Source organism: Trichococcus flocculiformis (assembly GCF_963662535.1).
Taxonomy (GTDB): domain Bacteria; phylum Bacillota; class Bacilli; order Lactobacillales; family Aerococcaceae; genus Trichococcus; species Trichococcus flocculiformis.
The window spans coordinates 2561143-2618813 of sequence record NZ_OY759718.1; the positions used below are offsets into that span (position 1 = coordinate 2561143).

The following is a 57671-nucleotide window of genomic DNA, read 5'->3' on the forward strand; positions in this document are numbered from 1 at the left end:
AAATCAGCGTAGCAAATTTAGGAAACAGACTCATCACAATCATGATGATACCACCCATGATGGCTACTTTACGGGAAGCATTGCGGGTCAACGGAATCAATCCGGCATTTTGACTGAAGGTTGCGGCAGGACCGGAACCGATGAAAGGTGCGATGAACGAGCCGAAACCATCCGCACGGACTCCAGCAGCGATTCTTTCATCCGACAATTTCGTTTCCGTAACGGCACCCAATGTCTGCATAACGCCGACTGTTTCAATGACGGTCACGAGATACCCGGATACAAAAGGAATCGCGTATTCAAGTTGGAAAGCAGGTACTCCAAATTTGAAGATTTGCGGAAGTGCGAACCATTCAGCGGCAACGACTTGCCCAAAATCTACCAGCCCTAGCGGAATACATACTACATAACCGATTGCGGCACCGATCAGAACAGCGGCCGGCGCGATTCTGCTTGGACCGTAATGATTGATCAAAGCGATGGCAAGGAACACAAGCACTGCGATACCGATATTCATTGGACTACCGAAATCTTCAGACCCGAAACCGCCACCTGCCCAACCCATCGCAACGGACATCAGCGTCATCCCCATCAAGGAGATAACCGATCCAGTTACAACCGGCGGGAAAAATTTCAATAACGGTTTTACGAAATAACTCAAACCAACTTCCAATAAAGCACCCAACATCGTACCACCGAAATAGGCAGTGATACCGCCCGCTCCGATGACGGAAGCAGCCGGTGACACAAAGGCAAAGTCAGTTCCCATGATTGTCGGTAAGCCTGCTCCGACGCGGAACCATTTCGGACCGAAACCTTTTGATTGGATGATGGAAACGATACCCGAAGCCAAAAGCGCTGCGCTGACCATATAAGCCGTATCCTCAACCCCGAAGCCGGCGATTCCGGCAATGATAAGCGGTACTGCCACTAACCCCCCGAAAGCGGTGATGACGTTCTGAAATCCTAAAACGATTGTCGTGCCTAAATCGGGTTTGTCCTCAACCCCGTAAGTCAGGCCTGTATGTACTTTCTCTTCCATGTTTATCCTCCTGATAACGAACATTAATGATTTCAAAACAATTTATAATTCGTTTATTAAATGACAAATAAAATTATATCGAGTTCACAAACAATTGTAAAGTGCAATTACCGAATTATAAGGGCTTTCATTATGAGAATGTTCACATTTTTTAACGTTTCAGGAGTTAAAAGCGAACATTCCACATTTTTTCCGGCATTTGTATTGAATATAACGAATTACGGTTTTTAGATCATTGTCAGATATGCGTGCGACGTAGTCTTATTTTTTGCTATACTGTATGAAGCGAAACGAATGGATGGGGCATAAGCCATTAAACCAAACCAGGCAGTTATTGCCGAAAAATAAGGAGTGAAATTTTGACAAAACTAATAATAGATTCAACATGTGACCTTAACGAAGCGATGCGCAAGCATCCTAAACTGGAGTATCTGCCTTTGAACATCATAATCGATGAGAAAAGCTACAAAGATGGCATCGACATCGACTTGGAACGTGTCTACGAAGTGATGCGCAAGGGAGAGATGCCCCAGACATCACAAATTGACATCGCCAGCCTATTGGAAATATTGGACCGTAACCGCCAGGCCAAAGAAGATCTGATTTATTTGTCTTTCTCGAGCGCGATGTCAGGAACACATGCGGTGGCGCATCAAGTATTTGAGATGTACCGCGAAGAATACCCAGACATGAAGCTGACCTTGATTGACTCGCAAGGCGGTTGCGGCGGTGCTAGTTTAGCTGCCATCCAAGCCCTGAACTTGTTGGATCAAGGCTATTCCCATGATGAAGTCGCTCAAACCATCCAAGAAATCGTTAGACATACTTCCTATTCTTTCACAATCGCCAATCTGGAATGGCTCCAGAAAGGTGGCCGCATCAATAAAGTAGCGAGCGTCATCGGTGACAATCTGAACGTCAAGCCTTTGTTGACTGTTAAGGCAGGTAATATCGTGATGGACCAACTACTACGTGGACATAAGCGTGTCTACAACCGTATCATCAAAAAAACAGTCGACCATATCGGTCCCTATCAAGAGCAATTGATCGTCATCAGCCATGTGGGCGATCCAGAAATCGCACAAACACTCAAAGAAATGCTGAGTGCAGTCTTGCCGCAAGCTTCCTTTGTCCTATTAAGGGTAAGTGCGGTTCTGGGCGTTCACCTCGGTATCGGTGGTGTCGGTGTCTTCGCCTTATCCCAATTACCGGAAAGATATGATAAACGCCCTGCGTTTTTGGAAAAGTAAAATGAAATAAACGAATGGAGCATCAACTATGAAATCAGAAAAATCATGTGGAGCCATTGTGCTCTCCCCCGATAACACAAACCGAAAAGTATTATTGATCAAGCATGAAAACGGCGGCCATTGGGCATTTCCAAAAGGCCATGTCGAAAACGACGAAACGGAAGTCGAAACAGCCTTGCGGGAAATCAAAGAAGAAACCGGCCTGAACGCTGACCTCAGCACCGCTTTCCGAAAATCGGTCAGCTACTCACCGGCTCCCGGGGTGATCAAAGAAGTCGTCTACTTCATCGCCTTCGCCCACACGGAAACGATCGAAAAACAGGATGCAGAAGTCACCGACTTCGCTTGGATGCCGTTCAACGAAGCTCTGCAGGCTATCACTTATGAAAACGACAAAAGCATCCTGCAATCCGCCATCGATTTCATCGAAGGCATGAAAAATTAAGAAAAGCTGAACGGGTTCGATCAGCCCTGAAAGAAATTTAGGAAATCTGTCCAACTGAGCATCGAAGAGCGCAATAGGACAGATTTATCTAATTTCCGAAGGGCTAACCCGTGAAGCTGGACATCATTTTAGATGCATGAAACATTTTGCAAACTTGTGAAACACCTACGGTGATGCACTTTTCACTCTGGAAATTTTTATAAATTCCTATATATTTAAGAAAAGCGTAGAAGGATCGCCCATAAAAATAGGGTGGTCCTTCTACGCTTAAATTATTTCGGCATCCTGCTCCGGCAAGCAATAATCTCAACGGAGTTCAACTCATCAATCAATGGAATCGGAACAGATACTACGACTCCTGCAAACCTTCCGTCTGCCGAAAGTGCGCAACAGCGCCGATAAGGTTGGCGTCATTTCGGAAAGTACAGACTTGTATGTCCGTATCGACGGATTCCGCGCCATGCACATTCAAGTAATAGGCTGTCCGCTCCCGGATGCGCGCGATCAGATCCTCACGGACGGAAACGCCGCCACCAATGATGATCCGTTGTGGATTGAAGCTGACTGAAAGGTTATAAAGACCCCGCGCCAATGCATCAATCATGCCGTCCACGTACTCAACAGCTACGGTTTCGCCTTCTTGGGCTTTTTCGAACAGATACTTTCCATCGACCACTCCATCAGTCAATCCAATCGCCTTTGCGTAGCGTTCGGCGACTTGGACAGGGCTACCTAATCTACTCAGCGTATTAACCCCATCCAGCAACATAAATCCGAACTCACCGCCGAAAAGATTTTTCCCTTTGAACAATTGCCTGTTCACGATCACCGCACCGCCGATCCCGGACCCGATGACGATGAACAATGCATGTTGCACATCCTTGGCCGCGCCCAGCCACACTTCGGCCAAAGCCGCGCAGTTCGCGTCATTCTCAATGGAAACTGGGACGCCGAACAAACCTTCCCATTCTGCTTTGATCGGGAAATGATGGATGTACGGCACCGCACTGATGCCGCCAACGATTCCTGCAATGCTGTCGACTGCGCCCGGCGAACTGATTGCGACACCCTCAATCGAATCGGTTGCCGCAAAGCCATCAAATACTGACTTCATCTCAGCTTTCATTGCACCCCAGCTTTTCGGCGTCTCAAAAGAGCCTTTCCTGCTTAATGCTTCATCTTGCCATAACCCATATTTCACGGCGGAACCGCCGATATCAAACACAACTATCCTCATACACACACGCTCCGTTCACTCAGCTTGCTTTTTGTTCAATTACTTGTAAGAACAAACTCCGCAGAAAAATTATCATAGCGATGAACAGATGTAGAGAATTCAAATGCGCTACCAGTATCCAGATAACCTACTTGTTCCGCCACCGCTACCGGATCGCCTTTTTCCATACCCAGTTCCTCAACTTCAAAATCTGTCGCTTTGCGGACAGAAATCGTTCGATGGGCGCTTTGAATGTTCAGATGTAGCTCTTCCTTGATATAGCCGTAAATGGATCCCTTGATATTTTTTTCCTTTAAATTCGGAATGAGGTCAATCGGCATATATATCTTCTCCATCACAGTCGGATTATCATCCACATAGCGAACCCGGTGGATGTCATAAACGAAACTGTCGGATGCGATATTCAGCTTATTGGCAGCCAGTTCCGGAACCTTTTCAATGGAGAAATTCAAAACTTTGCTATAAACCTTTTTATCTGGGTACAGAGAAGTCGTTCCGCGGAATTGGTTCGCCAAAGTGATGCGGTTGATGGCATCCGCACTCAGATCCTTGACGAAGGTACCGGAACCGCGCCTTTTGATGATTAAACCTTCCGACACCAACATATCCAAGGCTTTTTTTACCGTCATTTTACTCGCATTATAATGGACACACAAATCCTTTTCAAAAGGGATTTGCTGATTCGCTACATATTCGCCATTCAAAATTTTATTTCTGATATCATTTGAAATGATGACATATTTTTGCATACTTTTTTTACCCCTCTCGTTGACAGCTTTCGTGAGAAACGCCAAAAAAAGCAGCTGCCTCAACTAAAAGTCTATATTTTTAGTATATCGAAAATATGCCCCACTGGCAATGATCTCAATCTCATATAACGATTTCCATCGGTTCTTTACTCACCTGTTCTGTCCATTTAGCAACGATTGTATCCGGAACTTCCAGCTGATTCTCCTCTACTACCTTACGGAACCAACGGCCGGACTTTTTGATTGTCTTCACTTGAGTATGGATATTGTTAGAGATGAAACCATAGCGATTGCGGTAAGCATTCATCCAAGACCAGCAGTCGATTGGAGTCCATAAATGGAAACCAAAACAGTTTGAGCCTTCTGCCATTCCCTTAGCCAACCAGTATAGGTGCTCTTGGATAAATTGGATCCGGTAGTCATCCTGGATAATGCCTTCCTCGTTCAAGTATCGCTCTTCCTTGGAAACGCCCATCCCGTTTTCCGACACGAACCAAGGGATATTCCCGTAATTATCACGGATATTCAAAGCGATATCATACAGAGCTTGCGGATATATCTCCCATCCCTTGTCCACATTCATGCGGCGCCCCGGCATTGCGAAACCATCGAAATACTTGGTTGGCAGCCAGTCGACCGCCAAACTGTCGGCTGAAATATCCGGACGTTGGACCCGATTCGGATGATAGAAATTCACACCGAGCAAATCGATCGTGTTCTCCGCAATCAGACAAAGTTCAGCCTCAGACGCATCCCACAAGACACCATCCTTCTGGAACGTATCAGTCAACTCCTTAGGGAACTGTCCCTTGACAGCTGCATCCAAAAACATTTCGTTCATCCATAGATCAGCAAATCTTGCAGCAGACAAGTCCGCTGGATCATCCGAAGCCGGATAAGAAGGTGTCAGATTCAAAATGATGCCGATTTTTCCGTCAACATGTGTATTTATCTTTCTGTATGCTTTGACTGCTTTTGCGGAAGCCAAAGCGATATTGTACGCCACTTGAACGGCCTTTCTGCCGTCCACAAGTTTTGGATAATGGAACTGATACAAGTACGCGCCGTCAACAATGACAAGTGGCTCATTGAAAGTGAACCATTCGGTCACCCGATCACCGAAAAGTTGGAAACATTTGGATGCGAACTTCACGTAAAGATCAACTACGTGTTTCGATTCCCAACCGCCATAGTTTTCCTGCAACGCTATCGGCATATCAAAATGGAAAAGATTGATGACAGGCCGGATGCCTTGGAGTAAACATTCATCAATGACCGCATTGTAGAAACGAACGGCATCTTCATTGACAGTCGCTTCCTCGAAATCATCGATCAGACGCGTCCATTGGATCGAAGTCCGAAACGAATTCATTCCGATTTCTTTCATCAAGGCAATATCTTCCTTATAGCTGTTATAGAAGTTTGAAGCCACATCCGGTCCGACCTGGTCGAAGAAGGCATCCGGTTCTACCTCAAACCAATAATCAAACACATTGGCGTGTTTCTTGTTGAAACGGCCTTCGCTCTGCGGACCAGATGTTGCTGCACCCCACCAGAATTGCTCTGGAAAATCTATTTTCATTACTTTTCATCCTCACTGTTGGTTATTTTTTGCAAATGATACAGGCGACTTGAAAAATCTCCTGGCATTTCCCGGCTCCAGTAATCCTGAGCGCGTCCGATATAGTTCCCACCTGAGAGAAGTCCAATTTGCATCAGATCATCTCCGTAGCGGTGTGCATCCTCTCCCGCTATCCGATAAAGTGCATGGGCATCAAGTCCCTCCAACAGAACGCGTTCATATGCCGGATTTGGTTTCGCCAATACGTGGTACACACCTACCAACGCTTCGGACTTGTCTTTCGAAACAACCATCCAAGCTGTGGTGTTGCAATCAAACGGACTCATCAGGCGATAGAAATCCCCTTTGTGAATCAGTGTCTGCCATGCTTTCACCTGAACAATTTGCTCCCAGATGATTGCTTTATCTGCTTCTGATAGTTTCGTGCTGTCCAGTTCATAACCAAATGTACCAAAAGTAGCCACATCTCCGCGCATCTTCAATGAAGTGACACGTCCCACTTGATGGTTGGGCACTTCCGAAACATGGCTACCAATCGAAGCCAACGGATACACAAGGGAAGTTCCGTATTGAATTTTCAGGCGCTCCACTGCATCCGTATCGTCGCTCGCCCAGGTTTGAGGGGCATAATACAACAATCCTGGATCAAAACGACCGCCTCCACCCGCGCAAGACTCAATCAGCAAATCAGGATAACTGGCAAGAAGTTTTTCGTAAAGGTCATAGACGCCCAGAATATAGCGGTGCAACACTTCCCCTTGTTTGCTTGCCGGCAGGGCTTGCGAAAAAGCTTCGGAAATATAGCGGTTCATGTCCCATTTAACATAATCTATCAACCCGCATGAAAGAATTTCATCCATCTGGACAAAAATATTATCCACAACTTCCGGACGCGAAAAATCAAGAACGTACTGATTGCGTCCATGCGAAATATTCTTGTTCGGATGGCCTATCTTCCAGTCCGGATGCGCTTGGTCAATCGGAGTACTCTCCGAAACCATTTCCGGTTCGAACCAGAGCCCAAATTGCAGTCCCATTTCGCGTATCTTTTCAGCCAATCCAGCCACACCATTCGGTAACTTGGCCTTATCCTCCGTCCAGTCCCCCAAGGAACTAGCATCGTTGTCCCGCTTACCGAACCATCCGTCATCCAATACAAACAATTCGATTCCTAAATTTTTCGCATCGGCAGCCAGTTCCAGAATCTTTTCTTCATCGAATTCAAAGTAAGTAGCTTCCCAGTTATTGATCAGGATTGGCCGTTTACTTCCGGACCATTTAGGGCTGATCAGATGTTCCCGGTACAGATTGTGGAATGTGTGACTCATCCCATTCAGTCCGTGTTCACTGTAGACCATCACCGCTTCCGGCGCTGTAAAGGTCGTTCCTGGGGTCAGTTCCCACTCGAATTGATGCGGATTGATTCCAAGCATCGCACGTGTGACATGATAAGCATCCACTTCTACTTGTGCAAGAAAATTCCCGCTATAGAGTAGACTGAAACCAAATGCCTCACCCTGCTTCTCGGTAGTAGTTTCCTTAGCTATAGCGAAAAATGGATTGTGCACATGACTGCTGGCTCCACGTGTACTCGACACCTGCTGCACGCCGGTCAAGAGCGGTTTTCTTTCGATTTGCGCTTCTCTGGCCCAAGCACCGTGCAAGTGAATGAAGTCATATCCATCCGTCGGCAGATCAAGGTTCAGGCTCATCAGACGTTCCAGAGCATAAGTTTCTTCTCCGCGGTTTTCAATGACAGCATGTCGTGTCATGGCTGCATGTTCATGGAATATCGTATAAACAAGTGTCAAATACAATTCCGAGTAGCGGTCCTTTAAAATGATCTCCAGTGTCGTAGCTTCTGCCGATCCGGCAAAAGTAGTCGGCATTCCCGACAACTTGCGTTTTCCCTCCTCGATACGGAAATATTGGTATTCGAACTGACTGATGCGATCACCTTCCGGATAACGTACTTCCAAGGCAGGATAGCGGAAATCGGTTGTACCAAACACCGGCATTTCTTGTTTGACATGTTCAAGAGAAGTTGTATGGTCCCCAGTAACTTGATTATTTGAGGGGCGTATTTCGCGTTCAATCAGATAACTGAATGCTTCCCGATGTCGGATGGCCTTTCCAACGTATAATTGTTCCATTACATTCGTTTGTTCCATCACTCGGAAAATATAGCTGATTTTCCCGTTCGTAAGATGAAATTCATTCATTTCTTTATTAACATAAACATATTTATTCACAGGGCACCTCTATTATAATTTTCTGGCGATTTCTTAATGTCCGGATACTTTGTGCAGATTTTTAGCCATACGGATCTTGATTTTCGAAACGGTCCAAACGCTGGATATCCCTAAGATACCTGGTGCAAAACCGAAGAGGAATATACCGTTCTGTAGACTGAACCAGAGAACCAAAAGAACTCCCATTGACAACAGGATTGTCCAGCCCATGCCTTTTACCAGCATGTAGACCTGTAAAGGTATCGACCATTCCAAATTGCTGAACGCTCTTTTAAAAGATTCGCGGGTAAACAACATCAGGAATGTCCCTCCCTCCATAAATAAGGCTAGATAGGTGATTCCTTGCCACAGCGTTTCTTCAATCAATTTTGGCGCCGGCAGAAAGGGAATGATGAACAGATACAACATAAGAAAAAAGAGAAAAACAGAAAGAAATCTTCGTCGATCATTATTCTTGTAATTACGTTTAAAATTTTCAAAAGTGTGTTTTCGTTCATTTACCAAAACATCGAAACTTACTGCAAGTAAAGTATCAACAGCTGCATACACTGTAAAAATACCAGCGCCTTTGATCAAATATAGCCAGAAAAAGAAGCTATTTTTGATCACTTCATAAAGGAAGTCGGTCAACAAGTAAATCCTATGCACGAAAACATCCATTTTGTTCGCATTTTGTTGCATGATGATTCCTCCTTTCAGAAATGATGTAAAAAGACTGAAAGCACATCGGCGCTTCCAGTCTCCCAAACAATCCGGATAAATCCGCGCTTAATCCAATTTGAATTCCTTGCGCAAATCTTCAGCAAGTTTTTTCAGTGGCTGTTCCACAGGCGTATTGTTCAAATTCAATGTTTCGATCAGAGCAGTTATTTTTGATTCAACTTCCGATACAGCCGGATGGTAAGGTGTGTTCAAAATAATGCTTCCGTCACTCAGTTGGTTCACAAGTGATTGCGCATTGTCAGGTGCACCAGCAAGAGACAATACGTCATCGGCAGCTCTGTTTACAACTGGCACAGCTGATGCGATTTCTGCTTGGATGTCTTGTCCACCGCCGTAAGTCAAGAATTCAAGCAATTCCCAAGCTTCTTCCGGATATTCCGTATCAGCATTGATACTGATTGGCAGATAAGCTGCAGAAGATTGCGTTCCTTTATCGCTTCCTACAGGCAATGGTACAACATCGAATTCAAAGTCCGCATTTTTTTCATACTCAATCCAATCCCATGGTCCCGTCATCCGCATCGCGGCAACTCCAGAAAGGAACAAGTTCGAAAGCCCTTCTTGTTGTGCTCCAGTAGGCTGTACATTATACTCATTGACTAATGATTGGCTGAAGGCGATTGCTTCAATGGTTTGTGGATCGTCCAATTTTACAGCAGCAGTCACTGGATCGAGCATGCTTGTGCCGTATGCAGTCAACAACTCCTTCAGATAGAAGTTCTCTATGCCGAATTGTACAGTCCGTTCACCCTCTTTGACCGTCAGTTTTTTTGAAATCTCAAGGAACTCATCCATTGTCCAATCATCTTCCGGATAAGGAATTCCAGCTTCATCAAACATATCTTTGTTGTAACCGATTTGGACAGTAGAGCGATCACGCGTCATTGCATATTGTGCACCATCAACTTGTCCCAACTCCAATACACCCGGCTGAAATTCTTCCGTATCCAATGCAGCAACTTTATCAGTCAAGTCCGTTAATAACCCATTTTCAACAAAACCGCCGAATCCAGAGGGCTGAACCCAAAGCAAGTCCGGGAGATTCCCGCCCGCAGCCATTGTCAATACTCGTTCGTTGTACTCAGCATATGTGGCGGATATTTGTTCGATTTTTACATTCGGATGTTCTTTCGTGAAGGCATCAAGAATTTCTTGTTCTTTCTTTGTTCCTTCCGGGTTGTTGTTCCATGTCATGATTTTTAACGTAATCGTGTCTTCTCCATTGGCATTTTGACCAGAAGAATCCGTTGCAGCTCCGCTACCGCACGCAGCCAATAACGTCGCACCAATAACTGCCATCGAATATAATGCTTTTTTCCCAAATTTCATCTTTATTTCCCTCCTATAATTATCCTTTATTTCCTTGCGTCGCAATACCTTGTACAAAATATTTTTGTCCAGTAAAGAAAATGATGATCAAGGGTACCAACATCAACGTACTTGCAGCCATCATCGGTCCCCAGTACACTGTTAGTGCTCCTTGGAATTGCATGACTCCAATCGCCAACGTGTATTTTTCCATGCTGTGCAGATAAATCAGTGGCGTCATGAAATCATTCCAAAATCCCATGAAGCTCAACAAAGTGACTGTTATGATAGAAGCACGCGACATTGGAAGGATCAGCTTCCAATAAATCTGAAACGTGTTGGCCCCATCCAGGTAAGCCGACTCTTCGACCTCTTTTGGGATTGTACGGAAAAACTGCCGCAACAAGAAAATATAATAGGAATTACCCAGAAAAGCCGGCAATACCAACGGCACTAGCGTATCCACAAAGCCCAACTTGGACCAAATCACGTACACCGGAATCATTGTTACTTGAGGCGGTAACATCAACGTGGATAAAAGTAAAGCGAACCAAATCCCTTTCCCTTTGGCTTTTATGCGGGCAAATCCGTAGGCTACCAGTGAACTGGAAACCACCGTACCGAATGTTCCTAGCCCCGCAACCAACAAGGAGTTTTTATAAAATGTTGCGAATGGAACGACTTCGAATACTTCCTTATAATTATCCCAATCCCAAATTTTAGGAAGTAAGCTTGGCGGAAACGCCATCGCTTCATTTTCCGGTTTGAATGCTGTGAAAATCATCCAAAGGAACGGGAATATAAACAATAATGAAAGTGAGATTAAGAGCGAATATATCAGCAGTCTGTTCAATTTATTAGCTTTTTTCTTGCTTCTCAATTTCTTGTTTGTCTTTAATGCTTCTTGCGGTATCTCCATTTCAAATTCTCCTTTCTTTTATTATTAGTCCCCTGCTTCGTAATAAACTTGCTTACCGACAAATTTGAAAATGAACACTGTCAGTACAAGGACGATAACGAACAGAACCCATGCCAGTGCAGATCCGTAACCTTGATTGAAGAAACGGAATCCCTGTTGGTACAAATAAAACACGTAGAACATCGACTGGTAATTAGGGCCGCCTGTACCGCTGCTGACAACGTAAGCTTGGGTAAATACTTGAAGCGATCCGATCAGGCCCATGATCAGTTGGAAGAATATAACTGGTGAAGTGATTGGAACTGTAATGTTCCAGAATTTATTCCAAGTACTCGCGCCATCCAATTCGGCCGCTTCATAAAGCGTAACAGGCACTTCTTGTAGGCTGGCCAAGTAAATGACCATCCCCCCGCCGATTCCCCATAGACTCATGATCACCAAAGTAGGCTTGACCATCTGTTCGCTCAACAACCACATCGAAGTAGGCAGGCCAAAGAAATCTAAGATAGCGTTTGCAATTCCGAAGTTAGGTTGGAAGATAAGCGTCCAAAGCAGTGACGTAGCAACTGTCGGAACAATCGAAGGTAGATAGAAAATTGTCCGGAAAATACCGATCATCTTGACCTTCGCGTTCAACAACACCGCTAACAAATAGCCGGTCACCAGACTCAATGGTACGCTCAGCAGCGTGTAGAACAAGGTGTTCCCCATAGATTTCCAAAACAGAGGATCCTCCGTGAACATTTTTTGATAATTCTCCAAGCCGGTCCATTGCGGAGATCCAAAACCGGTAGAGTCGGTAAAGGAAAGATAAAGCGAATACAGCATAGGCCCCGCTGTCAGCAGGATGAAGCCTGCAATCCATGGGAAAGTAAACATGTAAAATAATTTCGTTCTATTTTTGCTTAACATTCTATACTCCTTTCTCACTCGCTGAAGAATGCTATCCACCGTAAATACTGCGGCTTTTTACGATTGCATACATAACATCCTATAAATGATACCCTTTACAATTCGGTTGATTGCTAAATTGTATTTTTTCATGAAAACATATCTTTATTGCTCATTGCATTCGATACTGATGGTCGAATCTTATCTCCGCTCCTCTCCTTAAATATTCCTTCCGCTCATGCATGGTAAGCTGTCGCCGCAGCCTGTCTTTCATTTGATCTCAACCACAAATAAATTTTAACATATATACTTTTAAAAGTAAACGTATAATCATATCTTTTTTTAGTTATGTATTGACATGATTTTCATAATGTATATATTTATATGTATGCGGTATCATTATTATTCCCTATAAGATGCTCTTTGTTAAGCAATGATGTGTCCAAAATTTCTGTACATGTACTAAACGATTGCAAAAATAAGAAACGAGGAGAAATACGAATGAAATATTCTGATTGGAAAAGCTATTCAGGAAGTGGGATACGCCCACAGGATTTCGACACTTTTTGGGAAGATGGATTGCAGGAAATGAAGAGTTTGCCGCTTGCGTACAAATTGGAGATAGAGGCTATCCCCTCACAAATCGCAAGCTTCTATCATCTGACGTTCATCGGTGTCGGTGGCGCTGAAGTGCACTGCCAGCTTGTGACACCGAAATTTACGGCAGGTAAAAAATTAAAGGGCATGCTGCAATTCCACGGATACCATGGCGATTCGGGAGATTTCCAGGACAAAGTCGGTTGGGTGGCGGAAGGCTTTGTCGTATTGGCGATGGATGCCAGGGGTCAAGGCGGTCTTTCCGAGGACTGCACAAAAACAAAAGGAGGCGTCATGAAGGGGCTGATCATCCGCGGCTTGGAAGAAGGCAAAGAAAATCTCTATTATCGACAAGTTTTTCTGGATACCGCTCACGCTGCTCGAATTCTTAAATCTCTTGATTTTGTAGATAAGACCAAAATTTATGCGCAAGGCGCTTCCCAAGGCGGCGGCCTGACGATTGCCTGCGCCGGATTGGTTCCGGATCTTTACCGGATCTACGTTACCTACCCGTTCCTTTCCGATTACCGCAAAGCCTATGCGCTCGGCGCCCAGACTTCCGCCTTCGAAGAAATTCCGTACTGGTTCCAATTCCGCGATCCACTGCATAAGCGTGAAAAGGATGTCTTCGATACGCTGGAATACATCGATATCCAGCATTTCGCGCCGCGCATCCAAGCGGAAGTCTGCTGGGTTGTCGGGTTGCAGGATGCTGTCGTTCCACCAATCACGCAGATGGCTACCTACAACAAAATCACTGCAAGAAAACAACTGGTTGAGCTACCGGAATACGGACATGAGTACCTGCCGAAAGTCAGCGATGAGCTGCGCGGGTATTTTGTGGAGTAAGGAATTGATAATAATTGGGCAATGATGACCGCTTAACGGAGGAGATCCTTTGAAATCAGTGCCCTGCTCCGGCGAAGCGAAGTTCACCGGAGCAAGACAAAAACCCGCCAGACCCGATCGCTCGGATTCTGGCGGGTTTCTTTGTGATTTGTTTGGGAGGCCCGGATTTTCAATATGAAAAGAAAACCAAAAAAAAGGTTTCAGAATATATTTCAGTATATTTTTGAAGAGGAATAGATGTTGAAATTTACAAGAAACTTATGGATAGTTTTATTTCGATGATCCACTATCTTGAAAAATACGCATAATGCGTATATACTAAAAAATAGGAATAGGAGTTGCAGTAATGCCGCAAACAGCGAGACAAGTTTTGAAGTTGCTCAAAGAGCATGGATTTATTGAGATTCGCATTATCGGTGACCATCATCGTTATGAAGACGCCAAGGGTCATAAAGTGACAATACCTTACAGCAGCCTCAAAGATGAAATAGCTCCTGGCACATTCAACAGCATCCTAAAGCAAGCCGGGTTAAAATAATAACCTTGCGATATTTATATAGAGGGGGAAATCATAATGGTACATACACGCTACGTTGCTTATCCAGCTATCCTCGATGACAAAGGAAACGATCCAGGAACATACACAGTTACCTTTCCAGATGTCCCGGGCGCAATTTCTCAAGGAACCGGAATTCCAGAAGCATTGGCAAATGGTGCTGAAGCGTTGGAACTAATGCTTTACGACGCGAAAGAACTTCCTGCAGCAACCAAATTATCTGACGTCAAAACCGTTAACCCGGAAGCAATCGTGAGCTATATAATGGTTGATCTGATTGCAGCTGCCAAAAAAGTGAAATTACCGGTCGTCAGAAAAAATACCACGATTCCGGTGGACCTGGCCGAAAAAGCGGAAGAAGCCGGTATCAATTTCTCCGCGACCCTAACTGAAGCTTTAAAAGTAAAATTGGGAGTCTAGCTTGCTGGACTCTTTTTCCCGTTCTCCGAATTTGAATTCATCTGATTAAGTGTCTGAAATATCGCTAAAGTCAAATGCGAGCCGAACTCCGGCTAAGCCTCCGTTCGCCGGAACACAGCGGATTCTCAGCAACACAGAATCCATCTGTCCACTTTCCACAAACATCCCATTCAAACCGAAAAAAAGTTGTTCAGGATCCACTTGATCCTCAAGCTTTTGGGAACCAAATGCATGAATTTTTGGTGGACCGTCAATTCTTCGATGGCCTTCTCGTTTCTATCCAGATAGGCCGCAACGGTATCCAAAGAAACATCCTCATCAGTCAGCCTTTGCATGATTCTTTTCAGGTCGGGACCGGTAATCAAGGAATGCTTATCGTGCAATTGATACTTCTCCCCCTCACCCACAATACTCTTGATGAGCAGCAGCAAGGCGATATTGAATTTGGTGCCTTTGAACGTCACGATGCCGATATTGGTCTGATTGTCCTCAAACCAATAATTGCCTGCATCAAAGTAGAGTGCACTTTTCAGAAAGTCAAAGTCCCGCGTAATCTTATCGTTGTTCAGATTCAGGTACTCTCCCATCCGCAGTAACTTTTCCATATTTTCCCGTACTTCATTGGAAACGAAACCTTCGTTGCTGATGAATTTCGGCGGTTTTCCCTCTTTTGTTCTTTCCACCTGGATACGTTTTGCCTTAACATCGATATCTTTCACGATCCATACCCGGCCCGCCAACAGAATTTTGCTTTCGATTTGGATATCGGGTGTAAACGGCAGACTGCCGATGCGCTCATGCTGATAGTGCACAGAAAAATCGCTGGTCGTGAAAAACAGTGCATAGAAATCCCTTGAGCGCAGCAGACGTTCTCCCTCCAAGCCGACGATGGCTTCGTCATCCATGATTTCGATGAAATCTTTTTCAATCATATAGTCAATCAACAGCGCCAAATCTTCATCCGGAATCGTTCTCCAGACTGAAAAATTCTTGTTCAGCTGCAACAATTGTGTCATCGGTACACTGACCTTTTGGAAGAGGATCGCCATCACCTGGTGCGCTAAGGCATTGTAGGGCGTCTCGATCATTTCCGTCGCATCCAGTTCGCCCTGCTCGAGCAAATCCAGTGCGGCATAGGTTTGCAACATTTCCCAGGAGTCGTCTTCCACAATGTGCAGGATGCTTTGATGGGTTCTCCGTCCGCTTCGACCCAGTCTTTGGCTCAGCGAGGAAGTGGATGGCGGAGAGCCATACTGCACCACGCTATCCACAGAGCCGATGTCTATCCCCAATTCCAAAGTGGAAGTGCAGGTGATTGTGAACAGCTGCTCCTCGTTGTTTTTGGCAAAAAATTCAACTTCTTCGCGCAACAGTTTGTCGACTGACGAATGATGCGCAAAATAGCGGATCGGTGCGTTCTCCTTTTTTGCCATCTTGTCCAACTTATGGGTGATTTCTTCCACCCGGTTGCGCGAATTCGGAAAAATCAGCATCGTTTCGGTTTTGGAATACTGGTAGATTGCTTCTAAGGATTCCCTGGCGACGAATGGCCCAGACTCCCCGCTCGTATAATCAATTGTGATGAGCAGGTCGTTCTTAACCCGGTCCACGAGGATATCCGTATGGCGCGGGCTGCCGAAGAAGGCTTTCGCATAGCCAAAATCTTTTTTATTTAGGGTTGCGCTCATCGCAATGAACCGCGGTGCTTGCATGAATCGGCTGATTCGCTGCAGCAACGACTGCAGGTGAATGCCCCGTTCCGTCCCCAGAAAACTATGGAGTTCATCGATGATGATCCATTCCACTCCTTTAAAGAGGTGCTCCGCTTCGCCCGGCCGGTTCACCAGCATCCCCTCGATCGATTCCGGCGTAATCAATAGAATACCTTTCGGTTGATTGACAACCTTTCTTTTCTGCGTTTGGGACACTTCGCCATGCCAACGCGTAATCGGAATATCCAAATATTCACTGAGCTCGCTGATGCGCTGAAATTGATCATTAATCAAAGCTTTCAAAGGGGAAACGTACAGCACCTTCAGCCCTGTTTCCCAATCTTCGACACTGTTCAACGCCGGAATGAATGCCGCCTCCGTTTTCCCCGATGCCGTCGGAGCGGACAAAATCAGGTTATGATCGGTATTGGCAACCTGTTTGATGGCCGCACTTTGAATATTCGTTAAGCTTGGCCAGCCTTTATCATAAATGTACTGTTGGATATCTCGACTGAGACTGTCGAATGCCTGCATCAGTAGACCTCTATTTCATCGTGATCATCTGCATCCTTCACAACGGCGGAAGCTTTTCTGCCGAATCGATCGGCAAGGATATCGGAAAAAGCATGATTCGGATTCTGGCGTTGCAAGGACAGAATTTCGATATAGTCCTTGATGACGGACCGTGGCGTCAAGAAGGCAGCAGCTCCCGGACGGTTCAGCTGGTCTTCCATATATTGCTGAATTTCACAGTCCCTAACAGACAGCTTCGTTTGGTAGGCCGTATTGTATATTTCCAATAACTTGGTCAAAAGGATAAAGATTTCTTCCGGTGTCAATGGCTTCAGATCGATGACGGTGCTGTTGACATTGACGTAGTCTTTATTTTTCATCAATTCGTTCCCGAAGCGCGTCTTTAAAGCGCCATAGCTGGCCAATCCTCTTCGTTCGTCATAAACCGTGTTCTTCGTAGCGCCAAAATTGATGAACAAGCCTTTTGCTTCGTTTGTTTTGGTTTCATTGTACAGGTTGAGGATCATTTCATAATTTTTTTCACGGGTCAGTGCACGCGGTAATTTGTACAGATTGACGGATTCATCAAAATTGATGACGAATCCTTTATAACCGATTTTCAAAAATAATTCTGCGAGATTTTTCAAGGCAATGAGATAGTTCGAGTCGTTGATGACGTTCTTGATGCCCAATTCTTTGGATGCTTCTGTTTTCGTCGTGATATCCCCGCGGATCCAACGAATCGCCTCGATCTGCAAGGACATATTGTCGCCCGCGATCCCTTCAAAATATTTCATCAATGCTTGCCCGAATTCGTAGGAAAGCCCCGATGAATAGAAGGAATTCGTCGTCTTCAGGATGGCATTCTCAACCAATTTCCAATGGGCCTTTTCCATCAATTCATGAACGGTGAGGCCGTTTTCCGCGGCAAGCTGCTCGAGCAGCACCTGAATCCATTGCTGAACGATCGTCTCGATGGCATTGCCGTCGCGGTTATTCTTGATGACGATCTTGTTGACGACTTCGTTGTAAAGCGCCAAGGCTTTCCCCGAGGAATCATAAAAACGGCGCGTCGGGGTCAAATCGATCGTAGAGACTACAAAATTCTTTTGCAGCGCCAAAGATTCGATCGTCCGCAAAACAAAACTTTTCCCCGACCCGAAATCGCCTACCCAAAACCGCAGATCACTATTGCCGTCTTCCAAGTTTTGTAAGGTATCGATGATTTCCTTTACTTCGTTGCTTCTGCCCACCAATACGTGTTGGACCCCTTTTACCGGTACGACCCCTGCCTCAAGCGAGGCGATAATCGTTTGGGCATCCTTCTTTCTCAACTTACTTTCAGCCATATAGCCACTCCCTCATTTCTTCCATAAAATCCTCTTCGATGATGACCTGCTGCTGGCTGATCACCAGGACTTGATCATCAAACACTTCATACAGCACCTCATTCAATTCCGTCAGGTATGCCTGATGGAGTTTGCCATTATTTTTTGCATGTTCCTTAAAATCATCCAGAGAGATTCCATCTCTCGCGATCAAATGTTTCAAGAATGCCCGGTGCCCAGAATCCTGCTCATTTTCCAGTTCACTGGTTGCTGTTACTTCGGATTCTTCAATAGTAGCGGCGGAACTCTCCGATTGTTTTGCCTCTACCTCCGACGACAGATTGATCTTGTCGACAAGATCCGGCTCGATGGTTTCCTCTTCATCCAAATAAGTGTCAACCATATCAATGATGGTATCCAGCGCAGCGTGCGAGGCGCTGATCAAGGCTGTGTCCAGTTTGATTTCTCTGCGAAGCGGTTGTGTGCACTCCCGCAAAAGCCCCGGCAAATTTTCGAAAGCCAGATCGGCATCAAGCACTAACTGCTGATAATCGGCCTGTCTGGTCGGATGAATGAAGCCATCACGCTCTTTTTGCAACGCTTTTGAAATCGGCAACTCCATACGTTCCATCAGGCAAATAAACAGCATGCGCTTGTCCGGCTCTTCGCTCTGTTTGATCACCTTCGCGGCTACCTTTTTCAAGTCCGGATCCTCTGCCACTTCACAAAGCAAAGAGCCCACTTGCTCGACCGATTGACGGATAAACAAGTTTGCAGCCTCATGCCAAATAGTCTTGTTCACGTTGCGCAAGGCTGAGATGGTCGGATAATCCAGCTCTAAATCAATTTTTTGATTCAGACAATTTTGCAGCTTTCGGAACGTTTCATCCGGAAAATACTGTTTAAGATTCTGCAAATATTCCTCCTCGGGCAGTACACGCAGCCCTTCTACCTCGCGGCGGACCGTGTTCTCTGCCAAGATGTACAGGTCCGTCGGCAGCCGGAACGTTTCCGCCCAGATACGGCCATCATCCTGCGGCAACCAGAAAAATTTCCGGAAATAATTATTGGGTTTGATTTTCCATTTGATGGAGTCATCCTCCAGATCACGCACTACGAGCTGCAAAAGCGCCAGGTATTTCGACAAGCACAGGCTCATGACAGCCGGTATTTCCGTAAACCGCGTCACACGTTTTGACAATTGATTGAAATAATCCATTTCATTGCTGTCGAAGAGTTGTTTGTCCCGAAGCACTCCTGATGGATCCCACCAGACGATTTTGGTTCCGAACGTTGTCAACCCGAACCGTCTTCTGGTCTCCTCATCCGGAGCAGACATATACTTGCGGTACTCCTCAACCTCGCGGATAAGGATTTTTTGGATATCCCTGGACAACATGGCTTGTAGATCATAGGAAAAATAGATATCCGGGTGCATATTATCCTGTCGATAAAATGAGAAAACCACTTCTCTGGCCAGCCGATGAATTTCGTCAAAGATGGTGACACAGTAATAGTAGCGTTCATATTTCACATGTTTGATATTTTTGCGTTTCTTTCTCAATTCGACATCAGCAACTGTGCATAGGATTTCAAATAAGGCCTCAACCGTTGCCTCCAATTGTCCTGTCAAATTGTCATTCATTCTTACTTGAGGTGAAACATAGCTGATCCATGATTCCTTCACAACTTTTGTTTCAGCTTTTTTTAGAACGCACTGCTCTGCGATGAGATCTCTTGGATTGATGAAGGACTCCTCGTTCTTCACCAACTCGATGATCGATAATTTTTTCTCTTCGGTCATTTGCTTGTTTTTGAATATTTTATTTACAAATTCAAACATCTTGGACGTTCCCCCTTTCCAAGTCAGCGTAAAGATACGTCCTAAGTATACGTCTATTGGGACACATATTCAAGAACGCGTGTTCTATTCAGATCAGATTAAGAGCACATCTCTTTGGCTTCAAATAAAATGGGAAAATATGAGGCGAACTAAGTTGCCGAAATGCCACAAATAGCCCGACAAGTTTTAGAGTTATTGAAGAAACATGAATTTATGGAAGTTCGCATCATCGATACGAAGACAAATGAACAAGAAGTCACCTCCTTGACTAGGGTACAATGTGGATAAGCATTTCTATTATTTTAGCCGCAACGCATAATATAAACGCTTGTATAAAAGCTTACAATAGTATCATTAGGTATAAAAGGGTTTGCAATTTTGAAGAAAATGAATTTATTAACCCAAATCGTCATCATGACTATTATGGGTGTCGTGGTCGGATCGCTTTTCGGTGAAAACGTCGGCTTTTTAAGCATCATCGGGACCTTGTTCCTACGTCTCATTCAAATGTCCATTGTGTTGTTGGTAATAGGACAGATTATTGAGGCAGTTGGCGAATTGAATCCAAAAACACTGGGAACGATGGGGGTTAAAACATTTACTATCTTTTTGATATCCTCCGTTTTAGCTGGCGGGATGGGTGTACTGTTCGGTGTGTTGTTCCAACCAGGTTCAGGTATCGACAGTGCTTCTATTTCCGGAGAAGGTTTCAAAATGGCTGAAGTAGCAGCAATGTCATTTGGAGAAACAATCTTGAATTTCTTCCCTACGAATATCATGCAAACTTTGGCTGAAGGAAATATTGTTCATGTCATTGTATTCTCAATTTTATTCGGTTTGGCTTTGAGCTATGTGAGAGTAGAGGATGAAGAGAACACGATTTTAGACATTGTTAAACGTTTCAATAAAATCATTTTGCGTTTGATCAGCATGGTTATGATTATTGCTCCGATCGGTATATTTGCTCTTATCGCTTCGACAATTGCAAATATGGGATTGCAAGTTATCTTGCCATTGTTAAAATACTTAGGCGTTTATGCTTTGGGAACTTTAGTTTATCTCGTTGTATGCTTCTTATTAACATCATTCTTCTGCCGGGTCAGCTTTTTCCGTCTGATATACAACATGACGCAAATCGCAATCATGGCACTCGTTACAACATCTTCAGCGGTTACGTTGCCGACTGAATTGAAGGATGCCCGTGAAAAATTGGGAATTGAAGAGCGGGTATCAAAACTGGTATTGCCTTTAGGTATGACCCTTAACAGTAACGGTTCTGCCATGCATATGGCGATCACCGTCATCACAATCTCTCAAATTTATGGTGTGGAATATTCAATGACGAACTACATCTACATTGCATTCTTGGCTGCGCTTGCTTCTTTGGCAAATGCCGTTGTTCCAGGAGCTGGCCTAGTATCTTTGGCTATCGTAGTTCCGCAAATGAACTTGCCGATTGAAAGTATCGCCCTTTTTGCCGGTGTAGAATGGTTTGTGGGAATGTTGAGAACGATTCTGAATGTAACAGCTGATACAACTACAGCGCTGATTGTCGCTAAAACTGAAGATGCAATCGATTATGATATTTTCAACCATGGGATCATTCAAGAAGTATGACAAAGTAAAAGCCGCCTTGCATATCATTATGTGCAAGGCGGTTTTTTGAGCTGCTTTATCGTTTTCGATTATATTCACTCTGCTCATATAATTTCCCCAGCCCCTCTAAAAGTGCTACACTTTAGTTGATATAAAAGCAATCATCAGTTTTAATTATGAACGGTCCACGAGGCATTCACAAAAACCTCCAATTCACGCGCCATCATCAGAAAAGAGGATGAACTATGGATACAATCAGCAATTATGTAGATTCCGTCTTTGCGAATCTGCCAAAGACACCAGAAGTATTGGACCAAAAGAACGCAATGCTAACAAAAATGCAGGAAAAGTACCAACAACTGAAATCAGCAGGCAAAATCGAACACGAAGCAATCAGCGGCGCCATCGCAGCATACGGCAACCTTGATGATTTCATCTCATCAAGCATATCAACTGCACCTTCGGAAAATCCTGGAAATGAAGTTTTCCTCACTTCAGAACAAGTAGACGAATACATCGATCATCGCCATCGCTTTGCGTGGGCGATGGCAACTGGCGTTTTCCTCTGCATCATGGGCCCGACCAGCCTGTTCCTCGGCCAGTACCTTACCGGCGATCGAAATGCTCATGGAGGCCGTACGAGTGAACTGTTGGATATCCTGACGCTTGTGCCGCTGTTCCTTTTTGTCGCAGCCGGCGTCGCATTGTTTATCCTATATGGGATGAAGGAACAGCAATTTGAACTGGAGCAGAAACGAATCAAGCTCGACTCCTCCACCTATGCCCGTCTGAAAGCTGAACACAAAGCCTTCCGGCCGCGGTTGGCCGTCGCAGTCGCAATCGGGGTCGCACTCTGCATTTTAGCTCCCGTTTCCTTGTTGCTTTCCGTCGTCCTGATCGGGGAGGATAACAGTCTGTCACTTGTTTTCCTGCTCAGCTTCATCGCAATCGGCGTCTTCCTGTTTATTTTCTACGGCATCCAGGACGAAACTTACGAGAAACTGCTGTCGATCGGCGATTTCTCAAAGGATAAGGCCGAGAAAAATAAATTAGTCGGTATCGTCGCTGGTGTCGTCTTCCCGTTGGCAGCCGCCATCTATTTGATTGCCGGTTTCGTCTACTATGCTTGGGCGAGCGCCTGGATCATCTTTCCGATCACCGGCATCCTCTTCGGGATTTTCGCGACTGTCTATAATGGGTATATGGATCTGAAGAAGAAAAAATAAAATGGCATTCCTCTATCGACAGCAACTTCCGAAAATAATTAAAGAGAAGGAACAATCACCTCCGCGGGTGGCTGTTCCTTCTCTTCTTAACGCTTCATGCGAACTTGTCGGCATAGCTGCCCAACACTGAAAGGCTTCGTTTTGGATACCGCTTTTGCGTTTGTCTATCCACTGCAATCAAACCGAACGTCATTGAGTAGCCTTTCTGCCATTCAAAATTGTCCAATAAACTCCAGTGCATATAACCATGCACAGGAATACCATCAGCGATACAATTTTTGACTCCGGCAAGTGCCGTATCAATAAATTGAACGCGACGCTCATCGTCTGCAGTTCCGATTCCATTTTCTGTTACCAGTAATTCTCCTTTAAATGATTCGGCAACTTTACGTATGACATTTTCCAACGCTTCCGGATAATACTCATAATTCATTTGAGTCAATTCAGCATTTTCTGGCGCTTTTTGAATGCCATCCACTCCGATAATCTCCCGCGTATAATTTTGGATCCCCAAGAAATCATCTTTTTCGATGTATGGCGTATAGTGCAAAAATTCTTCCTGCCATTCTTTTTCCACATTTTTAATCGTTTCTGGCGTATCATCAGCAGCTTGCAAATCATGCAGACTGAGAGAAAGACCGACTTTTAGATGAGGACAAACAGCTTTCATGGCATCCCGTGCTGCTTCATGAGCCCGCATAATCAATTCATCCCCAAAAGATGTTCTTTGTGACAAGAAAGTATGTGCATTTTCACCAGTACTCAAGTCAAAGGCCCTCGTAGTCTCATTCATTTGTAGCTCATAGTCCTTCATCACCGGCATATTTATCCCAACTTGTATATTGGATTCCATTTGTTTCGTGATACGCTTAATGATGGCTGCCAGTTGGATTCCCATGTTCGCTTCATTGATTGTGCATACGTACGTGAACAGTTCGCCAAGATTCTCCGCAACGTATTGGCAATAATTCTTAAAATATGCGACAGTATGCTCAGATTCCCAACCGCCTTCAGTAATCAACCACTTTGGACTCGAAAAATGATGCATGGTAACAATCGGCTCGATGCCGTTCTCATGACAACTTTCTAAGACCTTTCGATAATGAGCAATTTCATTCTCGTCGAATTTGCCCATTTCAGGTTCAATACGCGCCCACTCAATTGAAAAACGGTAAGCATTCAGACCTGCTTCCTTCATTAATCGGATATCTTCTTCAAAGCGATTGTAGTGATCACAAGCATCCAGTGAGGGTTCCACAAAAATAGTGTGTTCCATGTTTTCCTGAATCCAAAAATCACTGTGCGTATTATTTCCTTCCACTTGATGTGCAGCTGTTGCCGTTCCCAGTAAAAATGTCATCTAACTCGCTCCTTGTTATTTAAATTTTGTTCTTACAACTTTCACTTCTAATCATCCATCACCTTATGAATACAGAATATCATAATAAAAAAGCGCATTCTTTCTCTTTACAAAGAAATATTATACTATTCAAATATATCAAAAAAAAAAGCCCCGAAGCAACTCCGCTTAATTGAGTCATTTCGGGACCGATTCAGATAATCAAATTTCTTTTATACTTTAAGAAGTCCCTTGGTTCCTGAAGCGATGCATCCACCATCGCAAAGAATATCGATGCCAGTAAGATAGCCAGCTTTCTCATTTGATAAAACTTTAAATAGATAAGCGATTTCTTCCACCCTACCGTAGCGTTTGATTGCACATTTTTCTACAAATCCTTGGCTTAGCTCTCTTTCTGCGTCAGCCATAGGAGTTTCAAAAAGCCCCGGCGAAATCGAGAATACTCTGATTCCTCTTTCAGCAAATTTTTCCGCATGCATTTGAGCGTACCAAATCACAAAATTTTTGGATATGCTGTATGAAACTCCGGATTGATGTTTCTTTGGAAAAAGGGAAACTCTATTCATCATTTTCTTCAAAAATAATTCTGTATTTGTTGTCGATAAAGAATACTTTTTTGAAGGCATGACCATCTTTGGAACGAGATGACCCGACATGGATGAGACGTTGATGATACAGCCATTCTGGATTACTTTTCCGTAAAAAACCTCATTAACGTTGACGGTTCCGACAGCATTGATCCGCATGATTGTTTCCGCAGATCCCATATTTGGCGACAGCCCCGCTGCATGTATAACCACCTTGATATTTCCCATATTTGACGCATATTCAGCTAATCTTTCAACCGCTCTGCGGTCAGAGACATCACAAGGAAATCCTTCTGCTTCTATCCCCTTCATTTTCAAGTCTTCCACCGCTGCTTGCAACTTCTCGATTGTTCGGCCGGTAATCAGAATTTGATACTCGTCACCCAACTCTTTAGCAGCTGCCAGTCCCATGCCGCTGCCTCCGCCAGTTATCACACATATCTCTTTCATCTTGCACCTCTTTACCTTTCTAGTTCACTCGCAATACTTTTCCGATAAGCTTTATTGCCAACTTAGGGCTAACTTTATACAAAACATTCATAAGCTTGGCATCTTTCCCGATAAACATGCGGAACTTATTCTTTTCTACACTTGAAATAATCAGTCTGGCCGCTTCTTTAGGCGTTAAGAGAAATTTAGTGGTTTTTACATTAACATCCTCAACATTGATTCCTAAATCTGAATTTTTCATTATATTAGTTGCTATACCACCAGGGATTACGACAGAGACACCCATATTCGTGCCCGCCATTTCGGCGTAAAGCCCTTCCGTCAAAAGTTTTACAGCCGCTTTGGAAGCGCCATAAATACTTTGACCAGGGACCGGGAAAAAACCTCCCATACTCGAAATATTTGTCAGATGAGCCTCAGGTCGTTTTTTTAGCTCAGGTAAAAAAACTCGAACCATATTCAGAGTCCCATGCAGATTCACATTGATAATTTGATCAATCTTCTCTTTTCCGATTTCATCTACATTAAGAAAAGGCTGAATGATACCAGCATTATTTATGAGAACATCTACTTGACCATGCTCAACCAGGACATCCTGAAGTAAAGCTTCCACTTGTTCAAGCTCAGCGATATCCGTAATATGTATGGACATGTTTTGATTTTTTCCAGAAATTGTAAATGTTTCTCTCAGTCCAATTTCGTCGATATCAACAGCTGCCACCTTTGCTCCTTTGCTTAATAATGTCAGTACCAACTCCCTACCCACACCATTTGCTCCACCAGTTACCACGACTACCTTATTTTTTACTTCCATGAAATCGCCTCTCCTTATCGTATTGCTCTTCTGCTTAATTTTATTATAAGAGCATTGAGATAAAGTTGATATTGTACCTTTGGGAAGTTTTCACATATTTGAAACGATTATTATTTTCTTAACCAGGGCCATCGCAACCGCTTCAGTTCTGGAATTTACGCCTAACTTCCTGTAAATATTTGTCAAATGCGCCTTGACAGTTCGCTCGGTGATGCCCATGTCCATCGCTATTTCTTTGCTCATTTCACCCCTGACGACATGAGTCAAAATCAACCTTTCTCTTTGAGTCAAATCCGTTCCTAAAGAGTGCTCCGGAATGATCTGCTTATGCGCATCCCTTTCAAGCAATTCTGTTATTTCCTTCGGAAAGAATGCTCTATTTTCCAGACTTTTGTTAATAACTTCCAACATTTCCTTTCGCGAAGAATCTTTTATGATGAAGCTTTTTACGCCATAGTCAATTGTTTTCCGAATAACGACTGCATCATCTGACATGGTCAAAACTATTACCGGCACATTACACCCTAGTTTCCTTTTTTCTTCCAAAAATTCTAACCCTCCCATGACAGGCATTTGAATATCCAAAAGAATCAAGTCGTACTGAACGATCTCCAGCATTTCCAACGCTTCTTTCCCATTTTTGGCTTCATCAATATCCGAAAATTCTTCTTCCGCATCAAAAATAAGTCTAAGACCTTCTCTGACAATAGTGTGATCATCTACTAATAAGATTTTAGTGGGTTTCGTTCTCAAAGTTCTCCACCCCTCATAACTTGACAATCAGAGTTATACAGGTTCCGCACTGTTTTTCACTTTCAATGATCAGCTTTCCATTAATTGCTTTTGCTCTTTCTTGCATACCAAGAATCCCATAATGTCCATATATGCTGTGAAAGTGTTGATAGTCAAAACCAATCCCGTTGTCTTCCACACGAATGATTACTTGCTCATACTCCAATGAAACAATAATGTTAACTTGAGTAGCTTTTGCGTGCTTGGTGATATTCGTAAGAATTTCTCTGAATATATATGCGATATTTTTTTCAAATACGATAGAACTATAGCTGTTTCCTGTTTTATTGAGTTTAATTTTAACAGCCGCTTGTCGCCTGAATATTTCTATTTCTCTTTCAATTGCTTCCCCTAGGTCATTTCTGTTTGCGTGATGCAATCGTAACCCTTGAATAATCTCTCTGGACTCTTTCAGTGACTCGCGTGTATGATCTGCAATTTTTTTTGCGATCATTTGACTTTTTTCCATATTGCCGTTTGCAAGATGAATGTCTAAAGCTTCCATTTTCATCAAGATACCTGCCATTCCCTGTAATAAAGTGTCATGAATATCCCTCGCTATTTTTTGTCGCTCACTCTCTCTTGCCATTTCTTCTAATTTGTCATTGGCAGTTTCAAGTTCTACAAGTAACCGTTGCGTTTTTTCAAATGCTCTGACCTGATTTGAATAGAGCTGTCCGTATACTAATATTGAGAATGATATGAGTATTAATAATGAAATTGAATGCAATAGCTCCGTATATCCATTATTAAAGATGATCGTTGCGCAATAGATAAGATAAAAGTAGGAAGCAGAATAGAATGATTTCCGGATATCATTCCATAATTGGATGCTCTGGGCGATGATCATAGGAATCAAGCCCAGATAGGCAGCTTGATAATTTCCCTTAATGACAACAGAAAGTGAAAATATGATTATTCCTTGCAGGAAAAGATATAAGGCTGTCTTTTCTTTGAAAATTTGTTCTCGAAATAAGTACATTACTGCATGCAAAGAAATCAGTAATGAGAAACTAAGTATAGATTTTACATTCCAATTCTGCTCACTTTGAAAGAAAACAGTTGCTGTATAAACCAAGAGAATTCCTCCAATGACAGGAAATTCCATAGAGAGTGCTTCTCTTTTTTTATTTTGTCTAATTATCATAATGACTCCTTCTCTCAAAAATACCTTTATGATAGTCATTCTGAATTGTAATAAAATAGAAAAAAGTTTGGGAGTCCCAAACTTTTTCCTGTGTTTTATACGGCTAAATCAACTTTGTCGTGTCTGCTCCATTTCTTTTTCTGCTTCTCTTTTAGAAATTTCTTCTTTCATGAAAGGGATTTGTTTTTCCAATTTATTGAATCTGATCATGGCTAACAGCAACAGCATAAACATAAAGCCTGGAATCAACGAATTGCCCGCGCGTATAGTATTTAAAACAGCAGAACTTTGATCGGCCAAGGCGCCATCATAACCGATTGCTCCCAGAATGATTCCCATCAAGCCGGCACCTACACCACCGCCTATTTTATTCAAAAAATTTGGCATTGCAGCTACCGTGGCTTCCATGGATTTGCCGCCTTTATAGACGTTGTATACAGCTACGTCCATAGCCATCATATTCAGAAAACTGCTGATTGGGATAATCGGCAGCGCCGTGAAAGCGGCACCAATAATCAACAGAGTTATATTATCTTTTGCAAACCAATTGATGATGTAACCAACAATTGCAAAAAGCGTACATCCAATGATAATTTCTGAAATTGTAAACTTTTTCAATAATGCAGGGACAAGAATCATGACAATAATTCCAAGCAGCGAAGCTATCGACAAAATCCCTAACAACGCAACATTACCCACAATATATTTAAAGTAATATGTTCCCATTCCGAGGTTGGCAACTAATCCTTTCAATAGAAAAATTACAGCCAGGACCCAAACATATCCATTCTCTTTAAGCATTTTCAGCATATCTACTACTTTGACACGCTCTTGATTATCATCATCTACTTGCGGATAAATTTCCTTTACAAAAATAAAACGCATAAAACCTATCAGGGATAATGGAATCGCAAATATCAACAACAAGCGCGTCCATCCAGCGCCATTAATTGCAATACTTGCCATTAACACAGGAAATAGTATAGATACCACAATTCCACCTATAGCGGAAAATATTGCTACCAAACTGGACACTTTACCCATTGCTTGAGTATTGGGAAAAGCACGCATCATATATGGGGTTTCAGAGGCTGCACCCAAAGTCCCGAAAATCGATTGGACAAATATATACATCACAAACACCCATGCTGCTTTGACGGGTAGGCTGAATGATTCCGGCGTGCTGAACAGCAACACCGTAGAAATCCACATACCGATAATCGCAAATTCATAAGGTCTACCTTTTCCGAAACGCGTTTGCGTGTTATCGACAATGTATCCCGCAATGAGATCGGTCACCCCATCAAATATTTTACTGACAAGCAGGATCCCCCCCACCAGGGAAATAGGAAGACCCAGGGTATCCGTACAATAAATGGATAAAAAACTAATAATTGTAAAAACGGAAGCTGTACCTAACGACCGACTTGCCCATGCTAAAGATTTCCCGAGGCCTACTTTTTCTAAATTTGACTCTACTTTCTGCTCAACATTGATCATTGTCAATTCTCCTCACTTTCATCAGGCATTATGCTTTTCCGATTTTGATTAATTCCTTGTTCAAATCTATTACCATATCTTGCGTAACCGATCCTCCTGATTGTTTCGCTAATTCAAGAACGGTCATCCGATCCATTATTTTTTCAATTTCAGGACCAAGTTGTACATTTTTGGCAACATCACCTCTGGCTTCAATAGCCTTTGCCATCATTCTGCCAAGCAAGAGTTTACCTTTGGGATGCTCTTTGATGTCTGCCATCGTATCTTGAACGGAATAGTATCCGGGTATAAATCCGAGGTTTTCATCCTCAAACCAGTTCTGAATCATGGAACTTTCCAGATAATAATCCGGATTAGCATGATCAACTCTGCATACGCTGATTTTTTCTGAGAGCTTGCCAGATCTGGCTTCAAAAATATGTTCTCCCTCAATTTCCGCTTCAAATGTAAAAATATGGGAGCTTGTTTTTTCTTCTAGAAGTACGCCATCTTTATATAGGGCGATTCGATTTAGATTACTGTATACCTTTATCTCTGTTATATCTTCAGTACGGTCCACATAACGACTACTGCAGATATGAAGAAATGGTTCTTTAGACCACCAAGCTTTGTAAATATAATAGGCGTCCTTCTTAATTTTACGGTCAAAGCTTACCAGGCCTTTATGATTCACGCCGTTGTCATCAGCTTCGTCTCTTCCATCAGCGCCAAAGTCAAACATATTCCAAGCATAGGTGGACCACAGATAAGGTCTTTCTGAGAACATTTTCAGCATGTGTTCATGGTAAATGCTCTGATATTGTTCAGAATAATCACCTTTGTGCGGTTTTGCCGCTTGCAGTTTATATACTGCATCAGCGCCATATTCAGATAAACCAATCACTTTTTTTGGATACTTTTCATGGAATTCATCAAAAAAGCGATCATTGTCTTCTAAATCACCGATATACCATCCGTAGTAAAGGTTATACGACATAATATCAGGAATATCAACCAAAGGATGGTCCGTGTCCAACATAAATACATTTGCCATTACCGTTACCCTCGATGGATCCAAACGATGAACCAGATCGTTTAATTCCCTATGATTATCCACTATATCATTCGTTACACCTGCAGCTGTTATTTCATTTGAGAGTGCCCAGCAAATGATTGATGCGTGGTTATAATTTTGAACAATCAACTCGGTCATCTGGGTGATTGTATTCTCTCTGGCCTCAGGAACATGTTCCGAAATATAAGGAATTTCTGCCCAAACAATGATGCCTTTCTCATCACAAAGATCATAAAAATACTGATCGTGTTGGTAGTGCGCCAATCTGATTGAATTCGCTCCCATATCAAGAATGATCGTCATATCCTCATCATGCATCTCTTGCGTTAGGGCATTTCCGACACCTTTACGATCCTGATGCCGCGATACTCCATGCAGAGGGTATGGATTCCCGTTCAAGAAAAATCCTTTTTCTGGATCGAAAGCGTAGCTTCGGCACCCAAATTTTGTTGAGATTTCATCGACACACTCGCCATCAATCATCATTTCTGCTTTAACACTGTATAGATAGGGATCTTCGATGCCATTCCATAAATGAGCCTGAGGAATTGTGAGGATTCCTTCAGCCTGTTTTTCATCAGGAATGATGTCAATCGAACCCACACCTTCTATCGAGAATTTTACATAATCGCATACACCCTTTGTATAAGCTTTGATGTTTACGCTTGCATTTCTGTCTTGAATATCGGGTGTCACCTGAATGCCTGGAGTCCCAAAGTAGTCCATTTCAAAGTGATTTTTTGGAACACCGATCAGATAGACATCTCTATAGATTCCGCCATAAAAGGTGAAATCCGCTTTTTGGGGATAAACTTCTATGTTAGCTGAATTATCCACCAAAACTTCAATCTTATTCTGATTCCCATCTCTTTTGAGAGCATCTGTAATGTTAACCCGGAAAGTCGAGTATCCACCATCATGTTTCCCACAAAGTTTTCCGTTAACTTTTACTTCGGCTGAAGCGTTAACACCTCTGAATTCAAGATATATCTCATCCTCATCCATAAAATTGCTTGGGTAAGGAATCATTTTCGTATATACACAAACACCTCTGTAATAGTCGTTGCCTCCATCTTGTCCGTCCTGCGCGTTCCACGTATGCGGAAGGGTGACTGTCTCTTCCGTATTATCCTTTTTGAATTGCCAATTTTGATTGATACACATCTTTTTTCTCATTATTTACTCCTTTCCCGATGATCGATGAACACGCTAATCTAGCGACAAATACTAAACGGTTTCATTCCCATCCACTTTGATTATTTGACCTTCCGTTATTCCTGATTCATTAAAAGTATCTATTCTTAAATAAACAGGTTCCCCTTTTATTAATGCGCCAATTTTTTGTTTTATTTTTCCGAAGACCATATAACTATGGTATAACTTTTCAGGAGCATTCCCCCAGAGGATGTTCACACCTGTCGCATCATTTTCCCCCCAGCTTACGACTAAATCAAGATCGCTTTCTTTGATGACTTTTATCTCGGTTGCCGGCTCTGGTTTATTCCCGGCACCTGAACCAAAAACTCTCAACCCGGAAACATGTGCGTTCTGTTGGTAAGGGAGTGCATTCACTGTTAATTTTACATATCTGCAACCAAATCCGTTTTCTCTGACAATCAGATCATGTGGTAGATCCGTCAAGGCGTTTGTTTTATCTTCGATCGTAAAATAAGTATCACCATCAAGGGAGCCTTCCAACTTCCAGCAAGTTCGTTGATGGATTTGATCAATGTACCTTTTACTCCCCGTTTCCCCTTGAAGTTCAGCTCCTTCAGGTAAAGGCAAGTGCAGTTGATCATCCGCAAAATTCACTTGAATCGCATGGACATCATAACTTTCGCCCAGATCAATTTCTATCCACTCTCCTGCTTGATTGCTTTCGGCGCTCCACCAAGTACAAACATCTTCATCAACAACTGCTTCCGATTTCCTTCCGGAGGAGGCTCTCACAGATTTTCCGTAGGATAAAAGGAACCATTCTGGTTTCTCCCAAGGTTCTTGTTCCAATCCAATCGGCCAATCTCCAAATCGTTGGTCACAATACAACTCGCCGTCGTCATCAAAGCCCGCTTTCCATAATCCGAGTCTACGTTCAAAAGGATGATTTTTACTGATTTTCATCGTGGAAATATGCCACCACTCATCACGATGATCTTGGATTGTTGATCCGTGGCCTGCCCCTGTAATAAAGCCACCCGGTTTGTATGAAAATGGATTATTTTTCGCTAAACGGAAAGGCCCTAATGGCTGTTCCGCAACATAAACACCGTCTCCGTATACATTATATTGCGTGCCCGGGAAGGCATATTGCAGATAGTAACTTCCTTTGTATTTTGTAACCCACGCACCCTCGATATAGGGAGCATTGCCTGCATATGCAAGCAAGGTTTCTTGCATCGCTTTCGGTAATTGGTCAATATCTGTTACTCCTGGGAAATTGCTAAGCATATTCTTAACGGATGCCGCAATCATCTCCGGCGTTTTTGCTGGGACATGGTCCTCTCCGTTCCGCTCGAATCCCAGCTCTTCAACACGACTGGAAATCAATCCTACTGCTTCTCCGATCGGAATCATTGTTTCAGGACTCACTTCTACTCCGTATAGTGGTGCATTATTGGAACATCCCCAATAAAAATAAATCTTACCATCATCATCTTGAAATAGATGAGGATCCCAAAACGAGAAGGTACCTTTGATTTCTTCAAAGCCATTCTGCATAGGATTCTGCGATCGATAGTAGGGGCAGTTCTTGTCCCTTTTCGAAGCGCAAAAATACAGATAATCATCGATCACCCGAACATCGGGAGCGTAGTCGTATATCGGCATGTCCTCTTTGAAGGCATGGAACTCCCAATCACCCATATCTGAGCTGGTGTAGAATCCCGCTGTCATTGAGGGAAAGAGATAATAGAGTCCTCGGTAATGGACGAGTGAGGGGTCTGCAGCTTCCCTAGAGGCGATTATTTTCCCATCGGTACTGTTCAGTTGGTATTTATAAGGTAAATTTAAGGGATTACAAAAATATTTCATCTGACACCATCCTGTTCTTTCTAGTTGTAGGAGTATACCTTCATTCTTAATAATGTCGGCTTTTCGTAACGCATAATGGCAACTTCATCCCCATTCAGACGTCTGTGTGCTTTCCATACACCATCTTCGTAGCTTCCTTCTTCCAACGAGAGAATTCCGGAATATGGCTTTTCTTTGCTCAGCGAGAACGGATGGATAATACACCCATTTGCTATCAGATAAAATTCATCTTCGGCAATTTTAAGAGCTAAGCAGACTCCGTCCCGTCTCGAAATCATTTGTGATTCCGTCATAACCTTGATACCATATTCGCCGAACAGCATGATGTCGTCATCTTTTCTTTCACAACTGATCGCCTGCAAATCCGTAGTGCCATATTTTGTCAGCAACAGCGGACTCAAATCATCCAATGTCTTCGTGATCCAATGATATTCGTGGACGTCTTGCGGTACTTCAAATAAAGGATCCGCTGTTTCCACTCCGAACAAGTAACTATCGATTGCCGAGAATTCCTCGCCCATCCCCTCGAACCCAAAAGGAGCATAACCAAGAGCATGATAGTGACCTACAACATATAACTGCCTAGGTCCTGCATAAGCATGAGTGACCGTTTCTGGAATGAAGAGTGGATTATTCAATTTGATGTAATCATCGCAAACATCCATAAAGTTAGGCACATAAATGTCTGGAGCGATTACATCAATTTCGGGAGCACAAAATTTCCAAACTTCCATCATCCTTGAAACGGGGCCGCCGCTCGGATACAATCCAGGTTTCTGACCTTTGTCAAGCCAACAATTCACTGCCAAAGGTAAGGCATACTCCTTCTTTCCTTCTGATGCGACTGTATTGATGTAAGTCGCCACATGATAAGCACTGAAGACTTCTTCCGCAACCGCACCGAATACCTCACTCCAATTCCCATCATATGCGCCAAACTTGACTGCTTTCTTCACATCTTCAGCCATGGAATCGGAATTGGACTTCATGAATGCCACAAATTCTTGAGGCACTTCAGATTTGAAGATTTCATCGGCATGATCAGAATTTTCACGCGCTGCACCTTGCAATCCCGGCTCGTTCTCCACTTGCATCATAATTACAGTATTTTCTTCTCCGTCGAAGTCTTTGATGTGCTTCATCAGTTCCTTGAATGCTCGGGCATCGGATTTCTTGGTTTCTTCGCAAAGATAGGATAAGGTTGTGTACGGCATTCCGTAAAAATCCTCCAAATTTGTAAAATTGTGGCCTTTTTTTACTTCAGCTCGTCTAAATCGTGTGACATCCTTTTTTACCCATGATGGCGCATAATAGCATTGTGCATTTTTCCAGGCGCCGAACCATAGGAAAACAATTTTTTTATTGTACTTTCTGGCTTGCTCGATTAATTGATCGACAAGAGTAAAATCAAAAATACCTTCTTCCGGTTCTATGTTTTCCCATGTTACGGGCAACAACAAACTGTTCATTCCCAGACTGATCGCTTTTTCCCAAGCGGCTTCCATACATTCAATCGAGGATGAAGCAGAATTATGTACTTCCCCCGCCAACACCAGGAACGGCTTGTCATGGACACTCAATACTTTCTTTCCATTTATTTCTTTCAAATAAGGCATTCTCATTCTGTTTCCTCCGTCATCACTCTTCTTGCTATTCCAAAATTTCCGGGTGTCGCCACATGCTTACATTTTTTGCGCCAGCTGATAGCGCACCGTCGACCGGGATTGCAGCTCCGTTGATATAGCGAGCCATGTCAGATGCCAAAAACAAGGCTAAGTAGGCACATTCTTCCGGTTGCCCCATTCTTCCGCTTGGGCAATCATTGATGAAAAATTGCCTTGCCTGTTCCGGAGTGCCATCAAAAATCGGTGTTTCTGTATATCCCGGACAGATAGCATTGACCGTCACATTATAAGGTGCATAATCCAAAGCGGCTGATTTGGTCATACCCACGACGCCGAACTTCGTTGCTGTATAAAGTGATTGGCCGCGTTGAGGCATCAAGCCCGCGATCGAAGCAACATTAATGATGAAACCGTTCTCTGCTTTGCTTTTGAAGATTGCCTCTGCTGCATACTTCATACCCGCAAATACGCCTTTTAAGTTCAAATCAAAGATCTTATCGGCGTCTTCAACAGAATATTCATGCAAGGGCGTTCCACCCATGCCAATTCCGGCATCATTCACTATCCCATCCAAACGCCCATAATGCTTGACGGCAAAGGCTACTAAAGCTTTAATCTCTTCACTATTGCTGCAATCTGTTTGACAGAATACTGCTTCACCGCCAGCATTTCTGATTGTTTCCACTGCTTTCGTTCCTTGTTCTGCATTTCGATTTGCACACACAACCTTCATTCCATGTTGAGCGTAACAGGTCGCAATGGCTTGTCCGATTCCTTTACTCGCTCCAGTGACGATGACAACTTTTCCTTTTACACTTGCAAAATCTACCATTTATCCTTATCCCCTTACTCAGAACTTATATTTTAATTGTTTTCGATCTGATAAATATGAATGCCTTTTTCTACTTCATGCTTGCTGCCGTCAGGAAGTTCAATGACTGCCGCAACCGGGGTCTCAAAGCTGAATGTGATTTGATTCCCTTGATATTCCCATGCAGACTTAATGGTTCCTGTCCGGGCTGCAAAGGAACCGGTGACTTTTCCTAACCTTGGATCTGTATATGGTTTCAATTGAATTTTTTTATAACCCGGAAGGAGCGGTTTAATTCCTAAGATATACTGATAGTAAAATTCACCGACACTACCGAAGGCATAATGATTGAAGGAAACCATATTCCCAGCATCACCCACTTTGGTATCGTTGACCGTTCCATCTTCTTTCAGCGCATCCCAACGTTCCCAAATCGTTGTTGCACCATTCAGCACTTGATACATCCAGCCTGGACACGCTTCATCCAATAAAGTATCGAAGGCTAATTTCGTTCGGCCGGATTCGATGAGGAGCGGCAATAAAAACTCGGTTGCAAAGAAACCCGTGTTCAAGCCATTTTTTTCGACGTCCTTAATAAAATTGGCCATCACTTTTTCATAAAGATCTCCTTTGGGTAAAACATAGCGCAAAGCCATGATGTACGCCCCTTGGTAATCACCTTCCACAACACCGTCGCAACTGATATATTTTTCAATATAGGCATTTCTCGTTTTTTCTAATTGTTCCGTGTAGCGTTTTTCGTCTTCAGGCTTCCTTAACTTGCCGGCTAATTTGCTTAAAATTGTCAGATCGTTCACTATGAAAGAGTTGGAGACGGGTCCGTTATTCATAGCCATCCATTGGATATCTTTACCAGGCATCAGCCAATCCCCCAGATTCGCTCCTAACCAAAGATGATTTTCGCCCATTTGACGAATCTCCAATTCTACAAATTTCTTGATGCTGTCGTATTGCCGGATCAAGTGATCCAATGAACCGTACTGCCAGTACAACATATCTGGGATTATCGTGACTGCATTCCCCCAACCTAGCATACTCAGAAAACCGACACCGGCAGGCCCGGAAGCCGGTACTGTGGGAGCAACATAACCTTCTGAATTATCCATCTGACTATAGCGAATATCTTTCAGAAACTTTTCAAAGAAGCGCTCCGTATCGAAGTTGTAGCTGCCAGTCCATGCGTAAGCTTGTCCGTCACCGGTGTATCCCATCCGCTCGTCACGTTGTGGACAGTCGGTTGGAACTTCAACATAATTGGATTTCTGCCCCCAAAGTTGATTTTCATAGAGACGTTCAACTAATTTATTGTCACAACTGAACTTGCCGGTCCGTTCCATGTCGTTATAGAGGGCTTTCGCTTGTATCAAACCTTCGACATAATCAACCCCGCTCAGTTCAACATAGCGGAAACCCATATAAGTAAAGCGTGGCCTATATAATTTTGACGCAGATCCACGTTGATAAATGATTTCCGCTTTGGCGGCCCTCAAATTATCTGTATACAAAGTGGCTCCGTCCAACAGAATCTCACCATGACGAAGCTTTACTATGGCGTTTTCCGGTAAAAGATTGGGATCTATTTCAACTATCCCCGCAAAATTTTGTCCGAAATCCAATATTGTCGCCTGTTCTGTCCGAATGATTTCTTTAACCGGCATCGTCTCCTGCAGGATTACTTTGCTGATTGTTTCTGATAAATGATCCGGGACTTTACCTTCAAAGTTGCTGGCTTTTCCGATTACCTCATCTTTTTCTGCCACATCTGCATCGAATATTTCACCATCGTAGAAGCCGGCATACTGATAAGGCGAACGCAACTCAGTGACACCCTGAATTGACTTGAATGTTTCAATTTCATGATCCACATACTCGATTTCCAGAATCCAGGATACGGCGCTTTGATCCCCATATATCTGCGTTTTATTTTCATGCGTAAAACGCCCCGAATACCAGCCTTGACCTAAATATACTTTCAGTGTATTCTCACCTCTGTGTATCTGATCTGTCACTGTATAAGACTGATAAAATAAGTCTCTCGGATAGTAAGTGTAGCCAGGAGCAAATACCTGATCTCCAACCTTTTCCGAATTCAGTTCCGCTTCATAGATGCCCAAAGCGGTGATATACAAGTTGGCTGAAAGGACCTCTTTTTCAACTACAATTTTCTGCTGAAACAAATTTACCTTTCCCTCTACATATTCCCTATCAGTAGAGCTGATAAAACACTGTTTTAAATCTTCCATACTGCAAACACATCCTTTTCTAAACGTATTTATTCATAAACTCCGCGCTGAGTTGCAGCGACTTGATGGCTGATTTTCCAGCCCAATTTTGATGACTTTCCAAAATAATGGATTCAACACCATAACTCTTGGCAATGTCCACCAGATTTACTAAGTTGATGTTTCCATAACCCAACTCGATGCTGTCCGATTTTAGTATAGAATTTGTGGGACCTTCAATTCTTGTGCCACGATCGTTGATATGATAGAGTTTCATTCGTGACCCCAATTGATGCATCAACCAGGGAACATCGCACCCTGCTTCGGTTGCCCAATAGGAGTCAAACTCAAAATTTACGTAGCGCGGATCTGTCGCTTCGATCAAAAGTTCAAAGGCAGTTTGGCCGGTAGCTAGTCTGCGAAATTCACAATTATGATTGTGATATAAAAGATTCAAGCCTGATTCAGCTATTGTTTCTCCAGCACGATTCAGTTTTTTGGCTAATGCCAGTACTTCACCTTCAACGGAATAATTAAACTTCCGCATACCTGTAATGACGATATTTTTTGTTCCAAATGCTTTTGCTTCTTCGATGATTGGCTGCGGTTTCTTCAATAGTCCATCCAAATATTCATGCAGGCTGACTACTTTCAAATCCATTTCAGACACCAAGCGATGCCAATCCAACGTCCCACTGGATCCTATCGGCATCCCCGCCATTCTGCACAACATCCGCACTCCAAAAGACATTTTATGAATCATAAAGCTATTCAGCTCAATACCTTCGTAACCTGCATCTTTCATAGCCTGCAATGCTTTTTTCGCTTTTGCTTCTGTACCAAGCTCTTGCCGCAACTGAAATTGTTGAACTGCTCTAATTGTCATAATGGTCCCTCTTTTTTCTAGTAAATTCATTGGTTCTTAGTATGAGGACTGAATGATACCCCTTTAGGAAGTATAATTAATCGTGAATAACCCTCAACATGTATTAAAGAATATCACAACAAGAAAGCGCATTCTTGCTATTTTCGGACATTTATTATAAAATCCAATGATAAATATATCTTCGGAGGAAAAAATATGGATTTAGAATTGCTTCTGCATTTTTGTGAATTGGAAGCGGAAACCTATCAGGTACCGTATACCGTTTATGACCACAGTGAAAAAATATACTGTAGTTCACCAATATTAGTAAACATCGATCTACTCACACCTAATTTAACGATTTTCAATAAACTTGAATCCAACGTAAACTATTTCATTACTGAGAATTTTTTGATTTTTGGTTACATAAGAAGCAAATGTGATGACAAATTGCTGTTTATCGGACCAAGTGTTATAGGAGTCATTTCTGATAATGATATCAAGAGGATTATCAGCAGGACCGAATCGAAGATGACGCCAGAACAAAAAAAAGAGTTGCAGGAGTATCTAAGAACCTGTTCCATCATCCCGATGGGAAAATTCCTTAACGCACTCAGTGTAGCAAGCTGTATGCTCAACCAAGAAATCGTATCGACTCAACAACTTTTGACAAAAGGAATTGAGGAAAAAAATATACTGAAAAAAGCACAACAACAACTCATTCATATTAGTGAAGAAGAAATTTACCTTAATGAAATAACTTCCCATCAATCACTTACAAATTATGAAGAGCAAATTTCATACTTAATTAAAACTGGCGCGGTTGATCAACTAAATAAGATGCTGACGGATTTTTCCTACAATTTCGGTAAACTAGGGCCTGATTCTTTAAGGCACTTCAAAAATTCATCCATAATATTAAATTCTCTGGCACTCAGGGCAGCTATTGCCGGCAACCTAAATCCTGGCACGTGTTACAAACTGGGTCGATTCTATGTACAACAACTAGAATTATGCACGAATATAGATAGTTTAAGCACTCTGACGCTTTCGATGGTAAAGGACTACTGTATGCGCGTTAAAAATGAACAAGCTTTTAAAACGGGTGAAGATGTAATCAATAAGAGCATCGATTATATTACGGAAAATTGCCACACTAAAATTACGGTTACGATGATTGCCGAAGAAGTCGGCCTTTCTCCAGAATATCTATCCTCAAAATTCAAAAAAGTCACGGGAATCAATCTTCCCAACTTTATCAATCAAAAAAAAATTCAAGAAGCTCAAAAACTCCTTGCCTTTACCTCTATGTCCCTTTCAGATATTTCTGAATCTTTGGCTTTTTCGAACCAAAGCTATTTTCAGGCAATTTTTAAAAAAGTTACAGGAATAACCCCCTTAGCATACAGAAAAGAAAAAAATTTCTGACAGACTGCACCATTGTTCTTTAATAAAATAGAATAGAAATTTCCTGTCAAAAGCATCTTCCGACAATAATTAAAGTGAAGGAACAATCACCTCCGCAGCTGACTGTTCCTTCTCTTGTTAATGGGGTCTGTTCATTGCGTTAAATGAACAGACCCCATTTTTATTTCGTGCCTAAAATAGATTGGTGTCGGGTATTGTGACGGTTTCGACCGCTGAACAGTCGACAGTTGCGGGATCTCTCGGCTGTTCGCTTTGCAATCGATCCAGATCAACCGACACTTCGACTATCTCTCGACTCTTCACGACACAATCGATCCAGATCAACCGACAGTCGCATGATCTCTCGGCTGTTCGCGACGCAATCGATCCAGATCAACCGACACTTCAGCTATCTCTCGACTGTTCGCTAAGCAATCGATCCAGATCAACCGACATTGCGGCTATCTCTCGGGTTTTCACACCGCAATATGCCGAAGCGCTAGACAAAGGGCCACCTCGAAAATCGAGATGGCCCTTCATGCATGTATTTAACTATTCCACGGTATTCTCATCCATGATTTCGATATTCGTACGCATCAATTCCTCGATCTGTCCGCTTTCTTTCATCTCATCCAAAATGTCGTTCACCGCATCCAGAAAGTCTTTGTTATCTTTCGCGACGGCGATAGCTGACTCGTTTGGCGTACTGGCAACGTCAAAGCCCGCGATCTCAAGACCTTCATTTTGCTCGACATATTGCTTCGCAACCGTTTCGACCATCAGCACAGCATCAACCTTTCCGGTCACCAAGGATAGGATGGCCGTGTTCCATTTCGGTACGGACTGCAGCGCAGCATCCGGGAAGTTTTCCAGCAGGTACGTTTCCTGGATCGTTGCCTTTTGTGTCGCCAGGCTGGCTTTCTTCAGGTCATTTTCCGATTGGATATTTTCCGCATCTTCTGATTTGATCACCAGAGCGTCCTTCTGCGTATAGTAGATGTCCGTGAAATCAACACTCTGTTTTCTTTCATCAGTCGGGTTCATGCCGGCGATGATCATATCGATTTTGCCTGTCGACAACGCCGGAATCAAGCCGTCGAAATCCATGTCTTTGATTTCCAACTCAACGCCCAGTTCATCCGCAATGGCTTGCGCGATATCGATGTCAAAGCCGATGATTTCATCTTTCCCATCTTTTATCAGGTGCCATTCGTATGGGGGATAATCCGCACAAGTTCCGATTACCAGTTTGCCGCTGTCCTTGATTTCCTGCAAGGCGCTGCTTCCAGCCGTCGCAGCGCTGTCCGCTGACTCACTCGTGTTTCCACATGCCGCCAAAGCCAAGACACTCATCGTTCCCAAAACCATTTTCATAAACGTTTTTTTCAATCTTAATTCCTCCATATTCATTCATTTTCTCAAAAAAAAGATGCCCTTTTCAGAGCATCCTTGCACTTTTATTGGTATGTTAATTTTTATTCTGCTGTATTGTCTGTTACGATTTGATCGTTAAGTTGGTATAACTCTTCGATTTTACCGCTTTCTTTCATTTCATTTACGATATTGTTGACTGTTTCCAGGAATTCTCCGCCGTTTTTCGCAACTGCGATAGCTGCTGCATTTGGCGTGCTGTTGATATCAAAGTTGGCAACCATCAAATCATCATTTTGTGCAATGAATTGTTTCGCAACGGTATCCACCATCATGACGGCATCCACTTTTCCTGTCGTCAAGGACATGATTGCTGTGTTCCATTTCGGTACGGATTGGATTTCAGCGTCTGGGAAAGCTTCCAGTAGATACGTTTCTTGAACTGTAGCTTTTTGCGTAGCCAATTTAGCTGTCTTCAAGCTGTCTTCTGAAGTGAACTTATCAGCATCTTCTTTTCTGATCACGACAATGTCTGTTTGCGTATAGTAGACATCCGTGAAATCAACGCTTTGTTTTCTTTCTTCAGTGGCGTTCATTCCAGCGATGATTATATCGATTTTACCGGTCGTCAACGCTGGGATCAGTCCGTCGAAGTCCATATCTTTGACTTCCAACTCAACGCCTAATTCATCAGCGATTGCTTGGGCGATGTCGATGTCGAATCCGATGATTTCATCTTTTCCGTCTTTAATCAGGTGCCACTCGTATGGAGGATAATCCGCAGATGTACCCATTACCAATTTGCCGCTGTCCTTGATTTCCTGCAATTTATCAGTTGTTGTTGTAGCTGCTGAATCTATTGCGGAGCTGTCCGATGTCTCGCTTGTATTTCCGCATGCCGCTAAAGCAAGAATGCTCATTGCACCCAAAGCTAATTTCAATAATCCTTTTTTCATCCTAACCCCTCCAAATATGTTTTTTATTTTATAGGACTTTCGATAAGAAATCCTTTGTCCGCTCACTTTTTGGATGATTGAAAATCTCATCCGGTGTTCCTTGTTCCATCACCTGACCGTCATCCATGAAAAGGATGCGATCGCCTACTTCTTTCGCAAAGCCCATTTCGTGGGTCACGACTACCATCGTCATGCCTTCCATCGCAAGGTCTTTCATTACCTGCAATACTTCGCCGACCATTTCCGGGTCAAGCGCGGATGTCGGTTCATCGAACAGCATCATATCCGGTTCCATCGCCAAAGCGCGCGCGATCGCAATCCGTTGTTTCTGTCCGCCCGACAAGGATTGTGGATAGACATCGGCTTTTTCGGACATGCCCATGCGCGTCAACAGTTTTCTGGCGATCGCTTCGGCTTTATCTTTTGGTACTTTCTTGACTTGTTGCGGTCCGATCATGATGTTGTCCAATACCGTCAGATGCGGAAAAAGATTGAAACCTTGGAAAACCATACCCATTTTGGTGCGGATGGAATCGATGTCCACACCTTTTTTGTTGATTTCCTGGCCTTCGAAGATCACTTTCCCGGATGTCGGTTCTTCCAACAGATTCATGCAACGCAGAAACGTGCTTTTGCCGGATCCGGACGGACCGATGATAACGACCACTTCACCCGAGTTGATTTGTTCATCTATGCCTTTCAGGACTTGTTTGTCCCCGAAAGATTTCGTAAGTTTTTCTGTTTTAATCACTTTGTTTCAACCTCATTTCCAGAATGTCCACTAATTTAGAGACGATTGATGTCATGATGAAGTACATCACGGCAGCGACCACTAGCGGGCCGAATGGCAAGAATGTCGCACCGCGGACCGTATTGGCGGCGAACATCAAGTCGCGTAAGCCCAACACAGAAACGATGGATGTTTCTTTAATCAGCGTCACGAATTCGTTACCCAAAGCAGGAAGGATATTCTTGATGGCTTGTGGATAAATGATTTTTTGCATCGCCATTGATTTGCTCATCCCGATCGAACGGGCGGCTTCCATCTGGCCTTTATCGACTGCTTGGATTCCGGAACGGATGATTTCGGCGATGTAGGCTGCCGAGTTCAATGATACCGCGATGACACCGGACAAGAAGTCAGGCAATTCGATATTGATGACGTACAGGCCGTAATAAATGATGAATAATTGCACCAAAAGTGGTGTGCCCCGCACAATTTGGATGTACCCATTCGCTAATATGCTGAGGAACTTGTTGGGCGACATTTTCATCAATGCCAATCCCGTCCCCAAGATGACGCCCAGTACAATCGCACTGATCGAAAGGCCAATCGTGTAACCCGCGCCTTGGAAATAGATCGGCAGATAGGTCTCAAAGAAAGTCAAATCCATTTGTATATAATCCCCTTTTTTATGTTTTTGCTGGTAGTGCTTTGGGTACTAAAAAACCGCCCCTTGTATTGCTACAAGAGACGGGTCAATGTTTGATTCCGCGGTACCACTCTAGTTGATCTGTTGTAAACAACAAATCCACCTCGATTAAATTAACGCATAAAGTGCGTAAAAGGCTACTCAACGTTCACCTTTTCGTCATCCGAAGTGCGCTTCAATTTGATATTTTACTGCTGGGCTTCCACTCTGTCCCGGCTCGCTGGAGAAAATATTCAAATCTACTCTCTTCATCACTGACTTTGTTCTATTCAGTTGTGGTATGAAAACATAATATAAGATTTGAAAAGAACTGTCAACAAAAAAACTATCATTGGATTTTCATCTGACCCTTTTTTTCTGTGAAAAGACGCGACAACTCGATTCTTTTCTCATTTTTTAGCTACAATTTATGCCTCGTCGACAATCTGCTGCACGCGTCCGACTTGGTCGCCTTCAACCAGCATAACTTTGATGCCGTGCGGATGCTTGGGGCTGTTCGTCAACAGCCGTTTCACATGCCCTCTTGTCAATTTCCCGGTGCGTTGGTCTTTCTTCAAGACGATATCGACCAAAGCTCCGATTTTGATGTTTTTTCTGAGTTTTCCGTCCATAAATTCCTCTTTCTTAAGCAAGCTCTTTGCTCAGTGTGATGATGTGATCGACCGCTTCGTCCAAATAGTGGATCGTGTCCTGCAGCGCCTGATCTGTTTTGATGTCCACGCCTGCCAACGCTGCGGCTTCTGCGGCTTCCAATTTGTCCCCTAGAGCCAGGAATTCCAACCAATCGGCCACCGCGCCCTCTTCTTCTGCTTTGACACGCAGGAAGGCTTGCGTCGCGATCGTCAGGCCGGCTGAATAGGTATAGGAATACAGGCCCATGTAGTAATGGATCTGGCGCATCCATGTCAGCTCGGCTCCGGCGTTGATTTCCACAGCATCACCCCAGAAACGTTTCAGCACGCTGCGTTTGATTTCGCTCAATTTGCCGGCATCGAAGCTCTTGCCCGCGTCGATCAAGTTGTAGACTTCCCTTTGATAGGCCGCCTCCAGCAAGTGCGTGACAAAATTGTGGAAATAAGTGTCGGAAAGCATCTTCGTCAAAGCGAAGCACTGCATGCGCGCATCCGTGCTCTTGCGTGCCAATGATTCCGTCAAAAGCAGTTCATTGAATGTGGATGGGCCTTCGATCAGGTACAACGATGGCTCCGAACCGAGGATGCTGTTGTTTTCGTTCGACAAGATCATCTGTCCGGCATGGCCCAATTCATGGATCAGCGTATAGACGTCCGAAAGTTGGTTCGCCCATGACATCAGGATGTAAGGGTGCGTGCCATATGGGCTGGTGCAGAATCCGCCTGTTGATTTGCCGATGTTCTGCGCAAAATCGATCCAACGCTCCGGATAGGCTTGCATGATTCGGTCGGTATAGTCCTTGCCCAATACGGCTATGGCGTCCTCCACCATCACTTGCGATTCTTCAATCGACACTTGCGGCGAATATTCCGGATCGAGCGCAATCTTCAGGTCGGCGTAGGTCATTTTGTCCAGTCCGCGGATTTCTTTCAGATGGGTGATGTATTTCTGCATGACCGGCGCTAGGTCGTTCATGATTGTGTCGATTTGGCGATCGTACAGGTCGCGCGTCACTTCCTGCCCATAGAGCAGATAGTCGATCACGGAATCGAAACCGCGCATCGTCGCCAGCGTCTTTTCCTTCTGCAGCTGGGTATAATAGGCAGTCGCGACCACGTTCTCGTAATCGCTGAGGACAGCCGAGAATTTGTCGAAAGCGGCACGACGGATTGCCGTATCGTCATGGTACATGTAGTAATCTTCATAGAGCACGAAGCTCAGCGGATATTCCTTTCCGTCGGCCGTAAAAGTGCCGAAGTCCATATCGCCAAGGCGGGCCTGCTCATAGATGGCGCTAGGTGCATCCAAGGTCGGCGCCAACTGGGCCAATGCCTTTTCGACTTCGGGCGCCAGCTGGATGCTTTTGTTTTTCTTGATGTGGCGGATATAGGAAGCGAAACGCGCTTCTTCCGAAACGACCTGATCTAGGACAGCGGCGGCGCAGCCGATCAGTTCCGATTCGAAGAATGTCAGCTGAGCGCTGATGTCCGCCATCGCATTCGCAGTTTGGCGAGACAATTCAACGTTATCCGAATCGGTCAAGTCTGTCGCTTCCGGCATCATCGCATAGTGATCCGCCAATGTCGCGGTTTCGATGAGCCTTTCGTATTCCTTCATTGCAGCAAGGATCGTTTTGGCATCCGTGAGTTTGCCTTCATACGTCGTTGCGAAGGCTGCGGTCGCTGCCTTAAGGCCATTCAAAGCTGCCTCGAAGTCTGCTCTTGTTTTATAGAGTGCAGTCACATCCCAAGTCAATGCCTCAGGGACGTCCGCGCGGTTTTTCAGTTGTTCTTGTGTCATGATTTTGGCTCCTTTAATCGTGCTATTCGACGAATGTCGAATGGAATGCTTCTATTATATCAAAAAAATGCTGCCGGCGTCGGGTATCGAGCTTGCCCTCAACTTTCCTCCGGTGAGTGCCCATCTCATCGGAGGTGGGGTTCCGGTAATCTGCTCTGCTCCTGTGAGCGAATGCTGGCCGGAGCTGGGTGTGAAATCGCAGGCTGTCCTCCGTCGAGCGATGGTTCGTCGGAGGTGCAAACTTGGCGCTCGCCTCAGCTCCGGCGAGGAGGACCCCGCCGGAGAACTGGTGGTGGCGCCCTTTCCTCCGGTGAGTGCCCATCTCATCGGAGGTGGGGTTCCGATAATTTGCTCTGCTCCTGTGAGCGAATGTTGGCCGGAGCTGGACGCAAAATCACAGGATGTCCTCCTTCGAGCGACGGTTCGTCGGAGGTGCAGACTTTGCGCTCGCCTCAGCTCCGGCGAGGAAAGCCCCACCGGGGTTGGACTCGCTCAAAATATCCGGCGCTGCATGAACCTTCCGCGGCCAAGCAAAAGCCCCCGCTAGCGAGGGCTTGATGCCTTCGCCCGCGAAGGCCGCTAATCCGTTCTCTTAGTATGTTGCTTCGATGGCTTGGACCTGGTCGTAAAGGTATTGGTTCGTCGGAGCAGGCAATCCGTATTTTTTTGCTCTTTTCAGTATGGTGCCTGCAAACAACTCGACCTCTGAAGGCCGTTTCGCAATGCCATCCTGTCGCATCGATGGCATTCCCAACGGTGTCAGTCCGTCGATGATCGTCAAATCGTTCTCCAGATCGGTTTCCGTCAGGTTGACACCTTCCTTCTGGGCGATCGGCAAGACTTCGCGCATGGCGGCGATCATCAGGTCGCGGATTGGTCCCTCTTTGTGGATGTCGCGGAAAGTGCCTTCCTTCACCATCAGCACTTGATTCACGCCGACATTCAGCATGAATTTCGCCCACATGCGGTGGAGGATATCCGCTTCAACAACGTGCGGCAAACCTGTTTCTTCGAAGAACGCTGCCACCGCATCCAAACGCGTCTGTTTTTCGGGAGCATCGATGCCGATGCGCAGTTCGCCGATATGGACAGACTTCACATCGTTGCCGGTGCGCAGTGCGTCCATCCCTTGGGCTACGCAGTGGACGATCTTCTCACCGCCAAAAGCCGCGCCGATGACTTCTTCGCTGGAAATGCCGTTCAGGACCGAAATGATCGTCGTATCCGGACCGACTTGGTTGCGGGCTGTTTCGATCGCGTCATCCAATTGGGTTCCTTTTACGGCTAAAATGACAAGGTCTGCAGGTTCCAGACTGGCATCTTTTTCGTCGACGTATTGGAAATCACAGGGCTCCCCGTTGAAGGAAATGCCTTGTTCCTGATAGCGCGCCATCCGCTCTTTGTTGACGACGATGCGCACGCGATCCTTTCCGATGGCTTTCGTGAAATGGTTTCCGTATAGGATTCCTAAAGCGCCCAATCCGATGATGGCTACAGTTTCAATCTTCATTCTCTCACGCCTCTTTCAGAAAAAAATCTTAAAAAAATTTCTCTATTCAGCTGGTTTGTATTTGCGCAGCTGTTCGATCAGATACGGCAAGTCCGTCTCGAATTGGACGCCATAGTGCAGTTCGCGTCCGCTTTTCAACGTGCGCTCGATCACCTTGTTGTTGTAGTGGACGGCCGTTTCGGTGGCTACGGTCAGTGGGAGGTTTTGGAAAAGCAAACCGCCAACCACACTTGTGAACAAGTCTCCTGCGCCGTCATAGTGGCCGGGAAAATGTTTCGCGAAGGTATACTGCGCTTCAGGTTCGTCTTGGCTGATGCAGACGGCCCCTACTTTTTCCATTTCGAGGGAGACCCCCGTCAAGATGACGCTCTTCGGATTCAGCACCCGCAAATCAGCCAATAATTCCGCAACATCGGCTTCCTTATATGGCTTCTTCAACATTTGGCGTTTGGTCAAAAAGCAGGCTTCGGTCACGTTTGGCGTGATCACGGTCGCTTCATTGCAGAGTGCCGCCATTTCATCCACATATTCCAGCGTGAATCCCGGATAGAGCACGCCTTGATCGCCCATCGCCGGATCAAGAATGATGTGGGCATCTTCGGCCGCAAATGTATGAATAATATCGCGTACGATGTTGATTTGCTGGCGCGAACCCAGATAGCCGATCAGGATGCCATCAAACTTGATGCCCAAAGACTGCCAATGCTGCAGGATGCCTCCCATTTCCTGGGTCAGATCCAAAAAGGTATAGTCTTCAAATTCTTTACCCGTATGGGTGGACAACAGTGCTGTCGGCAGGATGCTCACCCAATTGTCCAGACAGCTCACTACAGGCACCGCCACGTTCATCGAAATGCGACAACTGGCGGAAATATCTTGGATAATCAATACCCTCGGTTGACTCAAATGCTTCACCCCTTCACTTTAAAAACTCAATTATTCCCATTCTATCATCTTTTCATTGGATTTTCTGATTTTTCCATCATTTTGGAAATTATTGTGAAAACGATGAGAAAAAGAGTGCAAACTTCTGCATAAGGGCTATAATAAAAAATAATGCTTGGAGGCGAGTTGTATGAAAACTGAAAAAAGCAGTACTTACAGATTGGTTATTTTGGCCTTATTTATAGCGTTTACCGTCGTCATGACCTTATTGTTCCGCATTTCGATCCCTTTTGGCTACGTTAACTTGGGAGACATGGTGCTCCTGTTGGCCGGTCTGTCCTTCGGAAGCAGCGCGGGCTTTATCGTCGGTTCACTCGGCAGCATGTTGGCTGACCTGTTCGCCGGTTATGCCTTCTATGCGCCGATTACCTTTGTCGTGAAAGGTTTGGAAGGATTCTTTGCCGGCTGGTTGTTCCAGAAAATGGATCACAAGAAGCCGTTGGTTGCCACGGTGATCGCCGGTGTGTGGATGGCGATCGGATACGCCATCGGGGACACGATCCTATTCAGTTTTGGTGCCGCGATTGCTTCCTTCCCGTTGAACATCGCGCAGGGCCTCGTGGGGGCATTTCTGTCCACACTCTTGTACCGTTGGTTGAATCCTTACATCACGAAGAACTTGAAATAACGAATGTACGCCCACTCCGTATGGTTAGCGGAGTGGGCGTTCTTTGTGCATCTATGCTGCTCAAAACAGCAGCGCAGCCAACAGCGGGATCGTGAACACCGACAGCAACGTCGAAATGAAGACGTAGCGCGTTGAAAAGGCTGTGTTGCCACCGTACTGCATCGACAATGCCACAGCCATCGCCGGGCCAGGCATGGCCGAAATGATGACGAGAATCCCCAGCATAGTCGGATTCGTCAGGATGCCCTTCGTAGCCCACCAGAGAAACAACGGAATCACGATCATGCGGTAGAACGCAAACAGATAGATTTTCCATTCCTTGAAGGCACCTAGGATATCGATGTCGGCCAATGACGCGCCGATGATGATCATCGCCAATGGGGACGTGATATTCCCGATGCTGGTGGCGGTGTCCATCACCGACGCCGGCAATTTAACGTCGAACAGGAACACGAACACCGCGAACAGCGAAGCGAGGTTGCCGGGATTCAGGAGAATCGCTTTCAAGCTCGCCCGCGACTTTTTCGAGCCTTTCGCAATCAGGAAGACTCCCAAAGAGTAGATCAACAGGTTGTTCGGGATGCCGTAGAGCGAGGCATAAAAAAGGGCGCCGGTGCCGAAAATAGCCTGCACGACCGGCAATCCCATGAAACCATTGTTCGTGAAGATGGTCAGGAACTCGATGATCCCTTCCGTTTCCTTATCCGCGCGGAACAGTTTCGGACTGAACTTGGCCAATCCGACCGTGAAAAGATACATCAGGGTAGCGGTCAACAAGACGAAGAGCGTGTCCGACTTCGTACCTACCTCGCCTGCACCTTCCACCGATGCAATCACAAGCGCCGGCACCGTGACATAGGTGATCAACGCTGCAAAATTGGCGTTCGCGTGCTTGTCGAAAACTTTCATGACCGTCGCGAGATAGCCTACAAACATGATCATCACCAGCATGATCATCCTACTAAATACAACACTAACATCCAAAATTCTTGTTCCTCCTCTGCCGACCATCCATTTATATATCCAAATTCTAACACAGTTCTGCGTTGAAATTTTATTTTCCATTACGTTTCAGGATTCTTCCTGTGCCGTACAGGGCATAACAATCGGTATCTGCCGCACAGAATGTTAGAATAGAAGCAACCATATAACGAATGCTTCTGTCACATTTCGTCCTGAAAGGTGGATTACTATGCAAAAAAAATTGACGATCCTTCAGATCAACGACACCCACAGCTACTTGGAGTTGCACAACGAACTGTTCTATGAAAAAGACAAATTAGCGTTCCGCAAGGCTGGGGGGTATGCTCGTCTCCAAAGCCTGATCAAAGATTTCCGCAGCAAAAATCCGACACTCGTTTTCGATAACGGCGACACGATCCATGGCACCTACGAAGCGATCGCTACGAAAGGCTGGCACATGCTGCCCGTCCTGAACGAAGTCGGCTTTGATGCCATGACATTCCACTGGGACACCGGCTTCGGTCCGGCCAATCTGAAAAAAATCGGCGAACAACTTCACTACCCGATTCTCGCGATCAATGCCTATGAAAAGGAAAGCGGCAAGTTGGCGTTCGCTCCTTACAAAATCCTGTCCGTCGGCGAAATTTCGATCGGTGTGATCGGCATCGCCTGCAATATTATCGATAAAACGATGCCGCCCCATTTCAGCGAAGGACTTTCTTTCACTTTGGGGCGCGAGGAACTGCCGGGTTATGTAGCGGAACTGAAGGAAAAAGATGTCAATCTGATTATCGTCCTGTCCCATCTCGGTTTCCCGCAGGATCTGAAATTGATGAGCGAGGTCGAAGGCGTGGCGATCTGTCTGAGCGGTCACACTCATAATCGGCAGGAGCACATCGTCCATGTCGGCGAAACGGCAGTCATCCAATCCGGCTCGCACGGATCTTTCCTTGGTGCACTCGAAATGACTCTTGAAGACGGAGTGATTCAATCCATCGAGCACCAACTTATTCCGGTGACGGAGGATATCCCGGAAGACTCCGAAATGAAATTGTTGGTCGAGGATGCCCTCTCCCCATATCGCGAGAAATTGGAGCTGAAAGTCGGTGAGACCAAAAAAGTGCTGCACCGCGGCTGGAGCGTCGAAACAACGATGGACAACTTCCTCTTGGATGCGATCCTTTTCCACACGAAAACAGATCTGGCCTTCTCCAACGGCTGGCGCTACGGGGTTCCAATCCTGAAAGGCCCGGTAACGCTGAGGGAATTGTATCAGATCATTCCGATGGATCCGCCGATTTCAACTGCTATCCTGACTGGTTCGGAAATAGTCGCTCTGCTGGAAGAAAACCTTGAGAGCACCTACGCAGCGGACCCATTTAATCAGATGGGCGGCTACCTGAAGCGGGCGATGGGCTTGCATGCTTACCTGAAACTGGAAAATCCAAAAGGAACCCGTGTCCAAAAACTTTTCATCGCCGGCGAAGAAGTCATCCCGGATAAAGAGTACAACGTCAGCTATGTGACCAATCAGGGTGTGCCGAAGAAATTCGGAAAAGAACACAAGAATCTGGAAAAGCATGCAGTCGAAGCGATGATGGATTACTTGGCCGAAATGGGCCCCTATGAAAAAGACTTGCGCGGAACTTATCAGATCGTCTGATCCGCCACCACAACAAAAAATAGCTCCGATGGAATCTGTTTATGGACTGCAGACTCCGCCGGGGCTATTCAGGTTTCACATTTTTCTTACGTCATAATAATCCGGATCCACGCGTTCCACCAGTCCAGCTTCCTTCTCGGAAACAGTCAGATAGAGCTCGTGCATCGCTCGGGTGCAGATTGTGTAGAGGATCTGCATTTCGTTCTGGGCAGCTTTTGCCGGATAGTGGCAAATCGCAAAAACGACATCGAATTCCAGACCTTTAGCCAAACGGGCCGGCATGATCAATACCGGATGATGGCTGTTGTCGGTATCCTGCTGCACGAGTTTAAAGTCAATACCAGCAGCCGACAGTTCCTGGCTGATGCGTTCCGCATCTTCCGCATTGCGGCTGATGAAAGCCAGGCGCATGCCGGCAGCGACGCTCGCATCCACATTCTGTTTGATGTAGTCCATATCGAGCCCGCCATCGTCGGTCAGCAGCACTTCCGGTTTCTTGCCGGAACGGATATAGGTCCCTTCCGGTTTTTCACCTTCGATGAAGCTTTCCGAGAAACGGACGATTTCATTCGTCGAACGGTAACTGGTCAGCAAACGGTAAGAACGGAACGTACTTTCGGAAAAAATGGTCCGGAGATCATCAAAGGAAAGACGTCTGTTCAGGATATTCTGATTCAAGTCGCCGCTCAGGATGAAGCGTGCGCTCGGGTAGGCATGCTGCAGCATCTGCAGTTGGAAAGGTGAAAAATCCTGCACCTCATCCAGGCAGATGTATTGATATTTCATGTCGCTGGATGGTCCCTTCAGCAACAAACGCAGACTATAGTAGGCATCCAGATCTTCAAGCAGCACGCTCTTCTCTGCCATGTGTGCCGCAACCACAGCGATGTGGGTGCGCCATTCATCCTCATCCAAGCCGAAAGCATCCAATGAAAGCAATTTAGGAACGGCTCTCAGGAAATGGATGTATTGGTTCTTATAACGGATAAAGGCCAGCGCTTCGATCCTCGCGACGATCGGTTCGAAAGCGTCCTCCAGGATATCAGCCGTCATGGCCTCTTCCATCGCTTTTTGGTTGTGGGTCTCTTTCTCGTAACGGTACAGATCCAGATCGGACATGGCAATCATTTCTTTTTCGACCCATGGCTTGCCTTTTTGCGATTGTTGGATGCGTTCCACGCGCTGCAGCAAATGTCTTTTGAGAATATCCAATTTGCTGGCCAATGAACCTTGGCTTTCGATGCTATAGAAAGCCGACTCGATCTCCTTCTCCGAAAGGATGATGTCACCGCGGAAACGAATATCCGAGAATTTCAGGTAGCGTTTCTTCAGGAGCGCGCCGTATTTCTGCAACGCTTCATAAAAAGCCAAGCTGCCCTTCAGTACCGTGACCTTGGCTAAGCTGTCCTCTTGATCGGCGCGCAAAGAAAATCCGGTCACCTTCCGCTCCATGAATTCGCTGAAGGTTGTATTTCCGACATTCAGTTCACCCAATGCAGGCAACACTTGGGAAACATATTCCTGGAATATTTTGTTCGGGGAAAACAGGACGACTTCTTCCGACTTCAATTGGTCTCGGAAAGCATACAGCAGATAGGCGATTTTCTGCATCAGGACAACTGTTTTTCCTGATCCGGCAACCCCTTCTATCAGCGTGACGGCCGCTTTGGTTTCCCTGACAATCTGGTTCTGTTCTTTCTGCAAAGTGGATACGACCGTGCCCATCTGATAGGATGAAGGTCCTTCCAACACTTCCAGCAAATAAGGATCGCCCATGACATTGTCCGTGTCCATCATGCGGATGATTTCCGCCTGTCTGATCAAAAATTGTCGTTTCAGGTCAACGCCGTATGTCATCGGTTGATCCGCTATCATCAGCTTCACTTTTTCGCCTTTGCTGCCTTCATAATAAAGCGATGCAATGGGTGACCGCCAGTCGACGATCAGGTTCTCATCTTTTTCGAACAAAGATCCGATCCCGATATAGATGGTTTCATTGCCGTACTCATCGTGATAGTCGATACGACCAAAGTAAGGCTCATCCTGCATTTTTTCCAATACTGCGACACGCTCATTGCTGTTCTGTAATTCATTGTTGCGAATCATCAGTTCCTGTTCGAAGGCCCGCAGTTCCGCCGACGATTCCCAGACGCTCTCTGAGGATCCTTGGCTGATTTTGATCTCTTTGGATTCCTTTAATTGCTGTCTTTGCTTTTCACTTTTTTCTTCTACTTGCTCGGCCAATCGCGTTTTTTCGTCGTTGATGACTTTAATGACGCGATGGACACGTTCCTGTTCTTTCGTTAGATCTTTATGCAACCAACCGACACCTCTTTCTTAAAAAAACTCATGGACTATTCGGTCTACTTCACTAAATGCGACATTTAGTAGTATACCATCGTACAGGGATTCTGGCTATTTATTCCCCGCGTCTTGATAGAAACGATTTAAATCAAAAAGCAGCCGGAAGGAAGGGCCTTTTGCAGCTCTTCCTTCCGGCTCATTTTGTTGTGCTGATTACCTTTTTGCAGGTCCTCGCGCATTTGTGTCTATCCATTGAGGCTGTTTTCGATCGCAGTGTATCCTCCCAGGATATTGATGATTTTTTTGAATCCTCGCTCCTCCAAGGCGCCGATGGCAACTGCCGAACGGACACCTGATTGACAATGGACGTAAAGAGGTTCATCCCTTTTAAAAGGCAACGGGGCCTCCAAAAGTTTTCCGAGGAGCACGCGTTTGGCGTCGGAAAGATGCCCTTCATTCCATTCGCTCTGCGAGCGCACATCCAATATCTGCAGATCCTTTTCTTGGCGCAAAGCGATGAAGGCTGCTGCGGTGATCGTTTCAGTCATCTCACCGCCAGCGATTTGCCCGGCATCCAGATAGCCTCTGACTTGGTCGAACCCGATCAGCTGCAGTTGACGGGTAGCTGTTTCAGCATCTTCTTTGGTTCCGATGAGCGTCACTTGCCCGTCGTAATCCAGGAACCACCCCACATAAGTCAAAAACTTTTTGTTCAACGGAATATTCAGCGTTCTTTCGATATGGCCGGCTTGATATATCTCTTTCGCGCGCAGATCGATCATCCTATCATTCGGCCCAGCCTGTTGCAGCGGGAAAATCGGATACGGTACATAGGCGCCGCTGTCCCGTTTGTTGATTTTCTTCATTTGTGCAAAGTAGCTGGGCGGCTCAGGCTGGTCCTGCGTCAACGCCTCGATAAAGCTCGTTTCTTCATCATATTGGAAAGCCCAGTTGTTGTATTTTTCGTAGCCCAAAGTGGTCATCGGAACGGCTCCCAGCGACTTTCCGCAGGCGCTGCCGGCGCCATGTCCCGGCCAAATCTGCAGATGGTCCGGATAGTCAGCCATTTTCTGCAGGGAACGGAACATCGCTTTTGCTCCGATTTCAGTGGTCCCTTGCATATGCGCAGCTTCTTCCAGCAAGTCCGGCCGTCCAACGTCGCCCACAAAGATGAAGTCGCCGGTGAACACTCCCATTGGAATGTCCGAACCGCCGCCGATGTCCGTCAATACAAATGACACGCTCTCTGGCGTATGTCCCGGCGTGTGCAACACTTCCAGTTTGACTTTCCCTACAGAAATGATGTCCCCATCCTGCAGCAGCACACTACCTTCAGGCAAATTCTGATAGCGCCAGTCATCCCCGCCCAAGTCCGATACATACAGTTTGGCACCTAAGCGCCTTCCGCTTTCCTGAAGACCGGATGCATAATCGGCATGGATATGCGTTTCCGTGGCTGCAGTGATGACCAATCCTTCATCCTCGGCTGCCTGGATATAATCATCCAAGGCCCGCAGGGGGTCGATAATAATGGCTTCTCCCGTTTTTTGACACCCCACTAAATAGGAAAATTGCGCTATGTGCGGATCAAAAAATGATTTAAAAAACATGCATAAACTCCTCCTTCATCTGCTCAAACTAGCGACAAAATTGATGGTCGTGGCAATGATGGCTGTCCCGAAAATGAAGGACAACAGGGCGTGCCCCAGCGCAGCCTTACGAAATTCCGGTGTCGTAAAAGTAGTGTCGGAGACCTGATAAGTCATCCCGATTGTGAACGCCAGATAAGCGAAATCCCAAAAATTAGGTTTCTCGGTCCCTTCAAAAACCACGCCGCCGTTCACATCGCGATAATACAGTTCCGCATACCGTAACATATAGAGTCCATGCACCGTCGTCCAGGAGAGTACGATGCTGAACAGGCCAAATCCGATTGTCTCGAAACTGCGTTCTTGGGTGGTCAACATCAACGCGACAGCCCCGATACTGATCAAACATGCCAACAGGACAAAAAAATCGATCGTCGAATATTGGATATCCTCTTCTTGCGCAATCCGTTCCGTTTCCGTCCCATCATGAGGATGAAAATCCTTCCACAGCAAATACAATAAAATGATTGCGGCACTGTCCCAACCGATCAAAGGGGTCAATTCCCAACGTAACAGGAAACCGGCTGTCAAGCCGATACTGGTACCGATCGCTCCAGCAATCAGAAAGCGCGTCCTCTTTTTGCGCATATCCCTTCCTGCTTTCGTTTGATCGGCAAATAGATGGTTTCTTTTCATCATGGCAGCCCCCCTGATTTTCGGCCTCATAGTTCTTTCAGATGGTGATTTCGATTACATTCTTTTCTGGATCAAGGAACATGCTTTCGTAGTAGCCATCCCCCGTCACGCGCGGTTGGCTTTTGCATGTGTACCCCGCTTTGATGAGCCTGTCGGTGAAAAAGTCGACGTTCTGCTTGCTGCCGACGGAGACAGCCAGATGCGCCCAGCCCAGCATATCAAAAGGATAGCGTTCCGTGACATTCATCCTCTTCATAAGTTCCAAACGGGCTCCTTCACGGAAGGTAATGAAGTAAGATTGGAAGTCTTTTTCAGGATTCCGATATAATTTATTAGCCTTTCCGTCAAAAAAACGAACATAAAAATCGCGCATCAGCTCCAAATCATCCACCCAGACTGCAACATGTTCTATCTTCATCAGTTTTCACGTCCTCTCAAATTCTTGCCGGTGCGCTGG

47 protein-coding genes and 1 other annotated feature (1 of these 48 running past the window's edge) are annotated in these 57671 nt (G+C 44.9%); of the genes, 10 read left to right on the forward strand and 37 right to left on the reverse strand.

Going from position 1 to position 57671, the window contains the following annotated elements; translation table 11 throughout:
• Positions 1-1042 carry the 5' portion of a uracil-xanthine permease family protein gene (locus tag ACKPCD_RS12155; protein WP_321433366.1) on the reverse strand. It extends 272 nt beyond the left edge of the window, so 1042 of the gene's 1314 nt are visible here — the first part of the coding sequence; its start codon is at positions 1040-1042; the stop codon falls past the left edge of the window.
• Between the two features lie 359 nt (positions 1043-1401).
• On the opposite strand from ACKPCD_RS12155, the gene ACKPCD_RS12160 reads away from it, so the two are divergent.
• Both ACKPCD_RS12160 and ACKPCD_RS12165 read left to right on the forward strand, forming a co-directional pair.
• Complete coding sequence (locus ACKPCD_RS12160; RefSeq protein WP_321433367.1) at positions 1402-2292, forward strand: DegV family protein; 891 nt, start codon at positions 1402-1404, stop codon at positions 2290-2292.
• A 28-nt stretch (positions 2293-2320) separates the two neighbouring features.
• Entirely contained in the window at positions 2321-2737 is a 417-nt protein-coding gene (locus tag ACKPCD_RS12165; protein ID WP_321433368.1) for a bis(5'-nucleosyl)-tetraphosphatase, read from the forward strand.
• Positions 2738-3086: 349 nt separating this feature from the next.
• Here the strand turns inward: ACKPCD_RS12165 and ACKPCD_RS12170 are convergent, their stop codons facing one another.
• From ACKPCD_RS12170 to ACKPCD_RS12205, 8 genes are all read right to left on the reverse strand, one after another.
• Positions 3087-3974 carry an ROK family protein gene (locus tag ACKPCD_RS12170; RefSeq protein ID WP_321433369.1) on the reverse strand — a complete coding sequence of 296 codons (888 nt, stop codon included), beginning with the start codon at positions 3972-3974 and terminating at the stop codon, positions 3087-3089.
• Between the two features lie 35 nt (positions 3975-4009).
• Positions 4010-4723, reverse strand: coding sequence for a GntR family transcriptional regulator (locus ACKPCD_RS12175; RefSeq protein WP_321433370.1), 714 nt, complete (start codon positions 4721-4723; stop codon positions 4010-4012).
• A 121-nt stretch (positions 4724-4844) separates the two neighbouring features.
• The gene (locus ACKPCD_RS12180; protein ID WP_321433371.1) at positions 4845-6305 is read right to left on the reverse strand and encodes a glycoside hydrolase family 1 protein; all 1461 of its coding nucleotides are present in this window, start codon (positions 6303-6305) and stop codon (positions 4845-4847) included.
• Positions 6305-8527, reverse strand: coding sequence for an alpha-galactosidase (locus ACKPCD_RS12185; RefSeq protein ID WP_321434569.1), 2223 nt, complete (start codon positions 8525-8527; stop codon positions 6305-6307). The genes ACKPCD_RS12180 and ACKPCD_RS12185 overlap by 1 nt, the downstream gene beginning before the upstream one ends.
• Positions 8528-8590: 63 nt before the next feature.
• Positions 8591-9238: a DUF624 domain-containing protein gene (locus ACKPCD_RS12190; RefSeq protein ID WP_321433372.1), complete on the reverse strand. Its 648-nt coding sequence runs from the start codon at positions 9236-9238 to the stop codon at positions 8591-8593.
• 87 nt (positions 9239-9325) lie between these two features.
• Positions 9326-10609 (reverse strand): ABC transporter substrate-binding protein, encoded by a 1284-nt coding sequence (locus ACKPCD_RS12195; RefSeq protein ID WP_321433373.1) that lies wholly within the window; start codon positions 10607-10609, stop codon positions 9326-9328.
• Between the two features lie 19 nt (positions 10610-10628).
• The gene (locus ACKPCD_RS12200) at positions 10629-11507 is read right to left on the reverse strand and encodes a carbohydrate ABC transporter permease (RefSeq protein ID WP_321433374.1); all 879 of its coding nucleotides are present in this window, start codon (positions 11505-11507) and stop codon (positions 10629-10631) included.
• Between the two features lie 24 nt (positions 11508-11531).
• On the reverse strand, positions 11532-12419 hold the full coding sequence (locus tag ACKPCD_RS12205) for a carbohydrate ABC transporter permease (RefSeq protein WP_321433375.1): 888 nt from the start codon (positions 12417-12419) through the stop codon (positions 11532-11534).
• A 480-nt stretch (positions 12420-12899) separates the two neighbouring features.
• Here ACKPCD_RS12205 and ACKPCD_RS12210 point away from each other — a divergent pair, with 480 nt between their 5' ends.
• The 3 genes from ACKPCD_RS12210 (at position 12900) to ACKPCD_RS12220 (ending at position 14820) form a co-directional block, all read left to right on the forward strand.
• Entirely contained in the window at positions 12900-13844 is a 945-nt protein-coding gene (locus ACKPCD_RS12210) for an acetylxylan esterase (protein ID WP_321433376.1), read from the forward strand.
• A 346-nt stretch (positions 13845-14190) separates the two neighbouring features.
• Positions 14191-14382, forward strand: coding sequence for a type II toxin-antitoxin system HicA family toxin (locus tag ACKPCD_RS12215; protein ID WP_321303150.1), 192 nt, complete (start codon positions 14191-14193; stop codon positions 14380-14382).
• A 36-nt stretch (positions 14383-14418) separates the two neighbouring features.
• A complete protein-coding gene (locus tag ACKPCD_RS12220) occupies positions 14419-14820 on the forward strand; it encodes a type II toxin-antitoxin system HicB family antitoxin (RefSeq protein WP_321303149.1) in 402 nt (133 codons plus the stop codon).
• Between the two features lie 170 nt (positions 14821-14990).
• Here ACKPCD_RS12220 and ACKPCD_RS12225 read toward each other — a convergent pair whose 3' ends face one another.
• From ACKPCD_RS12225 to ACKPCD_RS12235, 3 genes are read right to left on the reverse strand one after another with little or no spacing between them, the layout of a single operon-like run.
• A complete protein-coding gene (locus ACKPCD_RS12225; RefSeq protein ID WP_321433377.1) occupies positions 14991-17066 on the reverse strand; it encodes a DEAD/DEAH box helicase in 2076 nt (691 codons plus the stop codon).
• Positions 17066-18394, reverse strand: a complete 1329-nt coding sequence (locus ACKPCD_RS12230) for a BREX system ATP-binding domain-containing protein (protein ID WP_276646542.1) — start codon at positions 18392-18394, stop codon at positions 17066-17068. Before ACKPCD_RS12230 ends, ACKPCD_RS12225 begins: the two co-directional genes overlap by 1 nt.
• On the reverse strand, positions 18387-20216 hold the full coding sequence (locus ACKPCD_RS12235) for a tellurite resistance TerB C-terminal domain-containing protein (protein WP_321433378.1): 1830 nt from the start codon (positions 20214-20216) through the stop codon (positions 18387-18389). Before ACKPCD_RS12235 ends, ACKPCD_RS12230 begins: the two co-directional genes overlap by 8 nt.
• Before the next feature lie 378 nt (positions 20217-20594).
• Between ACKPCD_RS12235 and ACKPCD_RS12240 the strand changes: the two genes are divergently transcribed.
• Both ACKPCD_RS12240 and ACKPCD_RS12245 read left to right on the forward strand, forming a co-directional pair.
• On the forward strand, positions 20595-21833 hold the full coding sequence (locus tag ACKPCD_RS12240) for a dicarboxylate/amino acid:cation symporter (RefSeq protein WP_321433379.1): 1239 nt from the start codon (positions 20595-20597) through the stop codon (positions 21831-21833).
• Positions 21834-22057: 224 nt separating this feature from the next.
• Positions 22058-23038 carry a hypothetical protein gene (locus ACKPCD_RS12245; protein ID WP_321433380.1) on the forward strand — a complete coding sequence of 327 codons (981 nt, stop codon included), beginning with the start codon at positions 22058-22060 and terminating at the stop codon, positions 23036-23038.
• A 94-nt stretch (positions 23039-23132) separates the two neighbouring features.
• Here ACKPCD_RS12245 and ACKPCD_RS12250 read toward each other — a convergent pair whose 3' ends face one another.
• The 12 genes from ACKPCD_RS12250 to ACKPCD_RS12305 all read right to left on the reverse strand — a co-directional run bounded on the left by ACKPCD_RS12250 (position 23133) and on the right by ACKPCD_RS12305 (position 39337).
• Positions 23133-24398 (reverse strand): glycoside hydrolase family 1 protein, encoded by a 1266-nt coding sequence (locus ACKPCD_RS12250; RefSeq protein ID WP_321433381.1) that lies wholly within the window; start codon positions 24396-24398, stop codon positions 23133-23135.
• 212 nt (positions 24399-24610) lie between these two features.
• The gene (locus ACKPCD_RS12255; protein WP_321433382.1) at positions 24611-25435 is read right to left on the reverse strand and encodes an SDR family NAD(P)-dependent oxidoreductase; all 825 of its coding nucleotides are present in this window, start codon (positions 25433-25435) and stop codon (positions 24611-24613) included.
• Positions 25436-25454: 19 nt separating this feature from the next.
• A complete protein-coding gene (locus tag ACKPCD_RS12260) occupies positions 25455-26249 on the reverse strand; it encodes an SDR family NAD(P)-dependent oxidoreductase (protein WP_321433383.1) in 795 nt (264 codons plus the stop codon).
• A gap of 90 nt (positions 26250-26339) precedes the next feature.
• Complete coding sequence (locus ACKPCD_RS12265) at positions 26340-27002, reverse strand: response regulator (protein WP_321433384.1); 663 nt, start codon at positions 27000-27002, stop codon at positions 26340-26342.
• 13 nt (positions 27003-27015) lie between these two features.
• On the reverse strand, positions 27016-28188 hold the full coding sequence (locus tag ACKPCD_RS12270; protein ID WP_321433385.1) for a sensor histidine kinase: 1173 nt from the start codon (positions 28186-28188) through the stop codon (positions 27016-27018).
• A gap of 108 nt (positions 28189-28296) precedes the next feature.
• Complete coding sequence (locus ACKPCD_RS12275; RefSeq protein ID WP_321433386.1) at positions 28297-29688, reverse strand: MFS transporter; 1392 nt, start codon at positions 29686-29688, stop codon at positions 28297-28299.
• 28 nt (positions 29689-29716) lie between these two features.
• Positions 29717-31918, reverse strand: a complete 2202-nt coding sequence (locus tag ACKPCD_RS12280) for a glycoside hydrolase family 2 protein (RefSeq protein WP_321433387.1) — start codon at positions 31916-31918, stop codon at positions 29717-29719.
• A 51-nt stretch (positions 31919-31969) separates the two neighbouring features.
• Complete coding sequence (locus ACKPCD_RS12285; RefSeq protein WP_321433388.1) at positions 31970-33772, reverse strand: family 43 glycosylhydrolase; 1803 nt, start codon at positions 33770-33772, stop codon at positions 31970-31972.
• 20 nt (positions 33773-33792) lie between these two features.
• Positions 33793-35394 (reverse strand): GH35 family beta-galactosidase, encoded by a 1602-nt coding sequence (locus ACKPCD_RS12290; RefSeq protein WP_321433389.1) that lies wholly within the window; start codon positions 35392-35394, stop codon positions 33793-33795.
• A 28-nt stretch (positions 35395-35422) separates the two neighbouring features.
• Positions 35423-36229, reverse strand: coding sequence for an SDR family NAD(P)-dependent oxidoreductase (locus ACKPCD_RS12295; protein ID WP_321433390.1), 807 nt, complete (start codon positions 36227-36229; stop codon positions 35423-35425).
• A gap of 32 nt (positions 36230-36261) precedes the next feature.
• Positions 36262-38406: a family 78 glycoside hydrolase catalytic domain gene (locus tag ACKPCD_RS12300; protein WP_321433391.1), complete on the reverse strand. Its 2145-nt coding sequence runs from the start codon at positions 38404-38406 to the stop codon at positions 36262-36264.
• 85 nt (positions 38407-38491) lie between these two features.
• Entirely contained in the window at positions 38492-39337 is an 846-nt protein-coding gene (locus ACKPCD_RS12305) for a sugar phosphate isomerase/epimerase family protein (RefSeq protein ID WP_321433392.1), read from the reverse strand.
• A 195-nt stretch (positions 39338-39532) separates the two neighbouring features.
• Here ACKPCD_RS12305 and ACKPCD_RS12310 point away from each other — a divergent pair, with 195 nt between their 5' ends.
• Positions 39533-40744 (forward strand): helix-turn-helix transcriptional regulator, encoded by a 1212-nt coding sequence (locus ACKPCD_RS12310; protein ID WP_321433393.1) that lies wholly within the window; start codon positions 39533-39535, stop codon positions 40742-40744.
• A gap of 531 nt (positions 40745-41275) precedes the next feature.
• Here the strand turns inward: ACKPCD_RS12310 and ACKPCD_RS12315 are convergent.
• The 8 genes from ACKPCD_RS12315 to ACKPCD_RS12350 form a co-directional block, all read right to left on the reverse strand.
• Positions 41276-42112 (reverse strand): transporter substrate-binding domain-containing protein, encoded by an 837-nt coding sequence (locus ACKPCD_RS12315; protein ID WP_321433394.1) that lies wholly within the window; start codon positions 42110-42112, stop codon positions 41276-41278.
• Positions 42113-42198: 86 nt separating this feature from the next.
• The gene (locus ACKPCD_RS12320) at positions 42199-43050 is read right to left on the reverse strand and encodes a transporter substrate-binding domain-containing protein (protein WP_321433395.1); all 852 of its coding nucleotides are present in this window, start codon (positions 43048-43050) and stop codon (positions 42199-42201) included.
• Positions 43051-43078: 28 nt separating this feature from the next.
• Positions 43079-43801, reverse strand: coding sequence for an amino acid ABC transporter ATP-binding protein (locus ACKPCD_RS12325; protein WP_068558828.1), 723 nt, complete (start codon positions 43799-43801; stop codon positions 43079-43081).
• Positions 43794-44444, reverse strand: a complete 651-nt coding sequence (locus ACKPCD_RS12330; RefSeq protein WP_068558831.1) for an amino acid ABC transporter permease — start codon at positions 44442-44444, stop codon at positions 43794-43796. The genes ACKPCD_RS12325 and ACKPCD_RS12330 overlap by 8 nt, the downstream gene beginning before the upstream one ends.
• 73 nt (positions 44445-44517) lie before the next feature.
• Positions 44518-44747: a binding site (T-box leader), on the reverse strand.
• 143 nt (positions 44748-44890) lie between these two features.
• A complete protein-coding gene (locus ACKPCD_RS12335; RefSeq protein WP_321433396.1) occupies positions 44891-45094 on the reverse strand; it encodes a YwbE family protein in 204 nt (67 codons plus the stop codon).
• 13 nt (positions 45095-45107) lie between these two features.
• Positions 45108-46916, reverse strand: coding sequence for an oligoendopeptidase F (gene pepF / locus ACKPCD_RS12340; RefSeq protein WP_321433397.1), 1809 nt, complete (start codon positions 46914-46916; stop codon positions 45108-45110).
• Between the two features lie 592 nt (positions 46917-47508).
• Positions 47509-48426 (reverse strand): ketopantoate reductase family protein, encoded by a 918-nt coding sequence (locus ACKPCD_RS12345; RefSeq protein ID WP_319216822.1) that lies wholly within the window; start codon positions 48424-48426, stop codon positions 47509-47511.
• Between the two features lie 42 nt (positions 48427-48468).
• A complete protein-coding gene (locus tag ACKPCD_RS12350; RefSeq protein WP_086987948.1) occupies positions 48469-49332 on the reverse strand; it encodes a pyridoxamine kinase in 864 nt (287 codons plus the stop codon).
• Positions 49333-49501: 169 nt separating this feature from the next.
• Between ACKPCD_RS12350 and ACKPCD_RS12355 the strand changes: the two genes are divergently transcribed.
• The gene (locus tag ACKPCD_RS12355; protein ID WP_321433398.1) at positions 49502-49999 is read left to right on the forward strand and encodes an ECF transporter S component; all 498 of its coding nucleotides are present in this window, start codon (positions 49502-49504) and stop codon (positions 49997-49999) included.
• 60 nt (positions 50000-50059) lie between these two features.
• Here ACKPCD_RS12355 and ACKPCD_RS12360 read toward each other — a convergent pair whose 3' ends face one another.
• Entirely contained in the window at positions 50060-50983 is a 924-nt protein-coding gene (locus ACKPCD_RS12360; RefSeq protein WP_321433399.1) for an AEC family transporter, read from the reverse strand.
• A 208-nt stretch (positions 50984-51191) separates the two neighbouring features.
• Between ACKPCD_RS12360 and ACKPCD_RS12365 the strand changes: the two genes are divergently transcribed.
• Positions 51192-52625 (forward strand): bifunctional metallophosphatase/5'-nucleotidase, encoded by a 1434-nt coding sequence (locus ACKPCD_RS12365; protein WP_321433400.1) that lies wholly within the window; start codon positions 51192-51194, stop codon positions 52623-52625.
• Between the two features lie 75 nt (positions 52626-52700).
• On the opposite strand, the gene helD is transcribed toward ACKPCD_RS12365, so the two are convergent.
• From helD to ACKPCD_RS12385, 4 genes are all read right to left on the reverse strand, one after another.
• The gene (gene helD, locus ACKPCD_RS12370) at positions 52701-54944 is read right to left on the reverse strand and encodes an RNA polymerase recycling motor HelD (RefSeq protein ID WP_321433401.1); all 2244 of its coding nucleotides are present in this window, start codon (positions 54942-54944) and stop codon (positions 52701-52703) included.
• 230 nt (positions 54945-55174) lie between these two features.
• Positions 55175-56539: an MBL fold metallo-hydrolase gene (locus ACKPCD_RS12375; protein ID WP_321433402.1), complete on the reverse strand. Its 1365-nt coding sequence runs from the start codon at positions 56537-56539 to the stop codon at positions 55175-55177.
• A 15-nt stretch (positions 56540-56554) separates the two neighbouring features.
• On the reverse strand, positions 56555-57217 hold the full coding sequence (locus tag ACKPCD_RS12380) for a DUF1345 domain-containing protein (protein ID WP_321433403.1): 663 nt from the start codon (positions 57215-57217) through the stop codon (positions 56555-56557).
• 34 nt (positions 57218-57251) lie between these two features.
• Positions 57252-57632, reverse strand: a complete 381-nt coding sequence (locus ACKPCD_RS12385) for a VOC family protein (RefSeq protein ID WP_086987939.1) — start codon at positions 57630-57632, stop codon at positions 57252-57254.
• Positions 57633-57671 lie beyond the last annotated feature (39 nt).

Bases quoted from the DNA above. Each gene is read 5' to 3' on its own strand.
- ACKPCD_RS12165 (WP_321433368.1), top strand. From the start codon at position 2,321: ATGAAATCAGAAAAATCATGTGGAGCCATTGTGCTCTCCCCCGATAAC.
- ACKPCD_RS12170 (WP_321433369.1), bottom strand. From the start codon at position 3,974: ATGAGGATAGTTGTGTTTGATATCGGCGGTTCCGCCGTGAAATATGGG.
- ACKPCD_RS12175 (WP_321433370.1), bottom strand. From the start codon at position 4,723: ATGCAAAAATATGTCATCATTTCAAATGATATCAGAAATAAAATTTTG.
- ACKPCD_RS12180 (WP_321433371.1), bottom strand. From the start codon at position 6,305: ATGAAAATAGATTTTCCAGAGCAATTCTGGTGGGGTGCAGCAACATCT.
- ACKPCD_RS12185 (WP_321434569.1), bottom strand. From the start codon at position 8,527: ATGAATGAATTTCATCTTACGAACGGGAAAATCAGCTATATTTTCCGA.
- ACKPCD_RS12190 (WP_321433372.1), bottom strand. From the start codon at position 9,238: ATGCAACAAAATGCGAACAAAATGGATGTTTTCGTGCATAGGATTTAC.
- ACKPCD_RS12195 (WP_321433373.1), bottom strand. From the start codon at position 10,609: ATGAAATTTGGGAAAAAAGCATTATATTCGATGGCAGTTATTGGTGCG.
- ACKPCD_RS12200 (WP_321433374.1), bottom strand. From the start codon at position 11,507: ATGGAGATACCGCAAGAAGCATTAAAGACAAACAAGAAATTGAGAAGC.
- ACKPCD_RS12205 (WP_321433375.1), bottom strand. From the start codon at position 12,419: ATGTTAAGCAAAAATAGAACGAAATTATTTTACATGTTTACTTTCCCA.
- ACKPCD_RS12210 (WP_321433376.1), top strand. From the start codon at position 12,900: ATGAAATATTCTGATTGGAAAAGCTATTCAGGAAGTGGGATACGCCCA.
- ACKPCD_RS12215 (WP_321303150.1), top strand. From the start codon at position 14,191: ATGCCGCAAACAGCGAGACAAGTTTTGAAGTTGCTCAAAGAGCATGGA.
- ACKPCD_RS12220 (WP_321303149.1), top strand. From the start codon at position 14,419: ATGGTACATACACGCTACGTTGCTTATCCAGCTATCCTCGATGACAAA.
- ACKPCD_RS12225 (WP_321433377.1), bottom strand. From the start codon at position 17,066: ATGCAGGCATTCGACAGTCTCAGTCGAGATATCCAACAGTACATTTAT.
- ACKPCD_RS12230 (WP_276646542.1), bottom strand. From the start codon at position 18,394: ATGGCTGAAAGTAAGTTGAGAAAGAAGGATGCCCAAACGATTATCGCC.
- ACKPCD_RS12235 (WP_321433378.1), bottom strand. From the start codon at position 20,216: ATGTTTGAATTTGTAAATAAAATATTCAAAAACAAGCAAATGACCGAA.
- ACKPCD_RS12245 (WP_321433380.1), top strand. From the start codon at position 22,058: ATGGATACAATCAGCAATTATGTAGATTCCGTCTTTGCGAATCTGCCA.
- ACKPCD_RS12250 (WP_321433381.1), bottom strand. From the start codon at position 24,398: ATGACATTTTTACTGGGAACGGCAACAGCTGCACATCAAGTGGAAGGA.
- ACKPCD_RS12255 (WP_321433382.1), bottom strand. From the start codon at position 25,435: ATGAAAGAGATATGTGTGATAACTGGCGGAGGCAGCGGCATGGGACTG.
- ACKPCD_RS12260 (WP_321433383.1), bottom strand. From the start codon at position 26,249: ATGGAAGTAAAAAATAAGGTAGTCGTGGTAACTGGTGGAGCAAATGGT.
- ACKPCD_RS12270 (WP_321433385.1), bottom strand. From the start codon at position 28,188: ATGATAATTAGACAAAATAAAAAAAGAGAAGCACTCTCTATGGAATTT.
- ACKPCD_RS12275 (WP_321433386.1), bottom strand. From the start codon at position 29,688: ATGATCAATGTTGAGCAGAAAGTAGAGTCAAATTTAGAAAAAGTAGGC.
- ACKPCD_RS12280 (WP_321433387.1), bottom strand. From the start codon at position 31,918: ATGAGAAAAAAGATGTGTATCAATCAAAATTGGCAATTCAAAAAGGAT.
- ACKPCD_RS12285 (WP_321433388.1), bottom strand. From the start codon at position 33,772: ATGAAATATTTTTGTAATCCCTTAAATTTACCTTATAAATACCAACTG.
- ACKPCD_RS12290 (WP_321433389.1), bottom strand. From the start codon at position 35,394: ATGAGAATGCCTTATTTGAAAGAAATAAATGGAAAGAAAGTATTGAGT.
- ACKPCD_RS12295 (WP_321433390.1), bottom strand. From the start codon at position 36,229: ATGGTAGATTTTGCAAGTGTAAAAGGAAAAGTTGTCATCGTCACTGGA.
- ACKPCD_RS12305 (WP_321433392.1), bottom strand. From the start codon at position 39,337: ATGACAATTAGAGCAGTTCAACAATTTCAGTTGCGGCAAGAGCTTGGT.
- ACKPCD_RS12310 (WP_321433393.1), top strand. From the start codon at position 39,533: ATGGATTTAGAATTGCTTCTGCATTTTTGTGAATTGGAAGCGGAAACC.
- ACKPCD_RS12320 (WP_321433395.1), bottom strand. From the start codon at position 43,050: ATGAAAAAAGGATTATTGAAATTAGCTTTGGGTGCAATGAGCATTCTT.
- ACKPCD_RS12330 (WP_068558831.1), bottom strand. From the start codon at position 44,444: ATGGATTTGACTTTCTTTGAGACCTATCTGCCGATCTATTTCCAAGGC.
- ACKPCD_RS12335 (WP_321433396.1), bottom strand. From the start codon at position 45,094: ATGGACGGAAAACTCAGAAAAAACATCAAAATCGGAGCTTTGGTCGAT.
- pepF (WP_321433397.1), bottom strand. From the start codon at position 46,916: ATGACACAAGAACAACTGAAAAACCGCGCGGACGTCCCTGAGGCATTG.
- ACKPCD_RS12345 (WP_319216822.1), bottom strand. From the start codon at position 48,426: ATGAAGATTGAAACTGTAGCCATCATCGGATTGGGCGCTTTAGGAATC.
- ACKPCD_RS12355 (WP_321433398.1), top strand. From the start codon at position 49,502: ATGAAAACTGAAAAAAGCAGTACTTACAGATTGGTTATTTTGGCCTTA.
- ACKPCD_RS12365 (WP_321433400.1), top strand. From the start codon at position 51,192: ATGCAAAAAAAATTGACGATCCTTCAGATCAACGACACCCACAGCTAC.
- ACKPCD_RS12375 (WP_321433402.1), bottom strand. From the start codon at position 56,539: ATGTTTTTTAAATCATTTTTTGATCCGCACATAGCGCAATTTTCCTAT.
- ACKPCD_RS12380 (WP_321433403.1), bottom strand. From the start codon at position 57,217: ATGATGAAAAGAAACCATCTATTTGCCGATCAAACGAAAGCAGGAAGG.
- ACKPCD_RS12385 (WP_086987939.1), bottom strand. From the start codon at position 57,632: ATGAAGATAGAACATGTTGCAGTCTGGGTGGATGATTTGGAGCTGATG.